Source organism: Bartonella machadoae, from assembly GCF_022559585.1.
Taxonomy (GTDB): Bacteria; Pseudomonadota; Alphaproteobacteria; order Rhizobiales; family Rhizobiaceae; genus Bartonella; species Bartonella machadoae.
The window spans coordinates 1,261,995-1,318,463 of record NZ_CP087114.1 but is presented as its reverse complement, the minus strand read 5'-3'; the positions used below and the strand labels follow the sequence as shown (position 1 = coordinate 1,318,463).

The window sequence follows — 56,469 nt, the reverse complement described above, 5'->3', positions numbered from 1 at the left end:
ACGCCCCAAACGGTCATGGCGCCCCCTGATGATGGTTTGCATCTCATTGAGTTCACCACTTTGGATAAAGGGACGTTGCCCATAAAAGACAACGCTTTGTTGGTCGTCTTTGCCGCAAGATCTGTCAATTGCAAAGGGTAAACCACTTTCATGCTTCATGTTAAAACCTCAATAAAATCTTGAATTGCTCGCGAACATCACCGCGCAAAGGAATAGTAACGGGCGTTTTGATGATCTCCACCCCGCCAATCAGTTCATTGCTCTCACACCAAAGCTTACCCAAAGGAACATGTTGTTTGGGAGTCCCATGCACCAAAACAGCAACAGAGGCGGCTTTTCTACCGTCAACATCTTGAAAATCCGTGCGTGCTGCAATAAGAACGGCTGTGCCCATAAAGGAGGGTTGATAACAATCGCCCAAATGGTGATACACACCCGCCAAATTCTGTTCTACCGGCTGGACAATGTTGCATCTGCGATATCCAATGACATCATCCTCACTGTTTTTTAACACGAGATAAAGGGTACGGTTGCAAAACCACTCTGCCATCAAAATATCGCGTTCATGTTTTTTAACAGAACACCAAGGGAAATTTGCCATATCCCATGGATAATCAATCTGCTCCCAACTTAATTCCCCATCCCCGTCATCCATCCAATTGCCAATTAGTGTGCCTTCTTCTTTTGTCAGCCTGTGCTTGATTTCTGTTGTGCGACCAAAGGAAAACAGTGTGTCCCTCGCTGTTAAGCGCACACCGCTCTCATAGTCCAGCAGACTGTCATCAAGCCGTGACATATTGCCTTCCATAGCTTGCACGTCATAACCATTGACACCGCGGCGAAAATCAGAGCGCAAACTTTTGGAAAGTTCTGTAATGGCTTCAATGGCTTCAAGAGCACTTTGTTCAGGCAATTGATCAAAGTAAAGTTGAAAGGAATTCCACCACGCACGCCCTGACCATGCTGGTGTAAATCGTGCTGTAATCTGAAGCCATGCAAGCCCTCTATCAATGGCCGCTAAAGAACCGCGAATATTTTGCCATTGCAGCCCTTGGTCAATCAAATCATAAGGATTAGAAAAATATGGGCTTAATTCTTGTAAACCATATTCGTCGATCAAGTAAGGCAACCATGAAGGGGGACGCGTGATAAATTTCGCGCGGGGGATTTCTTCAAGAGTGTTTTTAACCTGCGGATCAAAAGCCATTGCTTCGGCTAAACAGCGTTCAAACAAGCTCGAATTTTGCGGTAAAAGTGAGGAAATCATCAATAAGCATGCCCCCGTTTAGACAAGACAATCTCCCCTAAAGCCACCGCCTCATCAGGCGCGACCACAATATCTGTTAAGGGCTGTGTTAAAATCACATGGTGGACACCTTCAACCATCAAGCGGCTTATCACCCAACTTAAAGACAGATCACGCCCAAGCCTTTGCGCGCGTGCCCATTCCGTTTGCAAATTGTTCACGGCTTTTTCCAAAACAAGGGGACCTTCATTGGGCAACAACCAGAGATCAGCATGCACATCGATAATCCGCTGTACAGCACTTTTTACAAGGATATGATCATTGGTCATTTTAACCTGTTTTTCATCAAGAGCTGCTTGTACCTTGGCAATCAAAGCCTCATCGGCAATACCAGAAGGGCTATCGCTAAAAAGCGCAACATGAATAAGCGGGCTTTTCCCCACACGATAAACAAAAGCATCCTTGACACGGATATCACTTGAGAGGGCAAAATATTGATAACGTGGGATTGTGCCACCTGTAGAATGCCCTTGTCTATTCAAACGAATACGGCGACGATAGCGTTCATCATCCTCATCCAAAAGGCGGGAAACCCCATGAAAATCCCCCAAATGGTCTAAACTTGTCCCACGCGCAAAAGCAAGAAGATTGTCCCGCGCAACCTCATTTACCCGCTGGCGCAACAGCAATTCTTCATAAGCGGCTGCTTGCAATTGAATAACCACAGGATCATAAGCCGTCTTTTCCACATTATAAGGGATATTCTGTGCGGCAAAAAGCTTGGTTAAACGGGTGATTTTTTGCTGTAAAATGGCCTCAACGGAAAGTTCTTCAAGAATTTGTGGGAGGGGCAATTGCTCAAATTCTGTCATCACCCACCTCTAAATCGACACTTATCGGCTCCTTATGTGACCAATCGCCCAAATGCCCATCGGGATAAAACACACCTGTGAGAACAAAGTGGAATGTTCCCTCCCGCGTTGCTTTTATCAGATCTATCTTTTGCAACGAAAATCCAGGCTCTCCACATTCTGGGTCGTTTAAAGCTTGTACAATTGCTTGATAAAGCTGCAATATTGTCGCCGGATCAGCATTGGCATCTTGGAAAGCTCCAACATCACATCCATAATAACGTCGCAAAACCCGTGTGCCAATTTTTGTTGTCAAACATTTACGAAGGGACTGACAGCAGTGCGCCCAACCATATAACAGAGAGCCATCCTTTTCGTTTACTCCACAGCGCATGCTTTAAGCACCTTTCGCTGCCTTTGTTGAAGAAACGACAGATGTTTGTTTCTCAGCAATCTGACCAAGCAGCAATGGGTATTTGGCCGCCTCATCGCTTAAACAAATTTCTTCACCTTTTCCCGGTGAACGATTGCCTGCCACAAAATCCGCATTGGTTAAAATGACATAAGTTTTTTCACGCATGATAAACTCCTTTAAAGAGGGCTAGAGGTTGTAGAGGGACCAATTTTGACCCCACCATGTTTGTGGTTTGCTCCAACAGATGTTTGATTATGGTACAAATCTTCTGCTTGAATCTGTACGCTTTCCTTCAGCGCAACACGGGTTTTCTGATGACAAAGCAGCAAACCTTTTTCACTCAAATGGATTTGGTTTTCTCCATGGGAGAGGATCAGTCCCTCTTTTGTAATACGCAAAGCGCCACCGGCATAACACAGCGCTAACTCTTGGTGTTGATGTGCGGGATTTGGCGCATCTTCACTATAGCTATCACGAACCACCAAAGAAGCCGAACCTATTTCCCCATGGGGATTAAACAACCGCACCGGATCACCAACATTTAAAGGCATATTGCTCGAAACAGCCCCAGCTGCTTCTTGTGCTTGCAACCAAGGCGATAACACCGCCTGCCCCTTTTGCCCTCGTGAGGAAACTTGCACCCGCACCCTATGTCCATCAACTTCTGCAACCCGCCCAATCATGTGCTGGTTGGCAAGACAGAGTTCAAGCTTATCCAGCCGTTTCATAATTTGCCGAAAGGTCGCAGCAATGAGATGGGCATCATTCATCACACGCCCTCATCTTCCAAACAGATCAAACCCTTTTTAAGCTGCTTACTCTCATAACAAAAAATATCGTGACCCAAATGATACAAATCTTGGTGCCATTCAACCACGCTTATTGCCACACCGCGTTGCTTAATCGCCGCAGAGATAACCGGTTCAATCTGCACTTCACGGGGTGCCCCCAAATGCGTTAACCCCCACAATTGCCCGCTATGACAAAGCACCGCAATGGCTTCAGCCAAAAGCCAACTGTGAACATCACGTTCTTTTCCTGTGGTGATAATAAAAGCGCCCAAATGAAGATCAGCACTCTGCTGCCCATTGGCGACAGAAGTCAAACGGCTTTCTAACACCGCAACACGGATTGCTGGTGCAACCAACATTTGGGTTTCAAGTTCTTCTAGATTAAAACGCCCAAATTGGCTCTCGCAATCACGCACATCAGGCAAAGCGCTTTTAAGGCTCTTTATAACCGCTTCACGAAGTGCATTGATACGCCCCATCTGCTTCATCATTTGACTCATGAAAAGGTCCTTTCCAACCAATCCTCTGCTGCTTTGACAATTTCCACTTTATTGCCCTCTGAAAGCCCTAAATAAGGGCGTGCTGGCATCGTTACTTGGTGGACACAAACAAAGCGCTGTGCTTTGCTGCTGTTAAGAAAAAAGCGAAGGGTTCTGCCATTTTTAGGGCGGATAACCCCACCCAATTGGTGAATACGGGCATAAACCAAACCACTGCCAATGATGACCTTTTCTGGAGATGCCACCATATCAATAGAGCGTGACAGTGCTCCGCTAGCATAAAGAATGGAGGTGCGGGCGTAATTGTTTTGCCACTTCTCTCCTTGAGGAGAGGTTTTTTCACTTTGAATCCGCCGCCTTGTGCTCTCTTGCAACAGACGCCCCACCCCTTGCGCTAAAGTTCCCATCGAACTATCAGCGCCTTTTTGCAAGAAAGACAGAGCCGCTTCAAGCCCCATTTCTTTAATTTCAATAGGGGTGGAAATGCTCATTTTATCGCCCCATCAAACGTGGTTTTGCGTGAAAAAAAGCACCATCACGCACCGGCCCATCTTCACTCATAATTTTTGGTTCATCTAAGCCTAAACCCGCTTTGCCCTCCGCAATGCGTTTCAAGAGATCAATCGCCTGTTTGTGACGATCTTCAATAGTGGTGGTAAGAGCCGTATGACGGATGGCTAAATTATAAACAGCAAGATTGACACAAATCATGCCCAACGCTGTTGGCTGTCCGGCAATCGGGACGCAGTAGCGATGAGACAGATGGGCATCAATCTCACCACTTGCTTGTTCTAGCGCACGAAAAATTGCTTGATCAGAGAGTGCTTTGTCTGGATTTTCGCCAATCCCGCACAAATCATCCAAGAAATCGTCACCCCAGAGCTCTTCAATCAAGGTTTTATTTGCATAAGCCATCGAGACTCTTTTCCTCAGACAACCTCTTGCAGCAAAACACCAGCATCTTTGGCTGCCACCAATTCACACACCCGTTCACCCACACGCACCCGTTTACCACCCGATAAACCGATATCTGGATCAGAGATCACCCCAGACAAACGCTCTCCCAATTGGGCGCTAAAGCCCCAACTAATCACCGAACCATCCGCCTGTTGTTTGGTGGGATCAATATAAAGCAGTGCTATCTTATTGCCCCAAACCCGCGCCAATTGTGCTGCGCGCCCTTTGCGTGCCAAATTCACTTGCGATTCACCAATGAGTAAACGCTCAGGGTGTATTTCCATCAGATCGGCAAATTGCGCCTTGGTGACAAAACCATCCGCAGTGCCACCCCCTTTAACAGCTTTGATAATTTTGGGATGGCGTTTGAGTTTTGACCAAACGACTTTACCCATAACAATGGTGTTTGGCGTATAGACAAGGCTTTTATCCATTGCCTCATCTAAAGTAGCATAAGGATCTGATTTGTCGTAATCGCTAAACTTATTCTCGCCCTTAAGATCAATCACCCGCTCTGGAGCATAATTTTCACGCGCTTGTACAAAGGCTGCAACACGCACTTCACGCCCCAATTCCAGCAAATTGGCAAGACCCTCCACAGCTGTCTTTTCGGGGTTATAACGAGAGCGTTTTTCTGCCCGTGCCCTTGCCGCTGCTTCAATATCCGAATTGGGAATGAGATCATCAAGCCCATAATCTTTGACACTGGCTTCCCGTTCAAAGGCCGAAAATTCTATCACATTCGGGCGTCCTTTGCGGCCAACCTCAAGTTCAGGAACGGTAAAATTTTCCGCTAAGGGAAATTCACTATATTTAAACACCTCGCTTAAAACAGAAACACGGGGCAAAACTTTGTCGCCAATAAGAGAACCTGCTGGATTGCGATAACCAATAGCAATAGCGGTAAGTGTTGGATCAATGGGAAAAGGTCTGTTCATTTTAAGCCTCGACTAATTTATTTTAAAAGAAATAACATCACCAGCAGAACCATCACTCATGGCAAGTCCAATCGTGCGATCTGTTCCTTCAGCCTTTATGGCGCGCCCCTTAGCATCGGAGGTCAAAAAATCACCAAAGGAAACATTGCCTCCACAAACCACTTCGCCCCAACCACATTGGCCAATATCAACCATCTCACCAGCCTTTGCGCTCAAAGACCCTGCAGTCCCTAATAGTTTATCTGTCTTACCAGAAGCGGTGACCACACATCCCTCACCGCGTGCTGCAACAATGCAATAAGGCGAAATCTCATCACCGGCGCGAAAAGATTTAATCAAAATCATTGTACTCATAACTGGCGCTCCTTTTGTTCGCAAACAGTGTCAACCGCTTGGCTAATGGTGATAAAGTGCCCTTTTTGCGCTTGTTCTTGTTGATAATGGCGTGCCGCAACAGCAACATCTTCTGGTGCAAGATTTTGTTCTTGTCTCAGAAAAGAGCGCTCTAAAGGACTTGTTGAAGCAAGAGTGGGCAACTTCTCAAGCAAACTTCTAAAATGCTCCATGCCCCCTTCAAGGCTACACAGTGCCCGATATTCCTCACGCGCAGCTGGCAAAATTTTGCCCTCTTCAATAGCTTTATCTAAAAGCCTCTCAATCGCATCATTTTTTTGCTCTGCCTGTAAAAGAGACAATTGATCGCGTGCCTCTGTTAATTGGGCATTCAATTCCACACGTTCCTTTTCGCGTGCCGCAACAGCGGCTAAAATTTCATCAAGCCGCACATCTTTTGAAAGCGAGAGTGCGCTAGCAATGGCTGTCAAATCCATATCTTTCTCCACATCAGTTGTTAAAGGGGGGTCTAAAGGCTGTTGACTGCTTAAAGCCGTCATGACAAGGGCTGGACGATTGACCAAACCAGCACCAGCTAACTGCAAAATTTCACCTTTCTTAGAATGGCGAAATTCAGGCGAAAGATAGCGATATTCGCGGGCAATAATTTTTTTGGCTGCCACCTCAGTCCACTTAACCCGTCCCCAAATCGCACCATCCCGCTCTGCTAATTCTTCAATCCAACCACTAGCCGGTGCTTCTAAACCTTTTTGTGCACGGTGATGTTGCCCATGCTCATAATCAATCACAAGCGGTCCTTTATTTCCCTCAAAAGCTTTTAAAATCCTTTGCGGGTTATAATGCCATTCCCGCCCATCACGCGCTTTCACATTGGGTGCTTTGGGTAAAATCTCTACCCACTCAGGCGCTTGTTTGCCTGTCATGTTTTCACATAAATTGTCTTCACAGAGATTGTCTTGGCACAAAACCTCTGGGCAAAGATCAATCAATGCGGTATGAACTGCCCCATCATGAAATGTCCCAGCATGCCCATCCTCTTGATCTTCGTGAAATTCCTGTTCCATCATTGCCTATTGCTTTACAGTTGTCATTGGCAATAGAATGCACGAAACCCATCCACGCTATAAGTCTGACACTGTCAGTCAAAAGAGCGTATTTTTAAAAGCACTTTAAAAGCGCCCTTTTCCCCACTTCTCCCTGATGAGAGAAAAGTCTCTTCCAAACACTCTTATAAAATCGTTTTCAAAGGCACTTCAAAGGCGATAGAGCGCCGTTATAAGTTTTAAGGTACAAATTATCGTCTTATACCAAAAAGCCTTTCTCAAGCCGTTTTTTTTTAAAGATTGCTTTTCTGCTTAAAAAGACTATAGTTTTAAACTGAAGGTGTGAGCCAGTTTTGCCAGGACGGCTTTGCCGGATCTGCGAGGAGTTGACCGCCCTCCATGCCTTCTTCATTTTTCTTACCCCTTCTCCTTTAAGACCACAGGAATTTCTTTCCGTTGTTTTCCCTACAACAACCCTCTCTCAAACCGTTTTTTAAAAGATTGCTTTTCTGTTCAAAAAGACTATAGTTTATAAACTGAAGGTGTGAGCCAGTTATACCAGGACGGCTTTGCCGGATCTGCGAGGAGTTGACCGCCCTCCACGCCTTCTTCATTTTTCTCACCCCTTTTTTTCTAAACCAGCATGGAATTTCTTTCCGTTGTTTTCCCTACAACAACCTCTCTCAAACCGTTTTTTAAAAGATTGCTTTTCTGTTCAAAAAGACTATACTTTTAAAGCGAAGGTGTGAGCCAGTTATGCCAGGGCGGCTTTGCCGGATCTGCGAGGAGTTGACCGCCCTCCACGCCTTCTTCATTTTTCTCACCCCTTCTCCTTTAAGACCACAGGAATTTCTTCTTGTTATTTCTCTACAACAATCTCTCGCCCTTTTTTTCGGCAGCATTTAATAAACGTTGAATTTCTCTAAAGCTCTTTTTATGCATAGAGATAAGCCACCACTCTTGTTTGCTAGCTACCCATTTGACCGCAAACCGCCACCATGCTCCCTCATTTTCACCTAAAAACACAACGCTCTGTGCATCTTTTCGCCTGATGATACCATGGGGGCGGATGAGGGTTTGAATGGCACCACGAAAATCATCCAAAGTCAGATCACGGGCTTGATGCTCCAACAAAATATGCTTCACACTGTCTGAAGAGAGGCGGACAAGGGAACTGTCCGTTGCAAAAACTTCACACACCTTGCTTGTCATCGGGGCAATGGGAAGAAATCCACGCGGCAAACGCTCTTCAAACATTGCTTGCAAAAGTGGAGAACCAACAATATCTTCAATGGCAATGCGCTTGCGCTCTTCCGGCATCCCAGAAATTTTATCACTCAAGAAACGGCTTAAGTTTTGTGCCCGCTGTTTTCCAGGGTTAGAGTTCCAACCAGGATCAATTCCTTTTGGGATCTTTTCAACTTTCCCTGTCCGTTTATTGTGCCAAACCTTCTGTTCCACTTGGAATGGGGCTGCATCCTCTTCATAGCCTAAATTTTCTGCTTCATAACGGCTCACCTGTCGCACACTGCATTTACACCGCCAACCATTGGGCGGATAAAGCCAATCCCAAACTGGGTCATCAACCGGTGCTGTAAAACCTACCCAACTTTCATGTTCTAAACGTTTGTGCTCTGAACTGGACAAAGCATAGGTCAGATAAGGCAAAAACTCTTTATTATTTTGCGTACGCTCCCACTCACCTGCCGCATGCGCACTCATGGTATTGGCCCAATAGACCGTTTCTAAACGCCGTGGGCTGCCCAACTGTACAACGCTCTTCTCACCGCTTTGTGGATCAAGGACACTCTTCCTCCCCCACCAGCCTTTTTCCTGTAAAAGCGGCATCAGATTTTTTTGAAAATCCTGAAAGGGAAGTCGATTTTTTATCGCCTCTCCAACCGCTCGCTTAAAATCATCTAAAATATCATAGCCAACCGATTTTGCCACCGTAAAGGAAAAAGCATGTTCCTCTGGTGCTATATCACGCCAATCAAAGCTTGGAACAACAGCCTTGGCGGCAAAATAACGTGTGACCTCTTTGGGAGCTGTTTTGAAAAGTTCCTCATCCATGATGCCCAAGCCCTCGTGCAATCATTTGCACCTTTGCCAAGCGTGCGGCTAACGCATGATGATCCATTTGACCTAGCAATTCATCTAAACCTTTGAGGATATCCTCATAACTTTTTGCTTGTTCAACAAGCTTTTTAAAGGGCTTTAAAAGGGGTTCTAAATCCTCTTCCCAGTCGCTTAAAGCCTCTTCAGAAAGCTGGTCCAATTCATCGTGATGATCTCCACCCTGCTCTCCTCCACTCTTGTGCTCTCTTGTTAGAGAAACATCAAAAGACCCACCACAATCGGCACAAACACTTGTCCCTTTGCTTTCCTCACCGCCCTCTTGTCTTGCCTCATCACCGATAACATGATCAGGAGACTTTAAAATATCTTCCTCTTTTGTTGGTTGCGAAAAACCAATCTTATTGCGCACTTCTTGCGCACCAACATGCAACCCCAAAGGCACAAGTTTTGCCAATGCATCACTCAAAGCCTTAATATCTTCATTTTCAGAGATTGGCCAATAGACAAGCGGGTAGTGCTCTTGACGACCGAAATTAATATCAACAAACGGCACAATCAAATCACGATTAGCAGTAAGCGCCAATTGGCGTGCATCAGCTCTGGCAATATCATGGCGGACATTTTCATGAATACGCGCTTGCGAAAAAGACGAACCATCATCCGTTGTCATGGTTTGCCCTAAAACACCCTTAGAAATCTGCCGATCTAAATATTCCGCTTTCGCAGCAAAAACAGCATTGCCACTGCCCCCCGCTGCTTCAATAAATTCAATCTCCATTTCTTTAGGAATGATCGCTGCCGCATCACTGGATAAATCACGCACAGCCTGAATAAGCACCCGCCGCTCCTCATGGGAAGAGCTCGCTCCATATTTTCCCAAACGCAACGGCATGCCGTAAATTTCTAAAAAGGCCATCCAATCCTTTAAGGTATAAGACTTAAAAAGGAAAGCCCAAGCCGCAAGCCTCGCAAGCCCCGTCCGGATTGGCAAACCGCTTTTAAGCTTTGGTCGATGAATGGAAAATTTATAAGCAGGCAATTCGCTACCATCTTGAGAGCCATCTTCTTCTTTTAAACGCAAATGAAAACCATCCCGTCTATCCAATTGGAAAAACCGCTGATCACGCCATTTCCACGCAACAGGCCACCATGCTGTGGCACTTTTGTCCCACAAGGTTTCAACAACCGCATAACCCTTGCCCAAAGCATCTAATAAATCCGTCACATAATCATCAACAAAAGTTGGTGCCCTAATCACTTCGTAAACAGCATCGGCAATTTTTTTGTCCAAAGCACTCTCACTTGCGGCAATCACTCCAGGTTCCACCCCTGTCAGAGCATTTTTACGCATGCCAAGCACAGCACGATAATGCAAATCACGCTCTTCCATTTCATCAGCAAGCTGGAAAAATTGTTCTGGAGTGCCTTGCGCTGCCTGTTGCAAAATATCAGCAAGTTGCAAAGGTGTCAGACCACTGACAAGGGTTTGTGACCAAACATCACGAACCCCACCAATCGTTGGTGCCGCAACTTCACGCTCCAACCCTTTGACTTTAAGCGCCCTACCCCATTGGTCGACAAGTTTTACCATTTCACAATTCCCTCAATAAATCTTTGACCGCATTGTTGAAAAAAAGGGGGTTGAAAAAAGCGGATTTTCCTCAAAACCATCAACAGCACGAACAGGTGTATAGTCGTAAATCTCAGGGGTTTGACGGCTAGCAAAATAAGCCAAAGCACAAGCAATAGCGCTATCACCATGGCGCATAAAACCATCACTGCCTTTAAAACGATGATTATCAGGAATTTTCACAATGCCATTCACATAAGCAAGGGCTTGATGATCAGCAACAATGTCACAATCGCGCGGCAAAACAATAGAGCCATCCCCAAAAGCTTCTAAGTAAGCAGGCATTTCTTTGCCATACCAACTTTGCGATAATTGCACTTCCTTTACACAAGCCCCATAACGTTGTGCCGCTTTTTCCGCTAAATAAGCCCCATTGCCCCGTGCATCCAAAGCGCCCCCCAACAAACGCGGCAAACCACTCACCACATAAAATAAAATCTCTCTTTGTTGATCAAAGGGTGTATTGCGCAACTCCACCATAAACCGGACACGGCGCACCAGATCTTGCCCAATTTCTAAAACCACAATCGAGGTTGCATCCCCAGATCTGGCAAAATCAACTCCAAAAACATGTTGGCGCCGCCGATCAAGCCCCGCATGAAGAGGCTTTAAGTGCCCATCACACCAGTTAAGCGCCGCAACACTTCGTTGATAATCCGATTGATTTTTAAAAGCATCCACACAAGCAAAACGCAACACCGCAATATCAGGTGCACAACAATTTTCAATCTGTAAGCGCGTTAAAGCGGCCCCTTCTTGATCTGCTGGGATAGCATCCAATTCTTGCCGCATCGCAGAAAAACGCACCCCATAAGACGCACGAATCTGCTGCTCCCATTGTTGCTCCGCCCTTGCACTCCACACCTCCCCCTTCATGGCACAAACCCGTTTAAACAAACCATTTTTAACCGCCTCAACAAAGGGGTAACAATGCACAGAAAAAGGAACCTTCCCCGCCCTTGCCTCACGGATCAATTCATTGAAAGGGTTTAATACGCCATTATGCGTGGAAATCACACGGATCTTACCACCCCAAATCAACAAAGCATTGACCGCATCCAAAACAGCCCGCACATCTTGATGAAAAGCCGCCTCATCAACCACCACAATCCCCTGCAGCCCGCGAATATTTTCAGGGCGGCTCGAAAGCGCTTCAATACGAAAACCAGAAGCAAAACGCACACGGTAAGCAGAAATATATTTTGTCGAGCCATCCGCCTTTTGATCAGAAAATAAAAATTCCTCCACATCGCCACTATTGCTGGTAATAGCCCTTGCAAAATTGCTCACATAGCCAATAAATTCCCGTCCCTTTTCTTTGCTATCGCCAATGTAAAAAACATTATCACCACCCGCTTCTCGCTTAGCCGCAGCAATCAATGTATCATCTAAAGCTTCAGCAAAAGTAATGCCGGTGCGCCGCCCCTTTTCAACCAGTTTTAACGGTGATTTATCTTCAATCCATGCCCGTTGATGTGCCATCAAAACACCATCCGCTAAAGGATCTTGCTCTTTTGGAAAAACACTTGCCTTCCAAACATCACAACCGCTTTGATGATCAGCATGTTTTTCTATAAAAGAGCACCTTTCAGCCATGTTTTATCCCCAACACTTGCGCACGAATGGCCCGCGCTGTCTCCTTGGAAAGTCCCGCCGCTGCCGCTGCCGCATCAACCGCTTTGCTCGCTTGGGTCGCAAAATCTTTCTCAAGCTTTTGCCGTCTGGTGGTCGACAAATGTTCCGCAGCCAACACACCCTTTAGTGCATTTGCCAACTCTTGTGCCGCTTTTGGTGAAAGGTTTTTCCCACTGCTTAATGTAGAAAAAATAAGCTCTTTAATCGCCGCTGCCGTCAACAGCGTAATATTGTCACAAGCTTTAGCATCAAAGCGCTGTGAAAGGCTTGCCGCTATTTCCCTTGTCTGTTCTAGGCGCCGTGACATCACAGCCAAACGCAAAGAATAACGATTAAAACTGGAAAAAGAAGGGATCGAAAAACTTAATCCCGTTTCCTTTTGCAAAGCCTTTAAAGCCGCTTTAAAATCACTATAAATAGCCATTTGTGTTTTCTCACGCCCATTTAAAGCCTCAGCAGCCGCAGCAATAATCTGATCACAAGCTTGCGGCAATAAATCAATCGCCGTTAAGCGTCCACGCCCGACCTTGCGCATCCTTCACCTCATATTTTATTGATGTGCGTTTGGGTCGTTTAATCCCTTCAATAGGAAAACTCCGGTCTAAATGACGCGCCCCCCGTTCTGTTAACGCCGCAAGCAAAACCGAACCCACCTGTTTTAATGTGACAGCACCCTGATCTTCCATCCATGCCAATTCATTATGCACAAAATCCCGATCGCGTCTGATACCATAGCTGTATAAAAGCCTCTCAATCATCGCACTCGACAAAGTCTCACTGCGCTCACAAAAAAGCCCTTTTAAAATAATCAACCGCGCTTCTTCACGGATGATCTTATCCATATCTGCTTTCATTTTTGGCATTCTCCAGTAAAAACTCTTGCAAACGCTCTCCAATCGCCGCCACCGGTTGCAACTGCGCAGAAAGTGTATTGAGACGCCCATTCAACCGTTCCATATTCACTTCCAATCGTTGCAGTCCGTCACGATCAGGCAAAAAATCCATCTCCGTTTCTAACTTTTGCACACGCTCCTTAAGCAGTACGAGATCTTTCAACATTTCTCGCGCACCAGAAGAAAAATAGGCTTTCAAAACACCACAAATTGCAACAATCGACAGCAGTAAAGACAACCAGCCATTGGCAACACTAATATCCAAATTCACTTCAATTCCCCCTCCCTCTTGGCTAAAACCGCTCTCACAGCAGCAGCACGACGCTGTTCACAGATCAATAAAGCCGCACGGTCACGCCCCCAATAATGCACCACTTCTCGTGTGTTCAAAGCACGCTCTGGAAGAAAAAGCGGGCGAGAACACGCAACTTGGGCTAAAGGCGGCAATGTAACCGATAAAAACCGATAAGAAAGATTATCCACCGGCTTGCTTGTTGAGCAACCGCACACGTTCAAGCTCAATACCACAGCCAGTAACCGGCAAAGTCCCATTTGCTGCCTCCATTTTTGTAAGCTTTTGTTCCAAAGCTGCAATCATCCTTTGCGCACGACTTTCAGCAACATCTGCTGCTTGCCTTTGCCGCTCTTTCTCAAGCTGTGCGCGTGCCGAAATCTTGGCAATTTCCAATTGCCAATACAAATCACGCGCTTTTACCGCTTTGAAAACTTGCGCTTTCATAAAGCCAAATTCCACCAACAGCACACTTGCCAAAAAAACCATCCCAAAAGACAATTTTGAAAGAGGGCTAAACATTGCGTTTATCCCCCAATTGCATGGACATAATCCTCTTTTGTTTTTGGCTCTTGCCCCTGTTATCATGCTTCCTATTGGAAAAATCCAATGAACCAAAGCCGCGGTGCACACCCAAATTGCCAACGATAATCGCCACCATTGAGGGAATAGAAATGCCCGCCAAATCAACAATGCGCTCCACACCTAACAAACCACCAAAAACAAGCAAAAAAACAACCCCCCAAGCAAACCAAAAAGACCACCATAAATAGAGCCTCGAACCACGATAAGATGGCTTCATAGCTTCGCCTCGCAAAAAAGCCCCAAAAGCTTTTTAGCGCGATTCAGATAGGTCAAGCGTTGCACAAGCCCGTTCTTTCCTCCATTAATCGCCTTGGTGATCCTGAGACAATCATCTTGATCTGCTAACCTATTCAAACCTTTCATCTGCCAAAACCAAATGGCCGACCAAAGCGCTGCTGGAAACCTTTCCACCATTTCTGGAAAAGCTTCATAATCAACAGCCTGTTCATTGATCGAACACCAAAACTGCGTAAAACGTTGATAATTCTTGCGCCCTGTTAATTGGATCAAACCGCGCCCCTTAAAGCGCACTCCATCCCCTGGCTTAACATTGCCTAAATCTTTGCGCCCCTCATAAGCACGCCCAGAAGCATATTCACACACCGTAAAAAAACCATCACTTTCATGCGCACATTGGCTTAGAAAATGCGCAATACGCAAGGGTGTTGTCAGTGCAGCATAAGACAAAGCTTCAGGCAATGCCCGTGCCATTTCCACAATAATAAAATCTTGGCGCGCATGATGCGCCAATTTAGGAGCAAGCTTATGAAGAAAAGAACTGTCTATCGAAACCATAACAAAACACCGCATGCATAAAATTCATGCGCAGTTTATTGGATTTCTAATCGCAAAAATAAGTCTGACACTGTCAGTCAAACAATTTCAAGACTCAATTAAAGTTCTGGAAATAAGAGACCTTGGGGTTCTTGCAAAGAAATTTTCTTCTTCAAGCGATAAGCTGTACGCACATGCATACCAGAAACAGCAGCCGCAGCATCGGCAGACCAGCCTTTTTGCAAGGCTTCTATCATTTTTTGCCGCCGTTCAGCATCTTTGCCAAGGGGGATCAGAAGGCGCACACCAGAACCATTAAAACAAAAATGCTTGATCAGTTGCTCTGTTTCTTCAAGCCCTACAATTTCAACCAACCAATCAGCATTTTCAAGGCGCCCAGGAAGATAAACCTGTCGCCCTCCAAAAGCCCGCATCATATTCCATGCCGCCTCATTGCCAGCAACAGCGGCTATTTCACGCAATAATGCAGGAAAATCGCTATAAGCTTCCTCTTGCACGCTCGCTTATCCCCCATAATCTTTCCTCCCGCGAATTTTCCGCCCCCAAACATTCATCACTTGCCTCAAAGCAAAAACATCCATCTCGTCCAACCCCTTACCACTCACAGCCATAACACCTTGATGAAAAGCCTCAAGGTCAAAGGACCCACGGGGATGCAAACGCTTCCATTGGGCACGCAAAATCAAATATCCCAGTAGTTTTTGCCCCAGTCGTTTCTGTAAAGAATCTTGAATCTTTTTCCCTTTCCAGTCAACCCCGCCCTCACGCTGCAACCAATTTTTTAACGCCTCAATAGCTTTGGCCGCATCATCTCCATCCCGTAAAAAACGAATATGATCAATCCCCGTTTGCCGTTTGACAAAGGCAAGCAATGCCTTATCTGAACGATCACGGATAATGCCAAGATTCCATCCCGCAATCCATAAAGCCTGAAGCTTTTTAGCATATTTGCCCTCTAACCGTTTTCTATCTTCCTGAAAACCGAACGCTTTCATCTCATCAACAACAAGACGCTGTTCTAAAACAGTTAAATCTTTTGCCGATTGCTTGCCTGTTAAGCGAAAAAGCAGGGCGCGATAGGTCTCATCATCAAGACCTAACGCACGTTTGCCCATATGAAGAACAGCCAAAGACATGGGACCGCCTCCTCACGTCTTTGCCAAATCAATCGTGACAGGATGCCAAGGATGCTCCAAACTCTCCCGTTCATAAAAACGCACATATTCCTTACTGGTCGTCACACGGATCGCTTCACGAATTGCACGCATAGCTTCCTGCCAGCGAGGGTCATCAATATCCAAACGCAACAACATAAAGATTTCGCCACGATTAACTTTCCCTTCTTTATCGGTATTAAAAGCACGCGTAATAATAGCGCGGATTTCAGGACGCGCATCCGCAGACCACTCATTTAAACATTCATCAAGAAGGCTTTTGGCTATTTGCAATTGCGGACCAAAATCAAAGCTCTCTTGCACTTGCACCCGAATGCGTTGCAAACCATCAAAACTCTGGTAAGTACAATTGCCCTTTTTGCCGCGCCGCTCCACACCATATTCTTGCGCAAGCAAACTATCAAAGGCACTCAAATCCGCAATCGTATGATTGTTAAAACGCGCAACCCTTGCCGATAATTCTTTGGCAAAGCCCATAATTTTACGCACCGTTTCATCTTCTAATAAATCCGCAGGACGGATCAGATTGACCGGCACCAAAGCCCCTTTCGCATCCTTCATATAATGCGTGCCTTCAAGCTCAATTCGTTGATTCATCACAAAAATCCTCCTTGTTTTTTTGCAAACGGCGAAACGGTATAACTTCACCTGATTGCGGCTGATACCCCGCTTTTATTTGCCAACGATACCGACAAAGTTCATGACCCAAAATGTGGTTATAGCGCGCCAAACGACGCAAATAATCATTCAATTCTCGAACATCTTTCGCACTCAAAAAAATGCCTTCCAACTCATGCTTTAACAAAGCAGAACGCATGGCAACCAAACATTCGCCGACCATATAGGGATTGCGTTTCATGACTTGCCTCCTCCAAAATCTATAGGAATAACTGTACCTGTCTCACCAATTGTTTTTGTCTCATCTCCTGCCTCATCCCTCTTTGAAGAAGGATTTTGGCAACGGGCAAAAGAGTCCACCACTTGGTTTTCTAAAACCGCTTCTGCTTCGCTTAGACGGTGAATACTCAATTCCAATTCAAGCGATAACGCCAAATCAACACAAAGTTTAATCTGGTCGCCAATCTCAAAACCACGTTGATAATCGTCATAAAGACCAACAAGCGTATTGGATAATTCTTTATCGCATAAAGGGATCATGCCAATTCCTCCACATCACGGTTTTTCCAAGCCGCTTTGACATGTTTAAGCGTGACCTCACACCCATCACCAAGGGCTGCCATGCGTGCCAGCATCATGGTTTTGTCAATTTGCCGCAAAGCGCCAGCCTTTAAACCAATCCCTGTCAGAAACTTAATCGCCCCAGCATCTTCAATCCCCCAATCATGGATACGAGCGGCAATATCTTCACTATAGGGCTTACGGCGCTTCAAATGCATCGCCAAACGGCTTTTAATTTGCGCATAAGAAGGACCATTTTGACGGTGAACCAAACGTCCAGAAATCTCATCATTGCCAACCAAAGCCAAACCCGTGCCATTGACATCAACAAAATGGCGCAATTGATTAATCGCCTCATCCGTTAAATTTTGCGCCTCATCAACAATCAGTAACGTCCCACCACCTACCCGCTCTAACCTCTTGCCAATAGCGCGTGTTAAGCGGGTGGGATTATATTCCACCACTTCCAATTCTGCTGCCATATCATTCAAAATACCATGAACACTGCGCGTATGCGGACTTGCTGTCACTAAATAAACATGCGGGCGCGTCGCACGATAATGGCGGCATGTTTCTGTCTTGCCACTGCCCGCATCAAGCGTAATCATCACCATATCACCCGTGCTTTGTGCCAGTGTTAAAGTGTCAATGATTTCCTGCGCAATACGATTCCTCTGAAAAGCCGGCTTTTCAGGAATACGCTCCAAAAGTTCATCCACCTCCTTTAAAGCCTCCACCCACTGTTGAACTTTTGTATTCTGCTTACCCAATTGCCCCGCATAACTGCCCGCATACCATTGCGAAAATGTTCCATCCGGCATGCCAATGCGCCGCGCAACTTCCGCCTTCGTCCAATCATGCATTTTTGCGATAGCTCTCACCGAATCCACAAGTGCATTCCATAAGGCAATATCATCACTGTTGCGGTTTGCTGCTGTTTCGGGCTGGATTTTTGGTCGCGCCCAAGGATTTTTCTCAACTGTTGCATTGATCGCGTATTTCATCTATAATCCCCTCTTGTATTGATTTTAGACTATTGAATGGGTAGGGTTGCAAACCTACCCATTTTGTTTAACCTAAAGCCGTACGCGATACTCAACCGGCTCCCGACAATCTCCCCCCTGCACCTTTTCACTCAAAAGGGAAACTTAAATCACTCCATACTCCTCACCCAATCAGGCAAAGACGCATAAAAATTGGATTGTATTGATTTAGAAATTGAAATGGATAAGACTTCTCCCCCCTTTCTCTGTTCATTCTTCAACCCCGCACATGGACCTCAACCAGTCCCCTAAAATCCCCCTCTCCTTTTCCTATTGCTTAGGAAACTTTATCACTTCACGCCCCCCATCACAGACAGAAAGCCGTCTTAAAGCCTTGTGAAGATGTTGGCTAAATTCTTCTTCTTCCAAAGCCTCATCCTCCTTTGCTGTCAAAGCCAAATTCCCCCTATTAGCCAAATTCCCCACATTGTTTGCAACCAATCGTGTAACCTTTGCTTTGATCGCAGATTTGCGTTTTAACTCTTTGCCCTTTTTCTCAAGGCACCCATAAACATCAGCCAATTGATCAGGGGCAAGTTTGGCTGCCAACTGCTTTTCGGCTTTCACAGCCTTCACATATTCTTTACGCAAACGCCCATTCAAACGCGCCGCCTGCTGATCGTAAAAACCCACATCACATAGACAAGATGCCATGCAAATAAACCGATTGTTCAAATCATAAACCCGCAAATCCTGATGCAAATCATCCGGATCAAAGCGCACAATCACCTTCTGTCCCGCATATTCGTTCAACGCACGCGCCCAGTAACGATTGCCATAAAAATGGATCTCACCCGTGCCCTTTTGCGCCCGAAGCGCTTGTGAAGTCAAAAGCCATAAAGCCCGTTGCGCCGCTGTTGCTTGCCGAACAATCGTCCCATCGGCTTTTAAACTCTCAGCAAAGGTCACATCAAAACTGCGCCCCGCACAATTAACCGCCTTGCGCCCCGTTTGCTCATTATGCGCCATAATCTGCGCGCCAACATGGGCTTTAAATTCTTCAAATCCAATCGCACGCTTACCATAATCCTCAGGCTTGGCATCCGGCTTATTGCCCGTATAAGCCCCCGCACAAAAAGGATGTTTCGAAATCCCTTCCGCCAAATCACGCCATGCCCGTTCAATCGGTTTCGATTGCCCACTATAAGGCGTCGTCCATTGCAATTGCACACCCAAACTCGTCAAAAGTCCTTGCGGATCATCCGGCTTAATCTTAAAGCGAAAACGGTTTTGCACACCCCCAGAAATCCATTTGCTGGTAAAGGCGCGCCCATTATCCAAAGTCATGCGCTCCGGTATCCCATAGGCTTCAACCATATCACCAATCACCAAACGAACGATTTCCCAGCTTTCAACATCCGATAGGCGCCACGATAAAATCTTCCCCGAATAAAGATCTTGTATAGCTATCAAATAAAGCCGCACAGGCTTCTCCGCCCAAGGCACAGTCACAAAAACATCCAGCTTGTGCCCATCCATATTCACCGCTTGCAAAGCATGCAGGCTCGAGCGATCACGCCGTTGTGCTGGATAAAGCTTTTTTGCCTTTTCTTCTCCCTCACGCGCCAACACCACAGCCGCCTTGGAAACTTCTTTATGAAAACGCCGCCGCAAAGCCCGCTCCGAAGGAAGTGGTTCCCAACCCTTTTCTCGTGCAATCACAACCATCCGCCGATAACACGCCGAAAAAGCCGGTTTAGAGGGACGTAAATAATCCGAACAGAGAACCTCCCAAGCCTCCTCATGACAAGGCGCAAATTGTGAAAAATTCTCCTCACCATAACAAGGCGCTAAAGCCGCAAGCCAATCAGGGCGTTCATAACCTTCCACCCTTTGCCACCAATGAAACAGTGACCGACAACTGATACCAAAATGAACCCCCGTCCGTACCGCCGCATCATGCACGCCAAGACCTCCATGGAGTAAATCATCCATAAAACAAAGTGCCTTCAAACGCTCTTCACAGCGCCTTTTATGCTCCTTTGAAAGCCCCTCATAACGCGCCCAAAGGTCTTCTTTTTGCCCACGACTCTCCCCCGAAACACACCCCGCACCAGAGCGCACCAACAAAGCCGCCCGCGCCTCCTCCGGCAATAACGAGAGATGATACTCCCAAACCGGCTTGGTCTTACCTAATGTTTGGCGAAACAATTGTTTATTCAAACGCCATTTTTTAAGCGCAAAATTATTGAGACCAATTTTTGTCTTCGGCAACCCTGGCAAAGCCGCTTCAGCCAATTCAGCAATACTAAACCATTCCTTCATGGCTGCCCCCGTCTAATTCTCACAGGGGTCGCACGCATAACCTTTAACCGTGCCGCAATCTCTCGCTGTTCTTGCTGGAGCCTTGCAATCTCTGCCAAGCGCGCTTCATCCCCTTGCAACAACAACAAACCATCTTCACGCACCACCTCATCCCAGAGCCAAAAAGCTTCTGTCGCCCGCACAAAGGCCTTAAAACGCGGTAGAGAAATATCCACCTGCTTACTCTCAGCAACATAAGCATCCAAACTCGCCTTACTCAAACAACCAATGCCCAAATAATGCGCCATACGTTCCGCAACCACGCTGCGTTCAAACCGGCATTCGCGTAAAGCCCGTGCCATGGCGCGCTTCATGTGTGAGCGAAACCGCTCCAAATCAATCTGCGCAACCGGTTCGCGGCAAGGAAAAACCGGCTGTTGAAAAAAATCAAGCTGCCCGCAACCATGCATCTTCATCATTGCACCTCCACCGCTTGCTTTTCTAAATAGGCGCAAAAACGCGCCCGCGTTTGCTCATTCGCCCTTTGCCACACCCCCAATAATTGGGCAAAAATCCGTTCCTGTTCATTAATTTGCGGGGGCGTATTAATCCCATTGACCAAATCAAAAGCCCGTCGCAAATCCCCCTCAACCTGTTGAAACGCAACCGCCACTCTCCGCTGTGCCAACGGCTCCATCTTTGCCAATTTTAACAATTGTGCCTGATTATCCGCCAATGCTGTTCCACGCAAAACCGACCGCAATTCCGGCTGTAAATGTCGAGCAATACAATCAAGTCGCTTTACTGAAACTTCAGACAAACCAATGCGATCTGCCACATGTTTAGCAAAAGGGTAAACCTTACCCAATTGCTCCAAACACCCATCATCTCCGATCAAAGGTGCAAGTTGCACTTTTGATTTTCCATCCCCTTCATACCCAGTTTCATTATGTTCTGAAGAACCATCTTTTGGCAAAGGGTAAACTTTACCCTTTGCCACTTCATCCCCTTCACAAGCGATTTCACTGTCATTTGAAGAGGCATTGTCACTGATTTGAGCAATTGGATCAACTTGATCCAATTGCTCTTTTTTTCTTTTATACTGGTTACTACCGTCCCCACCACGCTTGATTTCTCCATACTTCTTCTCCCATAATTCGCGGTAGGTCTGGACAAACAAAGCACGATCAATAACAGACAATTCATTGCGAAACAGATTTTCCGCAACCTCTAATAGCGCAGCATTCTCTTTATCCGCTTGCACCACAACCGCATCAATTTCGCCAAAACCTAAAAGCGTAGCAGCCCGTAATCGGTGCGCACCGGCAATAAGCGTATAATTGCCCTCCTTGGCATTGGGCGTATGGCGCACGGTAATCGGGTTCATCAACCCTTCTCGCGCTATCGATTGCGCAAGAGCCTTAGCATGCTCATCATCCACAGGGCGAATACGCTCCGGCACAACAATCACATCAAGAGAAAGCCTTTGAAACTGTGCCATCACCCCGCCGCCTTTCTCATTTCTTTAAAAAACAAATCCATCGCACGCACAGACCATCTTCGATAAGCTCTAGCAAAAACAGGATCGTTCAAACGCCGACTAATCACTTGAAGAGACAAAGATATAGAAGTCCGCTGCCGTGCTTGGATGGCGACAATACGCCGCCGCGGCACTTCAAACTGATAATGCAAAATATGAATAACAATCTGTCGTGCTAATGCCGCGTCAAACAAACCATGCGGCGGGTCAATAATATACCGGATTGGAAGATGCCTAAAGCCTCCATTCACCGCCTTAAAACAACAAGCAAGCATCGTTTCTAACCGTTCAACTTCTGAATAAGGATTGACGATTTCTCTTTTTGCCTCTGGGGTCCATAAATTACAAGCTGCAACCATAAAAACCCCCTCTAAAGAGAACCTGCTTACCACCTAAGCGCCAAAACAAATCTATCCAAACAGCCGTTTGACCATGCAACTCTCTGCAATTTATCTTGCCTATTTCGTATTGATGTTTAGACATTGATAACTCTTTTTATCTTATGATATTTAAATTCATGGGAAATGCGTAAAACACACGCACAACCTTGCAACAAAGTTCAAGCGGCATTACCGCGCAATGTGGAATGTGCACTCAAATCCGTATTGGCATGTTTTGCTGCTTTAAAAATGCGACGGTTCGTTTTAGGGTAGCGGTCGCTAAAAACCTGCTCGACGGGCAAGCCGATAAAATCGGCAATGGCACGTTCAGCTTTTTCATTGGGCCGTGTCCAAATGTTTTTGACACTGGATGACGGGATTTGATAAACTTTCGTGAGTTCCGCCAAGGTCATATTACGGCGGCGTAGCTCAGCTAAAATACTATGGCGATCCCATGTTTGTGTGATAGTCATAACTTTCGCTCCTGCTTGAAACGGATGCCGCAAACATCCGTCTTTTGTGGGGTTCTTTGTGTAATAACTGCCCTTAATAACGGGCTGTAATATAAGTTAAAACCCATTTTTTAGGTTTTGTCAACCCATAAAATGGTTTTAAGAGGTATTTTTTTGGCACGTCCCGATTCAGAACCAAAAACGCTGTTGGCAAAACGCCTACGTGAAATAAGAAAAATACTCGGAAATGAAGAGCGTGGTGTTTTTGCAAAATCTCTTAATTTAGCAAAAAATACGCTTGCAAATTATGAGCTCGGCGTAAGTGAACCACCCTCCTCTATCATAATTGCCTATCACACAATTTATGGCATAGACTTTCATTGGCTTCTCACTGGTGAAGGTGAAATGTTCAGTGACATGGCAAAGGCAAAAGCAGCAGGTTTTAAAGCACCTACCATCCCTACTGGGCTGATGAAAAAGCTCGGTCGCATAGCTTATACGACCTATCGCGACGCAAAAATAAAACTCCCCCCTGAAGATATAGCGGAATTAGCGGCAGAGCTTTATAGAAAGTTGCAAGAGCTTGTTCAAAACATCAATGACCCAGAAGAAGTCGAAGCGACTTTTCCTCTTCTAAAGTTACATTTAAAGCGACAAATTGAAGCTGAAAAAGCACATCTAACAACCACACAAAATACGGCCTAATGTCCCTTTAAAAAGAAAAATCAATATGAAAATCTTTTTACATTAGAAAAACAATATAACTATTTGATTTATAAAATTATATTGCTTCTAAAAACAGATAATCACCAATAGGTGAAAATCTTTTTTGCTTTTTTGGTCATTTTGGGCTGATTTTGAAGGTAATTACATTTTTTGCTTCATTTTTTTCAAAGGGTCTTCAAAGCCGGTTTTCTGGGCTTTCACAGACTTTTTAAAATTCTTCAAAGGGTTTTCAAAGACCATTCAAAGCTTTTTCTTATTTTTAGTGCAAAATTCTAATTTTTGGCATTTTTCGCTCTTTTTGCCATTTTCAGGTGTCAAAATCTTATTTGACAAAATGCGCATTTTAAGGTAAAAAATATGCATAAAAACAACAAATTACCATGTATTCCTACCTAATCCCACCTCTTCCCACTTATTGAAAAACCTACTGTCAAACTACAACTGGGTTTTGCAGCAATTCATTTTTTTTCACAGAGCTTTTAAGCGGTTCTCAGAGAAGCTTTAAGAGGTATCTAGAGCCGCTTTCATGAGTCTTATTTTTATTGGCTCAGAATCGCAATTTGAGGCGATTCATCTTTTCCAACAATCCCCTTATTTGATATCTAAAATCTGTAAGATATGCATGTAGAGAGCAGTAAATTTTGTATCATTTGCATCATATTTTGTAAAAATAACTTCATTTTCAAAGGATTTTCATTTTTTTAAAGAGCTCTCAAAGGGTCTTCAAAGGCCTTTCAAAGGCCATTTATTGCCCCTTTTATGCATGTTTTTCTCTTATGATTTTCTTTATAGATCACTAAAACGTGTAAAATCAGCTTGGAAAGCAAGAGGAACAGTGCCTGTGGGACCATGGCGTTGTTTGGCGATAATCACCTCCGCCTGCCCCCTCACCTGATCCATCTTCTCTTGCCATTTAACAGATTCAACGCTGCCTTCCTTTGGCTGTTCATTTTTTAAGTAATATTCTTCACGATAGACAAACAAAACAATATCAGCATCTTGTTCAATCGAACCGGATTCACGTAAATCAGAAAGTTGTGGCCGTTTATCGGTGCGGTTTTCAACTTGCCGTGAAAGCTGTGAAAGAGCAATGATAGGAATATTTAGTTCTTTTGCTAGCGCTTTAAGAGCCATGGTAATAGCTGTCATTTCTTGCACACGGCTGTCTGAGGAACGCTTTGTATGACCCGTCACGAGCTGGATATAATCAATAATCAACACATCTAAACCATGTTGCCGTTTGAGGCGCCTTGCACGCGCTGCCAATTGAGCAACAGACAGACCACCCGTTTGGTCGATATAAAGCGGGGCTTTTTGCAGAGAACGTGTCATGTGGATGAGTTTAGTAAATTGCTGTTCTGAGAGATTGCCCCGCCTAATATCAGAAGAAGAGACCTCCGTTTGCTCAGAAATGATACGGGTTGCTAGCTGCTCTGAGGACATTTCTAGGGAGAAGAATCCAACAATGCCTCCCCCATTGTCTTGTTCTTGTGTTTGGTCATCACGCTTGTAAGCATTGGCAATATTAAAGGCAATGTTGGTTGCAAGAGAGGTTTTCCCCATACCGGGGCGACCAGCGATGATAATGAGATCAGATTTTTGTAACCCTCCCATTTTCTCATCAAGGTTTTTGATATGGGTTGCGATTCCTGAAAGCCTTGAGGAACGCGCTTTAGCAGCACTTGCCATGGTAAGCGCCTTTGTGAGAGCGCCTGCAAAATTTTCAAATCCACCGCCATATTTTCCTTTTTCTGCTAATTCAAACAACTGCTGCTCGATCATTTCAATCTGTTGTGAGGGACTCAATTCTACAGGAGCATCAAAGGCTTTATTAACAATTTCATTGCCAAGATTAATCAAACAGCGTCGAAGGAAAAGATCATAAATAATCCGCCCATAATCTTGCGCATTAATGATGGTGACGGCTTCTTTAGCGAGACGTACAACGTAATGAAAGACAGTGATTTCACCAATCTTTTCTTCTGCTGGAAGAAAGGGTTTCATGGTCACGGGATTGGCAAGTTTTCCCTTATGGATCATCTGTGAGGCAATCGCAAAGATCTTTTGATGCAAGGGTTCAAAAAAATGGGATGCTTTAAGAAAGTCCGAAACGCAATCAAGCGCATCATTGCTTATGAGAATTGCCCCGAGCAAAGCTTGTTCCGCTTCAAGATTGTGTGGGACCTCTCGAAATGAAGAGAGCATGTTATCCCTTTGATTTTCTTGTGCACGGCATTCTACGAGGTTGACTTTTCCCATGGCTGTTTTCCCTTCTCTGGTGCTTCTAAGGTGATTTCTGTAGTATAGCCACTTTGTTTCTCATAGCGGTGGGTCACGGTTGCAGCTTTCCATGGACCATTGATTTGCTCACGGAACCCTTGCAAAAGGAGAGGTTGATCGGCCATGATTTCTGGACGCCCTTCTAAAACCAAAGAACCACTGCCCATGCTACGGCACAGCCGGTCTGATTCTGATGCGGCAGCAGCTAAAGCTTCCTCTCTGCAAGGATAGCAACCACGCAAACGCCGTGTGGGACCTTTGAGGTTTGTGCGATATTTGACAGATAGCTGTTTACCTTGCGAGCGATCAAAGTACGTTGATTCAACGCTGCCATATTGGGTGCGTGGCTCGAGGGTAAATTCCCAACTGGAACAATCATGCTTGGCAAGAGTGAGGGGCGGTAAATTGTTGCCGCTTAAAAATAAAAATTTATTGTCTTTGATTAAAAAACGTGCCTGCATACGCTCTGCAAGGCGGGTTAAAAAATCAATTGTCGATTGATCAGTGCGCACCACATAAGGCAAGGTTTTGCTATAAAATTCTTGGTCGACTTTGGCTTGATAACCATGGCGCTTGGCTAAGCTTTCAACAATCTCACCAATGGTTTTATTGTCAAAATGCTCACTTGCTTGTTCTTTGAGTTCGCCACGCATTGAAGCGCTTTTGCCGCAAAGGTGTAAAACCTCTCCATCACTGCCCCCGATACTGACAACAGATTCAACAACAAAACGCCCCATAACCGCACTGATGCTGTCCTGATAACCAAACAGCACCTGCAGAGTACTGTTCTTTTGTGGAACCTCTAAATCATTGTCCCTATCATCAAACTCCGCTTCAAAACGATCGGCTTCATTGCCGGCATGATCGGTAATGGTGGCGCTAAGAAGACGCTGGTAAAAAACCTCATGGACGGGTTTGTCTCCAACCTTAACCTCGATAAAAGGATATGTCCGCCTTAATCCCATAACCGCTTCACTCTGCTTTGAGGAGGAACAAAGACAAATTCAGGCAAAGTGATCTCTAAACCCCGTGGCAAAACAGCACCATATTGGGCAATCCCTGGATTGGCTCTCAAGGTGGCTTCTAAATAGCCCTCTACGAATCCAGCCTGTTGACGGTCTCCCAACACCGCCATGGCATGTTGAAAGCAAATCAGATCGAGGCTCATATCTTCTAACTCTACAACAACGTGCTTTGCTGGTAGCTTCATAGCTGTTGTCCCTCTTGGAAATATCCTTGTGGTTTGCCCCCATCAAAAAAGGGCAACAGACTGATGGAATAACGGATACGCTGCGATTGACCAGAGCGACTGATATAATCGTGGTCTTTCGTGATGGAGGTAATCACCACGGGACCATGGAATATGGCACTATAACTCATATCATTGACCCAACGAAGCATCTGCACCGGTTTTGCTGCTCGTATGGTCATGGTGAGTGCATCAATGGCTATACGATCACCAAACTCTTCTGGAAACCACACGCCATGGATGGTTTTGGCATCATTGCCATAGCCGGTAAATTGCAAGCTGGGGGCTTTGCCAAAACGCTCCATAGACACCCATGAGGCGGAGAACTCTTCTTCAAAGGATTGGAAATTCAGCCAATCGACATAAAATTGATGCGGACCTAGCATCATCAAAGGATCTTTCATTTTCCTCCTCCCCTCATTGTTTTCCCTCCCCTTATTCTGTGCCGCCATGCAAGGCATTGGCTTTTGCCCGTTGGAGGGCATGACTTACCGCACGGCCGGTAGCAAGAGGATCACGCGCCCCATTGACATGCACGGTGACATTTTGATGGTGATAAACGGATGCGCTCTGCTTGCTTTTGTCCGTTGCCTGCGTTGTCACAGGGCTGGTTTGCGGGTGACCGGCAAATTGTACAATCGGCTGCAAAGCTGTTTTGCCACCAAGCCAACTGGGCAAATGAAACATGTTGGAGATATCAATCGAACCAATCCATCCTTTGATGCGACCGGATAAGGATTTAAAAAAATCAGCCAACTTTGTGATGGAGGACATAAAGCCATCGACAATCCCATTGGCAAGATCTTCTCCAGCCTGTTCCATACCCGCCTTGGCTTCTTCTGAGAGCTTTTCGCGAGCAAAAAAACTGCTCAACCAGCTCCAAAAGCTGGAGAGACTTTGCTTAAAACCCTCCCAGACATTACCAAACCATTGGGATATAGCGACAAGCCCCTGTTTGAACTTTTGCCAAGCTTGAGAAAAGTCAAAAGCAGCAGAAAGGGTATTTTTCCACTTGGTGATGGTTGCGGTATCAGCACCAAAAAAGCGCATGACAGCTTCAAAGATACGGCCAAAAGCGTGGACCAGCCCGCGAGCAAAACCTTTGACAAAAGAAGAAAACCGGTCCCAATATTTCCACAAGGCAAAACAAGCAGCCATGATCACTGCAACAACAGCGGCAATGAGCGCCCCTATCGGGGTAAAAACAGCACCAACAACAGAAGCAATGCCAGCAGCCACCACTTCTATCACTGTGCCAACCCAGCCAAATGTAGCTGCAAAGGCGGAACTCAAGACCATAAGCCCGCGAAAGCCTGCCACCAACAAAGTCATGGGTCGCAAGAGACGAAGCGTGCTCCCACCAAGAGTTGCCGCCATGATTCCCAAAGAGCGCCCTGAAGCGATTAAGCTGCGCCAATTGGTTTTAAGGACACGACTCACAGTACCAATTTTGATCAAAGAGCCCATCAATTGAAGCAAACCAAGCCGTGTGCCAGCCATGGTAAAGCGCAACACCCGCAGAGCAATATTAAAAGCCATCAAGGCGGCAATGGTTTTGACAATCGCACTGGTTAAGGCGGGATGGGCATTGGCCCATGCCATCAAGCCATTGATAAAATTGCCAACACTGGCCATCAAATTGTTGACATGGGGCAACAACACGTTGCCAATGGTAATGCCCAAAGCCACGATGCGGTTTTGCAAAAGTTCAAATTGCCGGATGGCACCAGTTGCTTGTTTATCCGCTTCTTGCTCTACGGAGCCTTTAAAAACTTTGGGGTCTTTAACAAATTCGAGCGCTTGGCTTAACAATTCTGGATTGCCAACCAATTTGGCAAAGTCACCGGTAAAATCGCGCCCAGCAATGGCAATCAGGGAACGCATACCCTGTTCGGATTTGGCTAAAACATCAAAAAAGCGCACTAACGTGCCGGTTGCATCTTTGTCGATGTCTTGGAGAAACTTTTGCCGTGACAGCCCAATATTGACAAAAGCATCTTCAATATGTTTGCCCCCTGCCTGAATACGCGAACTCATGGCATTAAAACCACGCGCCGCACTCTCAGGGACAATCCCCGCAGAAATCATCGCGGTACCAAAAGCAGCCGTTTCACGGGCAGTGAGCTTAAACATGGTGGCAGCACCGGTGGCACGATTGGTAAAATCAGACACTTCACTGGCTTTAGCCGCCATATGGTTGGAGAGATGGTTGATGGCATCGCCTAACTCTTCAATGCCTGTCTGATTGAGTTTGAAGACATTGCGCAATTTGGCAAAGCGTTCACCAATCTGGTCCCCCGTCATATCAAAAGCCACAGCCGCTTTGGCAGCGTAAAGACTAAAAGCTTCGAGATCTTGCTCGCCAATCCCCGCTTGGCTGGCACTGGTCATCAGTTCCAAAACCTCACGTGCAGCAAGCGGGATTTTGGTTGAGGTCTCAAGAGCAAAGCGGCGCAATTCCTTTAAGCGATGCAGAGGCGCATCAAGAACCTTTTCCAAGCCCTTCATCGATTGATCAAATTGCATGGCCTTATAGAGGGGGGCAATCAAGGTTGCGGTTTGGGCAATTGCCCCCACCATGCGCCCTCGCGCTTGGATAAAAGCCATTTCAGCATTCTTGGTTGCATCCTCAAGATGTTGAGGATCAAACCAATTTTTAAAGTGTTGTCGTGTCTTGTTTTGCAAATGGGCAACATCGGCACTAAAGGCTTGCAAATCGCGCTTGGCAGAGGCTATCCCTTCTTGCAGATGATTGACAAAACGCACAACAAGGGAAACATCCATAACAGCTCCTATTCCAACATCTGCTGTTCATATTCTTGGGATTTCAAGCGTGCTAATTCATTGCGATAAAAAATGACATCCAGCCAATCCATCTGGTTGATCTCTAAAGCCGACCAACGAAAATGAAGCGCTAATTCGGCTCCAAATTGTCCAGCATAAGGGATTGGCGTCCCATAAAAAAAGCAAAAAAAGCCTTCAAGATTGCCATCATATCAACAGTATCAATCCGATCAATCAGTTCAACCGTTTCATGGGACATATCCGCCAAAAGCGCTGTAATGCCTTCTGTCGCCTCATTGGTGAATAAAACTTGCGAAAGCTTGACAAGCAGAACATCATTGGAGAGCGTTTTCTGCTTGCCAATTTCTGGAGCCAGCAATTGTGTCAATTGCGGTCCAATCAGCACTGCCAATTGCTTGGCATGTTTGAAGGTGGGGCGATAAAAGGTTAATTTATTGCGTGTTGCTTGCTTACCATCACTGTCTGATATAAGCAGCGGCACTTGCAATTCCACAGCAATGCTTGTTTGTAAATTTGTCATCATAGTTTCCTATAAATTGAGGATAGAGCGCCTGCGCCCACCAATATCCTGCCCATTGCGCACAAGCCAACCACCCCGTTTAAATGAAAAGCGATGCAAAACAGCACCATCCCAATATTCGCTATAGTCCCAAATATTCTTAATCTCACAATCATAGCCCGTCGCTTTTCCAGCAGTAAGACCCTCGCTATCGACTTTGACCAAGCGCCCTGTGACATCAATGGAATGTTCATGCTCGCGCCCATCTTCTTCAGACACCACATGTTTTTTGCCAGTAAATTTATGACGAAGACCAGGGGGACCAGCAAAGATACCGATAACTTCGGGGGTATGACTGCGGATCTTCATTTGCAAGCTTAAAGCTTTCACACCAAGACCGCTCACATCAATTTGCATATCAGAACCGCCTGGTTGATAGGTTTCGGTGAGTTCTTCTAAGGTGGGCAGTTTGAGTGTTTCAAGATCAAGATGAAGATTGACATCATCATCAACAATCAGGGTAAAACCACGAACAATCCGTAAAGTCATGCTTCACTCCTTGCTGCTTTGCGATAGCTCTCTAGCGTATCGCCAAATTGATAGGTCATTTTCTTTTGGATGTCTTCAGCCAATCGGTCAAAATAAGCGCCATTGCGCCGGCTCCCAAAACTTAAATCTTCTAGAGGAGGCACTTCTTCGGCATCAAATTCAACCCGCAGCTTGCCCAATTGCAAAGTGCTATTGGAATTCAAATCACGATCAAACCAAACACGTCCACCAAGCAGGGCACCACGAGCAATCATATCATCAAGAAACTGCGTGAGACTTCTCGTAATGGCAATGACATGTTGACCGGTCAAATTCTCATCATTGGCAAAAGGGCGGAAACTATTGATGATGGTCTTTTCCAGTGCTGCACGGGTGCGCACCACATTGACAAAGCGCCAAAGCGGATCAGAAGATGTGGTATGATTGCCCCATAAAATCCGTCCATTGGCAGCCATTTGACCTTGCGCATTTTGGCTAAGCCGTGCCGGAATAAAGGTAGCAATATCGGCTTGGTTAAGACGATTTGCCTCATGATCGATTTCGCCATCAAAATAGCTAATGGGGCGCGCTGTGCCTAAAATGCCATGTACATCTTGGTTTGAAGGCGACCAAAAAACACCCCCCTTTTGCTTATCGCGTTTGATAAACATCGCTGCGGCAAAGGGACTTGCCGGTTTAATACAATAACCACCCTCACCGTTTGCCACCCGTACAAAGGGGTCAATCAAATAACAAAAGCGTGAGGAAAAATCAGCGCGATAAGCAAGGCTTTCTTCGGTGTTTTTGCCCCCTGTGTCAAAAACCGCAATTGCTTGCAGCTTTTCGGCAACCTGTTCTAGCGCATCAGCCACAGGGTTTTTACCATTGTCAAGGCGCCCTGCACTATAAGCTGGTGCCAACAAAATTCCAGGTTCAACCCCTAAATGCCCACGTGCATGGGTCAAAGCATGAACACCGGTTAAGGCAGCATTGGACCCTACCATTTCGGCTTGTGTTTCAGAAATTGTCGACTTTTCTTCTACCCGCACAAGGACAATTTTGGCCTCAACCCCTTGCGCGCATACAGCATGAATCACATCAAGAGCTGTGCCCCTTTGCCCCAGCTTTTGGATTTTCTCTGTCTCATGGGTAAAAACCAAAACAGGCTCGTTTACCGGATAAATTTGTCCATCAGCATCAGGGGCTGTAACAACCGCGCCAATCGCCGTCTGATCAAATGTTGCTTAAGAACGTGATTTTTTACCTTGCTTAACCATATTGATCTTCAATTATTGTCAAATACACAGAGTTATTCTTTATTTTGATCTTTCCTTAATTCTGTAATGGAAACACCATTAATTCCCCAATTGTCTGTCTCCACTTCATCAATCACTACAACAATCGTTTTCGGATTTTTATTCAGAATATTCACTAATAATTGCGTTGCTCCTTCTATTAGTTGCCGTTTCTGTTCAGAGGTAACCCCTTCATTCGTAATTTTAATGTTTATGTAAGGCATAAGATCTCCATAATTTACAAATGTTGAACAAAAAAACTCAAATAAATGAACGCAAAAAGATTAAACATTATACATAATAACTATGCATTTTAAAGCTCGTATCCACCGGTGAAATATGCAGGCTACTGGAAGTAAAAATAGCATTTATTGATACAGGAGAAAGGAGTTGTGCTGCAATAAATAAGCAATCCAAACTAAATAATCGGTAACCCCATAATCTATCGATGATCCTATTAAGGGAAATGCCAAACTAAAGAGCACCATAGGGTGAATGCCTACGACACTGAAAATTGGCAATACAAAGAGAATACAGGCATAGCGCTGCCAAACAAAAATCGATGACAATGAGTGACTAAACGTCACCGGCAATAAAGGAATAAGCAAATCGCAAGTAGATATTAGCAGAATACATCCTAGCAAAAATATAATTTCACTTGATATACTGCATATCGCTGTCACCAAAGGAGTCAAAAAATCAATACTGCGTGAACTTCCACGCTCATGACATAGAGAATGATCGCCGTCAATGCAATGCTTTCCAATGCATTCAACCTGATAACTGTCAACGCAACGATAAATGTTAACCAGAAAAATATCCAAAAAATCCAAATTCTTACTCTCACTCCCTCTTTATTTGCTCTCCTCTCATCACAAACAATTTGGTTCGTTAGCGGTACAACAGGAAAAATGCACAACAATAACAGACTAAATAGAAAAAGTGGCATCCCCAAAGCAGCGGATATGAATATTGTGGTGTTCTAGGCATAGCAGCGAAAACTGCTGCTGCGCCAATGGTGGTAGGCATCAGTACCAGCGTGATTCTCATCATTCGCATCACAATAGCGGCCAAATGGCGAGAGGGAAAAACACTTTGTTTCAAGGCATCAATCATTAGAAAGATAACCCCTAAACTCATCGGCCAAATTAGAAACGCAGTCAATATCGCGATGGACAGGGTAAGCGAATCCTTTCTACAGTGTACTAACTGTTCAGAGAGAAATTCTGAAATACGCCATATATTCATCACATAGCGCAACAATCCCATGGCGAGTAATAGCCAAAAGACATCAGCAAAACGCACAAGCACAGTACGAATATCCGGCAAGTGCCAACGCCATATCAGCACTAAAGTACAAACCAATAAGATGACCACACCGCGGCGTGCATTTCCCTTCAACCACCAGTATGGTATCGTCAAAAGCAAATAACCGATAACGCTTACTCCACCCAATGGCATAAAAAACCAAGTTCTTATTGAGATAAATAGAAGAAAAATGAATAGCATCAGCATCGCCATTATAGAGGATACCAAGGACATGTGTATCAGGAAGCTTTGTACATCATCAATGTACATTAATTGTTGACACTTTTGTTGAATGGCAATTAGAAAGCAGCTCTGTCAATGACACAGCGCCCAGCATCCCGCAGTGCACGCGAATTAACTAAAGGCCTAGGCAAAATATATGTATAATAAAAATTGGGCCCCTCTACTGGATTACCTACCACCCATAATGTATTTTTGTACTTGTCCTTTATCGTCTATAGAATGCTGCCAACAGTCAATATCAATACCGCAAGGATGATATCCTTGGTTGCTAAAAGGCTGGATGATGTCCTGAGCAGCTAAATTTTGCATAAAAAGAGACTCATCACGCAACGGAGAAAAATTATCAATCTTCGCCTTGATCAGCACATCTCCATCAACTGAACTGTTTTCATCTTAGAAAACAGACTGAATTTCGAAACGGCTCGTACGAGCATTGAGAACAAGTTTAGGTGAAGGGCCACCAGCCAAAGTCACGATACCAGCCTCCTTCAGTGCCTTCAACTCTCGGTTTCGCTGCATCGGCGGACCAACAGAAATACGATTGAAATTTGATTGAAATATTCAATAAAGCACTTGTGAGATGAAGGCGTTAACCCGCAAAAATCAATTGCTGCACGTAAGATATCACGGACATCTCGTAACACATCTGTAGCAGCTTTCACTGAGCCATCAACATTACCCCCAGTGGTAGAATAAAGATCTTCACTCAAATGCTCAATGAAGAATCTTGTATAATCATTCAGAGAAGCGAATATTTTATTTCGATGAGGATACAGCAACGCTTGAATACACTACTCATCTTTGCAAGTAACAACATAGGATTCAGGGTCTAGCCAGTGCCCCAGCTGAGCACTTCGATAGACATAGCACATTTCTTTAAGAAACAGAGGTAAAAGCTGTGTTTCAAAAACCAGCTTCGGAGAACCGTTAGCAATGATAGACTGCTTACGCAGATGATGTATTGCATCAAGAGTAAGAAACGATGGTATATATTGTCCACTACCACCCTTTTGATTAATTCCGTGACTACTAAAAGGCAATGTTTGACGGGAGAAGTGAGCTATCATAGGTTCTTTGCCGCTTGATATGTAGTGCAATTGTCCAGCATTTTCAGTAAAAGTCCTACCGCGATCGTAAATCAATTGCGACAAAACATCATAGCTACTTAATCCAATCCCCTGCACCAGCACACGAGACTGAGCTTGTATAGAATCCAACTGTTCAATTGGATAAGGATTCGAATAATAGTTCAAAAATGCGTTTTTCCTTCGATGAACAAGCCACCAACTGTTGCAGATTTTCATCATGTGATGAATATGTATTCTTACCGTGACCCGTGGTAATATAAACAAAATCTACACTGTAACGATAACCATATTCCAAAAAAACATCTGTTTTATTGTCTTGGTGGATATGGAGATTGATAGCTTTTTGTTGGATCTCCTTAATACGAATACCGGAAGGTAAATCTTGCGTGAGCTCTTGATAAGCCCAAGACAGGTACTCACCTAACAAACGACGTGATAAATAATCATTTTCTCTGATTGTTCTCCCAACACCATGCTCTTGGTACGAGAAAAAACACCATTATTATTACGATAACCCTGTTGAATAGCCCATTGATAGAAATTTGGTCCCTTACGAATAGGCCCCACACCCTTAACTGTATCATCACCAAATAAAGTAATCTGGCAAGCTGCAGTGTTAACCAATAAATGATCGGGCTGATGCACACTATGAGTACCGGTTCCCATCTCACTCGGATCAATTAATAAAATATCAATGTTCCCAGAACATGGATAATGGTGATCAAGCGTTCGAGAATACTGATCTCGCGAGGACCAATGCCCAAAATAGCAACTGTAGTGTGAAGCATTCTGTAACCTCCCCTATTAGGATAATTTGACTTTTACAAAATGTTTCAAAAGAACTTAACAATTCTCTCGACTCTTTAGTTAAAATTGCGGATTTATGAAACGCCAACGACCTTTTTACAAAGACAATATTGACAGATTCCAGCAGCAGCAAAAAGCGCTACAGCCCCACAGATAACGGAAAGCGCAATAGTATGTGAACCAAATTGTAAAAAGCTCGTCAAGAGAGGTCCTAATATTTGGCCAAAGCCATAAGTTAAGGTAGCCAACCCCAGCAGATTTATGCCATACGGCGCATGCAAACGCTTAGCTAACGGCATAACTAAAGAAGTCGTCCCCATAAAAGTAAATCCAAACCCTATGCAACTGAGAACGATCAGGAAAAGAGAGTGACTGAATAATGTCAGTAATACGCATCCTCCTTGGATAAGCAAATTGAGCATTAGACAACGTAATACCCCCCACCGATGTGCTCCCCATAACCAAATGAAACAACTAGGAACAATGGCTATTCCAACAAACGACCATAAGTGGTTAGCGAGCAGTTGGAAATTAAATGTTTTCGCCATCATAGGAAGATATGTCGCAACAATAATATAACCGAACCCAGCGAGTCCATAAATCAAAGCGAGTTCCCACCAAACGATATTTCTGGGTGCCAATGACTCATTACTAGCAAATTGAGATGCCTCAACACGACGTGGAAATAAAACAAACAACAAGAGCAACAATACAACAGATATTAAACCAGCTCCAAACCAAATATTTTTCGCGTTCAGCGATTGACTCAAACCAATAATAACAGACTCATTACCCAGTAGAATACCAACGCCCACACCTGCATAAAGCGAAGCAATAACCCACACTTTGTGACTACGCTGCATAACCGTAATAGAACTAAAAATCATCATTGCCGCACTTGCGATACCGGCAGCAAAGCGGATAAAGAGGACCAAGTAAAAGTTTATTGTAAACGCCATGGAAAAAATAAGTGCACTGGTCCCTATAGCTGCACCAGATAGCATGTAGGAAGGACTGGATATATTCCCAACTCTGCAAAACGAAAAAAATATACTCCCAACTAAATAACCGCCATAATTAGCGCTAGCTATATAAGAAAGTTGACTAAAGGTAAACAATCCTTCATCCAACATAACTGGTAATACCGGTGTATAGAAAAATCGCCCAATCCCCATCCCCAAAATCATAATAATCATACCAAACATAGCGACTCTGAAATCATTCAAATCTTGACAATTATTTTTCCCCTCCATTCCTCTTAACCCCTTAACTGATAATTCTTTCGTCCGCATTTTATCCTACCAACAGTAGAACTTATCTCAGAGAATAAAAGCCAATCTCGCCCTTTGTTTAAGAAACTAGGGCAACATAGTTAGCGATTATTGTCAACATTACTGGATCAGTTATATGCATTTCTTCGTTTTACACTTTACTTCAATATATGTTCTCCTCCCCACAAAGCTTCTTTTTCAGAACAATAATAGCTGAAATTAAGCAGCAATAACAACGGAGATCCTCAATAAGCATGCCCCCGTTTAGACAAGACAATCTCCCCTAAAGCCACCGCCTCATCAGGCGCGACCACAATATCTGTTAAGGGCTGTGTTAAAATCACATGGTGGACACCTTCAACCATCAAGCGGCTTATAATCCAACTTAAAGACAGATCACGCCCAAGCCTTTGCACGCATGCCCATTCCGTTTGCAAATTGTTCACGGCTTTTTCCAAAACAAAGGGACCTTCATTGGGCAACAACCAGAGATCAGCATGCACATCAATAATCCGCTGTACAGCACTTTTCACAAGGATATGATCATTGGTCATTTTAACCTGTTTTTCATCAAGAGCTGCTTGTACCTTAGCAATCAAAGCCTCATCGGCAATACCAGAAGGGCTATCGCTAAAAAGCGCAACATGAATAAGCGGGCTTTTCCCCACACGAAAACAAAAGCATCTTTGACACGGATATCGCTTGAGAGGGCAAAATATTGATAACGTGGGACTGTGCCACCCGTGGAGTGCCCTTGTCTATTCAAACGAATACGGCGACGATAGCGTTCATCATCCTCATCCAAAAGGCGGGAAACCCCATGAAAATCCCCCAAATGGTCTAAACTTGTCCCACGCGCAAAGGCAAGGAGATTGTCCCGCGTCACCTCATTTGCCCGCTGGCGCAACAGCAACTCTTCATAAGCGGCTGCTTGCAATTGAATAACCACGGGATCATAAGCCGTCTTTTTCACATTATAAGGGATATTCTGTGCGGCAAAAAGCTTGGTTAAACGGGTGATTTTTTGCTCTAAAATGGCCTCAACGGAAAGTTTTTCAAGAATTGGTGAGAGAGGCAACTGCTCAAATTCTGTCATCACCCACCTCTAAATCAACACTTATCGGCTCCTTATGTGACCAATCGCACCAAATGCCCATCGGGATAAAACACATCTGTGAGAACAAAATGGAATGTTCCCTCCCGCGTTGCTTTTATCAAATCAATCTTTTGCAACGAAAATCCAGGCTCTCCACATTCTGGATCATTTAAAGCTTGTACAATTGCTTGATAAAGCTGCAATATTGTCGCCGGATCAGCATTAGCATCTTGGAAAGCTCCAACATCACATCCATAATGACGCCGCAAAACCCGTGTGCCAATCTTTGTTGTCAAACATTTACGAAGGGACTGACAGCAGTGTGCCCAATCATATAACAGAGAGCCATCCTGTTCGTTTACTCCACAGCGCATGCTTTAAGCACCTTTTGCTGCCTTTGTTGAAGAAACGACAGGTGTTTGTTTCTCAGCAATCTGACTAAGCTGCAATGGGTATTTTGCCGCCTCATCGCTTAAACAAATTTCTTCACCTTTTCCCGGCGAACGATTGCCTGCCACAAAATCCACATTGGTTAAAATGACATAAGTTTTTTCACGCATGATAAACTCCTTTAAAGAGGGCTAGAGGTTGTAGAGGGATCAATTTTGACCCCACCATGTTTGTGGTTTGCTCCAACAGATGTTTGATTATGGTACAAATCTTCTGCTTAAATCTGTACGCTTTCACTGATCGCAAAACGGGTTTTCTGATGACAAAGCAGCAAACCTTTTTCACTCAAATGGATTTGATTTTCCCCATGGGAAAGGATCAGTCCCTCTTTTGTAATACGCAAAGCGCCACCGGCATAACACAGCGCTAACTCTTGGTGTTGATGTGCGAGATTTGGCGCTTCCTCACTATAGCTATCACGAACCACCAAAGAGGCCGGACCTATTTCCCCATGGGGATTAAACAACCGCACCGGATCACCAACATTTAAAGGCATATTGCTCGAAACAGCCCCAGCTGCTTCTTGTGCTTGCAACCAAGGCGATAACACCGCCTGCCCCTTTTGCCCTCGTGAGGAAACTTGCACCCGCACCCTATGTCCATCAACTTCTGCAACCCACCCAATCATGTGCTGGTTGGCAAGACAGAGTTCAAGCTTATCCAGCCATTTCATAATTTGCCGAAAAGTCGTGGTGAATTGGCTTGTTATCTGGTGAAGGTGAAATGTTTAGTGGCATGGCAAAGGCAAAAACAGCAGGTTTTAAGGTATTTGATCTTCCTACTAGACTGATAAAAAAGCTCGGTCACATAGTTTATACAACCTATCGCAACGCAAAAATAAAACTCTCCCCTTGAAGATATAGCGGAATTAACGGAAGAGTTTTATCGAAAGTTGCAAGAGCTTGTTCAATACATCAATGCCCCAGAAGAAGTCGAGCTTAGTTTGCCTTTTCTAAAGTTGCATTTAAAGCATCAAATTGAAGCTGAAAAAGCACACCTAACAACCACATAAATATGGCTTAATATCCCTTTAAAAAGAAAAATGTAGGCGCGTTTCTCCTTACATTAATAAAGTAAATTAACTTATTATTTTTTTTAAGATTATATGAGATAAAAATAGAAACGCTCGATAACGAGCGTTTCTATTTTTCTTTTTTAGCCATTTTGGACTGATCTTGAAGTTTGTTTCACTTTTTTCTTCATTTTTTCAAAGGGTCTTCAAAGCTGGTTTTCTAGACTTTCATAGACTTTTTAAAATTCTTCAAAGGATTTTTAAAAACCATTCAAAGCTTTTTCTTATTTTTAGTACAAAATTCCAATTTTTTACATTTTTTGCTCTTTTGCCATTTTTAGGTGTCAAAATCTCTTTTGACAAAACACGCATTTCAGGATGAAAATAACAAATTGCTATGTATTCCTACCTAATCCCACCTTTTTCCACTTACTGCAAAATCTACAGTCAAGCTGCAATGCATTAATCAGAAGTTGTACTTTTTCTATAAATTAAGAATATTTTTATCAATGTGTTTTATCTATTTTTTTGAAGCTTGAATATTCCTTTTCAAAAAGGTGTGGGCTTTCAACAATGAGTTTTTTTCGTGCTCTTTGTAATTGTTTAATAACTTCATCAATTTTTGATGGAGAATAAGAAGATTCTTGGCTATCCAATATATTCTGTTTCTCTCTTCTCTCATAAAAACATTGCATCTGAGATTGAAGCATTCTAATCTCCTGAAAGAAGAGACGCCCAGATTCCTTAAAACCATTATTAAGCGAAAAAAGCTGATCGGAAATCGATAGCAAAATTTGTTTTATAAAACGTTCATTTTCTTGGCGTTTGCGATATTCTAAAATAAGAGCATGACTTATCTCATCTAGCTGTTTTTTTGTAGAATCAATTTGATGTAATAAATTCGGTTTATCCCCCATATGACCTTCTCTCGCCTTCAAAAGCATATTATGAATATCTAATAACTTAACTGCGGAATGAGATAAACAATCAACTAATGCAGGCGTATCAATATAGCGTTTTCGTGCAACCATCATGAACTCATTAATGACTGTTTACATTCATTCCGCTATTTATTTGTATTTTACAAAGCCATTCTAAAGAAAGTGCTAAAAAACATCCATTTGCTATTCATTTATATTTGAAAAAAATGTTCATTTTTCTCACACTCAATGTCGCACTGTAGAAGTTAAAAAACGTACAGGTGTATAAAGAATAAGATGGGTTGTTTTTTCCAACACAGTACTACTATCAGCAAGAAGCGCCTGACTAGGTGATAATTCTGTACCTTGCATAATTGTTGAAGCCAACGAACCTTCTCGAGAAAGAGCCATCAACGTTGGTGAAGATGCAAAAACATTATGCGCCCCACCATCAACATTAGAGAAATCAAGGACAGCTATTCCATTTTTACGCAACATTTCAATGTCTGAACCATCTCCCACACGATGGTGTCCTCCCGTAAGACGTCCGGAAACAGCGAGCGCTTTATCGGCACGAGAGACCAAAATAGCTGTAGGTTGAGGCAATTTTTTAATATCATTGAGTTGACGTTCAAATACATCAACATCAATATCCGGTGCTGCCATTAAAAAACTTGTAATACGGCGAATTGGTTTATAGTTTCCCTGTAATGCTAAAGTTCTAAATGACTCCATTATAACAAAATTACCCATAGAATGCGCAATAACTGAAATCTGATCAGCATTGGTTTCACTGATGACTTTCAAAAGCTCTATCAGTCCATCACGCGCAAAATTAGCGCTATCTCGGTCATAAATATAAAGAGGAACTGATCCAGCAGATGGCCAAGAATAGTGTACGGAAACAACATCCAAAGAGTAATCGGATGTAAACTGTGCTGTACGGAACACGCCATCAGCAAAGTTGTTGTTATAGCCATGAATAAAAAGAAAAATTTCTCTTTTTCCTTTTGGCTTTTTTGCTAAAGCAGTATTTAACTGCTGCTTAAACTGTTCTTTGTTATCGTATTTTTGTAATGCTACTGCTGCAAAATACTTATCATGAGTAGGTTTATAAGCGTTTATTTCAACAAGACCCTTTACATGTTGTTGAGGTATCCCTACGTCAACGCGATTATAGTGCACTTTATTTGATCGCTCTGCTCCATAAGGCTGAGAATAATTATTTTGCATCATACGACTTGTTGCAACATACACTGGAACAACAGTTTTTGGAAGAACTGGTCTATTTTCAACTTCTCTTTGTACTGCAATCATAGACGGTGTCGCATGAACCCCATGCCAAAGCACAGCACGTGATGCACTACATGCCGTTAAGAAAGAAAGACAAATGAAGAATATCAAACACTTTAAAAACACTGTAATTCTCACGACAATACCAACCAGTCCTGACAAAAAGACCACCATTTCAAATTTACAGGTAAAACAAAAATTTTTCTATCTTTAAAAGAAAAACATTGCTAGGAATGCACCAATAGACAATACACCTCCCCGCCACTATATACGAAACAGCCTCTTTCTTAAAGGCTTATACAACTTTATTTACTACAGATTTATTTACTACAGAAAATTTAAATGGTGCGGTCGAGAGGTACCATTTTATAACATTTTTATAATATTTTTCAATAACTTAATAAAAATATTAAATAACAAAACCACCTTTTAAACCACCTGATATATAGAATCTATAACGTTATCAGATAACATTATCATCTATATATTGCAATTACGAATCAACAGTTCTTTTCGGAGTGTCTAACTTTTGCTTATCCATCTTTTAAGATGTGAGAAGATATTATCGAGCGCATCCATAAGGCGGGCAAAGTCAAGAATAAACATAAAGACAAAAAACATCATCCACTTCATAAAACGAGACATCATCTTCACACCCTGATACGCGTTGATCATCTCATGAAGGAGCTCTCGTTCTCTCTCTGTAAGCTCTTGCTCGTCGCTCTTGGGATTTCTGTTCATCTTTCCAACCACATAAATGCGCCCCATGCTTGTTATGCTTTAAAATATCTCTTGCTAAATTGGCACTGATCACACCAACATCCTGCTGGTCCAAATAAATCGGCAACCAACCACCACAACTCTCAATCCTCTTTGCTGCGCACCCAACGAGAAAGATCACGGCGCACATCACCATCACTCTTCTGATTAACTTCATTTTCAACCTCAAGACGTGTTTTTACTTGCTTTAAAGCGTCCTCTGTTTGCTTGTGCTGTTCGCTTTTCTTGCCTAAATAAAACGCCTTCGCTAAAGCCATAAAAAAAACGGCTAAAGCCGCTGTAAACATCAAGTAATATTTCTTGAGATAAAACATCATAGCCGTTGCTCCCGAAACCGCTTGGCAACAAACACAAGACCAACACAAGCCGCTAAAACCATCAGACCGGCTAAAGCCCATTGAATAGGACCATTGCCTGCTAATAAGCCTCCAAGACCAGAGCAAGAACCTATAATTGGTGCTAAGGCTTCTATTTTAAGTGCACCCGTTGCCTCTTTCACTTGAACTCTTTGATAGTTAGAAGAAACATAAGACCCTCGAGCCCATAACCCCGCTTCGGCAGCGCGCCGATTGGCTAAACCTTTTAGAACTTTGCCTCCTGCCTTATTCCATTTTTGCAATTCAAAAGGAACAGACGCATAATCACCCTGATTAAGCCTTTTTAACAAAGTCGAGTTGTAAAAAGCGCGCGTTCCTACATTATAGCAAAATGACACGAGCGCTGCGAACTGTTCATCCGTTAACGAAACCTTCACCGCTTTTGCAACAGCCTTCTCAAATTGCTTTAAATCCTCACAAAGGATTTCTTCTGCTTGCTCTTGCGTAATCGACATGCCCTTCTTAACAAACGGTTCGCCTGCCTTACTGGTGTGCCCATAACCAATCGTCCAAACGCATGCCTTATCTAGATATGCATCCAAACGGAGACCTTCCCATTGCTTGATTAGCGCTAAACCCTCTTGCGATATTTTTCTCATTGCCTACTCCATAAAAAAAGCCCCACAAAAGTGAGGCGGGATAATCTCGTGATGGCTGTGAGTGATTTATTGGCTGTTGTCTCTTATTAATTGCTCGACCTCCTCAACACTAAAGCCAACAGAACTGAGAAAAGAATATTCATCCTCTTGCAATTCATACAGATAGCGCTTCTCAACAACAGCTCCCTCTAAATCAACCGGCATCTCTGTTACCGTCTCAATCTTATGCCTCTCATCCTCAAGTCCCTCTTCTCCTTCTCCAAGTTCTTTGACACGAACCCAATAAAAACGCGTTTGTAAAAGTACCTTTAGCCTTCTCACCGTTTCATCACGGTCATAATCAAGCATGTTCAAATAATCTTCTTTGCTATTTAAATGCTCTGGATACTCTCTCATCTCTCTTGCCTCCTTTAGACAAAATGCCGTGGGCGACTACAGCCACGAGCTCCTATGATTTCATCCTTAAAACTCCGTGAATAATTACTAGAGCGAATAAACACTCCATTACCAACACCACCACCCCAACTGCCTCCCCCTACCAAAACATTCATAACCGTTCTAAACGTGACCCTTCCAGCTATCGTAGAAGGAACCTGCATAGGGAAAGTTGCTAATAAAAATTGCCAAACATAACCACAACCATCCTCACAACCAATATACGAAATCATACGCCTATCGGCTGTATCAACATGACCTCCTGAATGTTTTGGGCTAGGAGCTTTTCTCCCTTGAATGCTTGTTTTATTATTGCTCCCATACATAGATGAAGCAAACTGTTCATCACTCAACAAAGACTTCTTAACACGCATCAGATCTTCTAAAAAATCTGTATATCTACGACTTGTCATGATCGTGATACCATACGCAGAGCGTGTCGTTTCCCCCGTGCCTGACTGAAGGTAAATATCAACCCAAAGATTTTGTGAGGGGTCATAAACCATTCCTTCTGGAGAACTATGCGGACGGTGATTAAGACACCAAACGGAGTTGGGTAAAATATCCCCTGCCCGATAACCAGACAACGGATGCCCATCAATAATACCAACATCCGCACAAAGCGTATGAAACCCGCCTATTTTCCTCGAATTATTAACCGTGTAACCCCTTGGATAGGTAGAGTTTTCTGACAAAACAAATTTGTGAGACTGTCCTCCATCCGAAACAAAATAAACATAATAATCCTTGCCCGCCGAAAGAGAAGGAACGGAGATTCTTGTATCTGTCGTATAACTGGCAACCAAAACATCATTGGCGAGTGCCAAAGAAATATGCGTTCCTTTTTTTAACGTTAATTGTCTTTTTCCCGTCGCAACAAGAAACGGTGTGGAAATGGAAAGAACCGTTAAATTGGACTGTTTCAATAAATCCTTTGCCTCTTGCGCTAACGCTTTTGCCTGTGAGGCTACTGTATTGGCAGAAGAAACCGTTGCTAGGGAATTCTTAATACCATCAAATTCTTGCTGCGTCGTATTTGCTGTTTTTTTTGCTTGCTCTGCAACAGTTTTTGCTTCCTCTGCTGTCCTTTTCGCTCTGTCGGCTGTTTCCTTGGCTTTACCAGCTTCGCTCTTGGCTTGATAGGCTTGGGAATCTGCTGCCTCGGCTTTTTTCTTGCCTTCTTCTGAGTACGTCCGTGCTAAACTTACCGACGCTTTCAAATTATCAACAACTTGATTAATATCTATTACTCTACTCGTTGCTCCAGATGCTTCATTTTTGGCTGCTTCTGCTATAGACCGCGCTTGCTCGGCATCATGTTTTGCATAACCCGCTGTCTGCTTGGCTTCCTTCGCTATCTTTTGGGCTTCCTCCGCTTCATTTTGTAAAGATGCTGCCTTTTTACCAGCTGCTTCTGCTGCCTTCTGTGCCTCTTCTGCTTGATATTTTGCACTATTGGCTATATCTTTCGCTTTACTTGCTTCATCCTTCGCCTCATACGCTCGGTCATCGGCTTTATCTGCTATTTTCTTGGCTTCTTCTCCGGCACTTCTAGCCAAGCTTGCTGTAACCTTAGCGCCATCAGCGACTTCCCGCGCATCATGCGCTTTATTCCAAGCTTCCAAAGAGTTGCTTGCCGCCTTTTCCGCCTGACTCCTAGCTTGCTCGGCATCATGTCTTGCAAAACCTGCTGTCTCCTTAGCTTCTTTCGCTATTTTTTGAGCTTCTTCCGCTTCTTCTTCTAAAGACGCTGCCTTTTTACCGGCTGCTTCTGCCGCCTCCTTTGCCTCTTCTGCTATATATTTTGCATTACCAGCTATTTCCTTGGCTTTTTCTACTTCTTGCTTGGCTTCATACGCTCGGTTATCGGCTTTATTCGCTATCTTCTTCGCTTCTTCACCTGCCATTTCTGCTAAACTTGCTTTAACCTTGGCACCATCGGCGACTTGCTGCACATCATAGACTTTACTCAAAGCTTCAGAAGCGGTGCTTTTTGCTTTTTCCGCATCACTCCGCGCTTGCTCCGCGTCATGTTTCGCATAACCCGCTGTCTGTTTCGCTTCTGTCGCTGCTTTTTGGCTTTCATCCACTACCGTTGCTAACGATTCTGCCTTCTTCTGTACCCCTTCGGCAACCTTCTTCGCTTCTTGGGCTGTGCTCTTGGCTTCTTGCGCTAAAGTCTTTAAGGCATCTTCATTGGAGGAGACGACTTGCCTTTCAGCGCTTGCCGCCTGCTCTGCTACCGCTTTCGCTTCATTGGCTAAACGCGTTGCTTCTGAGGCTTCCTGTTGTGCCTGTTCTGCTTTCACTGTTGCTGTTTCTGCCGCGCTTTTGGCTTCTTCTGCTACACCCTTCGCTGCATTGGCGGTAGAGGTTGCTGTTTCTGCTACAGATTTTATACTCTCAACGGCTTGCTTAGCTTCATCCGCTGTTTGCTTTACATTATCAATCAAGCTTGAAGCTGCCGTTGACGTATTCTTGGCATCCGTCGCTGCACTAAGCGCTGTATCACAAGATTGCTTGGCTTCTCTTGCCGTCTGCTCTGCTCGATTGGCGGTTTCCCTCGCTCCATCGGCTATATTCTTTGCCAAATCCACCGTGCTCTTCACATCTTCGACTGATTGTTTGACTTCAACAGATTTCATCTTCGCTTCAGAGGCTAGCGTTTCGACTGTTAATGCCTTATGTTCTGCTCCTTCTGCCGTCCTCTTGGCTGCTTCCGCTGTCGTCTTAACCTGTTCACTCAATTGCTTAAGACCATTGGCTAAAGACAGCGCGCTCGACGCTGTTTCTTTTGCTTCACCTGCTACACTAGAGGCTGTCTCTGCTGTGCGTTTGGCTGCATTCGCTGTTGTGAGAGCTTCTGTACTGCTCGCTGTCGCTGTTTCGCATGCACTCTTAACAGTTTCAACAATTTCCTTGAGATGATCTGACGTTTTCTTGCTTGCTTCCGCAATCCCTTTGGTCTCATCGGCTAATGACTTCGTATCACTGGATACCTGTTGTGCTTCGTCTGCTTTACTCTTGGCTTCTTGTGCTAACGTCTGTGCTGTTTCTGCTATCACCTTCGCATCATCGGCTGTCTGTTTGGAGACATCGGCTATCGTCTTAGATGAATCCGCTGCTTGTTTCGCTTCAGTTGCTAAGGTTTGTGCCGTTGATGCCGTTGCCTGCGCTTCTTGTGCCGTAGTGACCGCTGTTTCTGAAGAACCCTTTGCCTGCTCTGCTATACCCTTCGCCTCAACCGCTGTTGCTTTCGCTTCTGTCGCTGCGCTTACCGCTGTTGCAACCGATTGCCTTACTTCTGTAGAAACCTCCTCAACGCGCGTAGAACTATCCTTAACGCCTGAGGATAATCGCTTGGCTTCTTCTGCTAAATTCTTCGCTAAATCCGCTGTGCTCTTCACCTCTTCAACTGATTGTTTGGCTTCTAAAGCTTTCATCGTTGCTTCTGTAACGAGTGTCTCTACTGTTAAAACCTTCTGTTGTGCTCCTTCTGCTGTCCTGTTTGCTGCCTCCGCTGTAGCCTTCACATGTTCAACCGATTGCTTAAGACCATTAGCTACAGACACTGCCATCAATGCACTTTCTTGTGCTTCACCGGCAACATTGGATGCCGTTGTTGCTGTCTCATTGGCACCTTGTGCCGTCGTGAGAGATGCTGTCGCTGTATCCTTCGCCCCATTGGCTAAATCTCTAGCCTCATGCGAAACACTCTTCGCATCATTCGCCGTATTAAGAGCTGTTGATGCTGTTTGACTTGCATCCATAGCCGTCGAAGTTACTGAAGAAACTTTTTGCTCTAATGCTTCCGAAAAAGACGTTGTTGTTGCTTTGACCTGTTCTGCTAATCCTTTTGCCTCTTCTGCCGTCTGATTAGCTGCTGTCGCTGTCTGTGCTGCTTGTCCGGCTACTTGTGAAACAGCAGAAACTTCTTGTTTTGCCGCTCTTGCCAATTGCTCCGCCCGTTCTGCACTCTCCTTAGCTTGTCTCGATTCTGATAGCGAGGTCGAAGCCGTTGCTTTGCACTCTCTTGCATCTGTAAGGGCTTCCTCTACTGTCCTTGCTATTTGCGTAACCTGTTGAGAACTTTCCGTAGATGCTGTCGTTGCTTTGTCTGCTAATCCTTTTGCCTCTTCCGCAAGACTCTTCGCATCATTTGCCACCTGCTTTGCTTCTTCCGCCGCTGTCGTTGCTGCCGTACCAACAGCCTTAGCATCTGTAGCCGTCGTGACAACACGAGAAACCTCTTCTCTAACTTCTGTTACCGTCTGCTTCGTCTCATGAGCAAGCGTTTCTGCCGTTTCTGCCTTACTCTTAGATGCTTCTGATAACTGTTTTGCTTCATCTGCTATCGATTTTGCTTCATTGGCTACCGTTTTTGCCTCATTGGATACTGTTACTGCTGTTTCTGCTATACCTTTCGCTTCATTCGCTACCCTCACGGCACCTTCACTTGCTTGTTTGGCTTCCACGGCATTCGTAACCGCTCCTGAGGCGACTGTCTTGGCTCCTTCTGCCGTTGTTTTTGCATCATCCGCAAGACGCTTCGCATCTGTTGCTATCTGCTTGGCTTCATTCGCAATAGTCGTTGCTGTCGTGCTCGCATTCTTCGCATCTGTTGCCGTCTGCTTGCTTTCATTCGCAAGGCTCTCTGCTAATTCTGATTTACTCTGAGACCTTTCCGATAAAAGCTTTGCATCATCTGCTACGCCCTTGGCTTCATTCGCTGCTCTCTCTGCTCCTTCAGACGCTTGTTTGGCTTCTTTTGCAATAGAAACAGCTCCTGAAACTTCTGTCTTAACTGTTTCTACTTCTTGCTTGGCTTCATCACTAGCACTCTTGGCTTGTTGGGATAAGTTCTGTGCATTCTCCGATTGGCTCTTTGCTTCACCTGATAACTGTTTGGCTTCTGCGGATAGACTCTTCGCTTCTGCTGCCTCTGTTTGTGCTTTTGATGCCGCTTCATGCGCACTGCGTGCATTATTAACCGCTGTCTCTGAATGGCTTTTCGCATCACGACTTGCTACCAAGGCTTGATCTGCCGTTGCTTTCGCTTCCGTTGCCGCAGTTGTCGCTGCCGTCACTCCTTCTTTCGCAACATTCGCTGCTGTGAGTGCTGTCGTCACTGTTTCACCGGTTTTCGTACTCTCTGTAAGCGCTCTGTCCGCTAATCCCTTCGCTTCTTCCGCCTTTTGATAAGCACCATTGGCGTGCGCCGTGGCTTGCTCCGATTCTTGCCGAACTTGGACGATCTGCTCCGCGGTCGCAAAAGCTTCATAGGCATAAAGGGACGCTGTTCCTAATAATTTCGGTACAACAATCGTGTTGATAGATTTCCCCTCTCTAATCTCTTCTTTCGTTGCTACCGGTATTTGATACTCATGCGTGTGGTAAGGTATCCCCATGGTCTTGCTCCATCAATTAAAATGAACACTCTTTCAGCTCTTCTAGCTCGCTGCTTAAAACTTTTATCCGCTCTTCTAGAGATTGGATTGAACCCTCAAATTCTGAACGCAAAGACGCCCTCAACAAATCCAAAAGCCCATTAAGCGGCGCGTGGACAAAATGCTGTCCTGAATACAAAACGACCCGTACTTGAGACGGGTCGCTTATGCCTGAAATCGCAAATGGTTTTGATAACATTGTAACCTCATGTCTTAATGCCAAACACAACCGATACATTAATCGGGCGTGTTTCTTCCCCGCCAACCCTTTCCGCTAAAAGATGGTGTTCATGATGCCCACTACTCTCTAAACCCTGCGTGATAGGCGTGGAGTAATAAAGAAAGTTTGCAAAAGGGCTCCTGATAAACCAAGGCAAACGTGCAGGTTTATCCGCTTCGGTAAACCAAAAAGGCTTAGTGTGTTCAGTCAATTCCTCAAAGGCTTCTTGGCATTTCTCATAGCCATCATCGCTTAAACCAACACACTCCTCATCAACCGCCCTCTTCCTCCTTGGCAAAGAAGCCTCAACAGACAGATCTCGTTTCTTGCGCGAGGAAAAACGCTCTGAAACTGAGGGACCAATAAAATGATCATGCGATTTCAAAGAACAGCCTTGGAAACTGGCAAAACTACGCCATGGGTCGACATTGCGCCCCCCATCCAAACCACGCAAAAACACCCCACGTAAATCGGGAACATTAAAGGTGCGTACACCATCCCCTGCTCCCCAGCTCGTACCTATCGTCAAAAACAGATCTCTATAATCCTCACGCGAATAAGCACGCCCATCGCAAAGAAGCCAACCAGAAGGCAAGTTTTCCATGGCAAACGGACCGATAAGACCACAAGGCAAACGCTTTAAAGAAGTCGATTTTTGTATCGTTGGATTGAGAAGTTGCCAACCCGTTATTTCTTCATCATACACCAAACTATAAAGACAACCCTGTTGAAGTTCGCCTCCGGTAAGCTGGACAAGACCCGTTGCTGTCGCTTTGTAAACAGGTTGGCTTGCTAACCCATTCAAGGAAACCGTTGTCACTCCAATAGTCGTGCATGGAGATTGAAAACGCAAAAATATCCCTGTCTGATACTTGGAAAAAACTGTGTGACTGTTCAGATAAATCTCTACCTTTTTCTGTTTATCATCAATCTTAAACGTGCTTATAAAAGCGCCCCCCGTATCCGATAAATACTCCTTTACCCTCTGCATCATCATACGCGCACTATTGTTGACCGTATTGGGGGATTGCCCCTCTGACCAATTGATGAGACTATCAGCACCACCATTTTCTGATGCTGTTAAGGACCAGTCATAAATCGTTGACATCTCAACCTCACGTTTTTATCGCAAAAACAACCGATACATTCTTTGGGCGGGTCTCATGCTCTCCTGAACGCTCCAAAACAACATCTTGCATATGAAGATGGGAATGCGGGAAAGCAAACTTATGGTGAACACGGATATCTTCTACTTTTACCCCCAAACGTTCTGCAAGTTTCAATCTTTGTTGATCATTCAGTTCATAACCCCATAAAATAGTGATATCCCCATGCCAACTTTCTTTCTCCCCTTCACTATTCAAAATGGAAAAGCTCTCACCACCATGGTCATGCACCTTTATGCTATCATTTTGTAAGGTTGCAAAACTACGCCATGGGTCAATCTGACGGTCATCATCTACACCTCGTAAAAACACCCCGCGCAGATCGGGAACATTAAACTTCGTATGACTCTCCCACCCTCCCCATCTGATCCCTATCGCTTCATACAGAGCACTATAATCACTGCGCGAATACGCCTTTCCATCACACAATAACCAATCTGAAGGCAAAAACTGCATGGCAAAAGCCCCTATCGTGCCTGAAGGATAAGGTGAAATAACTGGAACAGGAGAAGGAATGGGGGTAGGATTCAAAACTTGCCAAAGCCCATGATTATAAACAACGCTATAAATACACCCCTGTTGGAACTCGCCCCCTGATAAAAACTCTGCTCCTCTTTCTGTTGTTTTATAAACAGCTTGTCCCTCTAATCCATTAAGCGCAAGGGTCGTCTCGCCAATATTCTTGCCCCGCGCTTTAAAGCGCAAAACCAGATCATTATTATATTCTTTAAGCTGTGACTTGCTCTCAAGCCTAATGGCTGTTCTTTGCTGCGCTGCATCATTCGTAAAAACACTTTCAAGGACACCACATGTATCTGTAAGATACTCCTTTACCCGCTGCATCATCACACGCGCACTGTTATTCACCGTGCTTGGTAATTGTCCTTCAAACCAATTGATTGCATCATCACTGTAGGCATTTTCTGATGCCGTTAAAGACCAATCATAAATCGTTGACATCTCAACCTCATGTTTTTATCGCAAAGACAATCGACACATTGATCGGACGGGTTTCACCCGCTCCTGAACGTTCCAAAACAATATCACTCCTATCATCAAGTGTATAAGGCTCGACAATGTATCCGTGAATATTCTCACTCTCTATGCCGGTAAAAAGCGATATGACACCGCCCTCAAACAAACGTAACCTATGACCCAATATATCTGTGGTATTGCCATCCCAATAGTTTTCGTTGCTTACAAAATGAGAAAGAGAAAGTGTTTGACCCTCATGTTGATGTGACTGCATGAGATCTGTCTGAATACTTGCAAAGCGACGATTAGGGTCAACATTGCGCCCCCCATCCAAACCACGCAAAAACATCCCCCGAAAATCCGGTACATTAAATGTTGTCACCTCATCCCCTGCTCCCCAAACCGTTCCTATCGCCTCAAACAATGGTCGATAAACAGTTCGTGAATAGGCTTTCCCATCGCATAACAACCAACCCTCAGGAACATTGCGCATCGCAAAACTGCCTATAAAACCTGAAGGATAAAGACTGCTGTCAAAATCTTGAGATAAAGGCACCGGTGTAGGATTTAAGAGATGCCAACCATCCTTGCTATAAAGCAAACTATACACACAACTGTTCTGAATCTCCCCTCCTGATAAAAGCTGTGCTCCTCTTTCTGTTGCCTTATAAACAGGCTTCCCTTCTAACCCATTCAAGGAAACCGTCGTGACCCCTACATTCTTGCCCGTCGCTTGAAACTGGATAAAAAGACCCGCCTTATACTCTGTAAACTGCGACGTGCTTTCAATCTTAATCTCTGTGCGTTGTTGCTCTTCATGAACCGTAACAACCCCGACAACAGCACTTCCTGTGTCTGTAAGATACTCCCTTACCCGCTGCATCATTACACGCGCACTGTTATTGACCGTATGGGGGGATTGCCCCTCTGACCAATCAATCAGATCATCAGCGCGTGTGTTATCAGACGCTCTAAGCGACCAATCATAAATCGTCGACATGTTGGTAAATCCTATACCCTATAAAAGGGTCCGTAAAACGCTCTCATAAAGTCTGACATCAGAGGGGCTTCCTCTTCATCATTCTCATCTTCTGAAGCCTCTTCCTGTGAGGCTAACAGAGCCTTTAAAACCTGAAGCAAATTCTCGCGATTGCCAAATCCCCCCTGTGCAACAGAGCCTCTATAAACAGCAGGGTGACGAGAAGGCTGCTGTCCACCATACATCTGCAAAACGTGATTGACAAAATCACCAGCACGCATATCCCTGTTTCCGCCATTCAAACCAACGGCATTGCTGCCAACAATTTGTGCCGCTTGGGCATGGGGATTTTGCAAAAGACGCGCGGCTCCCCCTGCACCTTGTTGATGTGCTAAATATAATTCTGCCTCACTAGGCGCTCTCCCCAAAACACGGCTTAAATGATTGCGATTATCCCGTGTGAGTATACCCATCGCATCTGCTGCTTGTATAGGGTCAAATCTATCTTGCAAGCCATATTGCTTGGCTGTGCTGTCTATAAACTGATACAGACCACCAGCAGAGGACCGCGGATTCCTTGCATTGGGATTCCCACCACTTTCAATCTGGGCTACACGATACAAATAACTCTCAGGCAAACCATAACGCGCTGCCGCCTGACGTATTGCTTCATCAATAGGAGAATTAGAACGGGTCATAGAAGCTTACTCCTTGCAAAGACACCTGCTTGTCGCGTCAACGCCGAAGACAACACATGCGAAATATATTCACTCTTAATTCCCTTTTTATGCAAATTGATAAACCGTTGGAGTATTTCAACAACTTCCTGTTGACTCATTCCTTTAACACCAAAAGTCGCTAACTTCGCTATATCACGTTCAAGCAGTTGCCTTTCTTTTTGAGGCAATTTCCTAATCGTATCCGATAAAAGATTTTGAGTCATTTTAGCTCCTGCACGAGCAGTACTCCCTTTACTATAGGGTAAATTAACACCTGTAAAAGGAGAGGGTTCAGGCGTCCCTAAAAACGGCTTCACACCTCTTTTAGCAGCATCTTGATAAAATCTTTCCTCATCTACAGCCCGTCTAAAAGCATCAAGTTCTTTACTGCTTAAAGAACGGCTAAGATTATCAGTCATACGACCCGTTTGTAAAATATTAGAAAGGTTTCGAACCGCATTGGGACCTTTTAATATATCATCGACATAATCTCTCATCCCGACGCGATAACTATTAACACCATTAGGCATCGCTCCTTTCTGGAGTCCTTCTGCTATCCCCACTCCTGAAACATCTCTCTTAGTAATATTTTTACCTTTACTTATGGCTTCCTCAAAACCTGCATATTTTGCTACGCTATCACGGGCGGCTTTATAAGTAGGGGAAATTCTGTCCGTTATGTCTACCAAATCTTTCTTAAGAGATTGGTATATAGAGACCATTTGGTTATCACCAAGATTCTCATGCTTCCTTACAAAGTAATCAAGAGACTGCTTGGTTTGATCTAATAACTCCATCGTAGGCTTATAGTTGATATGTTTAAAATCTCTTGAATAAAATGCCTCAGGTTTTGCCTTACGACGGTCTTTTTTTAAAATTTTAACTGCTCGCTCGACAGCTTCTTGAAACCCTTCATTTTCAAAAAGCTTATCAAGAGCTGGATAATACTTTTCGCCTACAGGAACCGCCAGCGCTTTATCATAAAGATGTTTATAGGTTTTTTCTCCTTGCTCTTTAAGCATACTTTTGAAAATATCTACATCTTGTAAAGGTGTAATGTTTTCATCTGCCGATTGACGAAGACGGTCAACAGCCCCCTGCATCCGTCTCCCATGGGCGCGGTTCACAATATCAGAAACGTGTCTGTTTATTTGCCCCGTATTGGCAAGAGATACTTCTAGATTTGGACTGATATCTGTCAAAAATGCACCGCGCGGCGCAGAAGCAAGACGCTCTGCAACATTCTCAACACCATCATCGTACAACGTCCTTGCAACTTCTCTGACCGCTTTGTTTGGAACATCCTTATAAGCAGGGTTCAAACCACCTCTTATAAAAGGAGCCGATTGCCATGCATGTCTTATTTTATCAACGCCCGAAGAAACAAATGTACCAGCAACAGAACCAACAGGACCAGCAACAGAACCAATAGCACCTCCAACCCCTGCCGATAGAAGCTTATCCTCTAAACCTTCCCCTGCTCCAGCACCATGTAAAGCCCCTGAACCTGCTCCTACAAGAGCCGCCCTACCCCAATTGCCTAAGGTTGAACCTCCTCTTAACAGCCCACCTGCACCCAACCACTGGAATCCAGGAACAAAGGATAATGCTACTGGAGCAAGTGATCCAAGAAAATAAGCACCTGAGGACCACCATGGATGTTTCTCTTCCAATGCCTTCTGGTAAGCGCGCTCCTTTGCGACTCTTCTGTTATAGACTTCTTCTGCTTTTTTATCACCGCTCCAATAGTCCGTAACACCCGCTTCAAGCGCCGCCTGTATCTCATCACTATGACCTGCCCAGAAACCATTTATCCCATGTGTTCTCAATGCATCCCAAACACTAAGATCTTTCTCATCAAAGGAAATATCATCTGTTGTAAGTTGTGAATTCACTGAAGATATACCATCATCATCTGACATATCATCAACAATGGGAGAATAAGGAATATAACCGGTTGTTTTTTTATCTTGATTACCACGTCGCTTTTTCAATGAAGATATACTCCTATCGTCTGATGCATCATCAACAATAGGAGAGTAAGGAATATATGCCATTTCAACTCCCCTTAATTCTTTCTTCTTTGCTTACCATCTTCACCAATAAAACGTGTACCACGAGGCAAGGCGTCTTCTTGCTCTTTGCTGGTCACAACAGGCAAATTACTTCCAAAAGCAGCAGCCACGTCTTCAGGCGTGATATCATCACGCAGCAAAAGAGATAATTGCGCATCTGTTAGTTTGTTGTAAACCTCTTCCAAGTATTGCAAATTCCTTATCAACTCTTTAGCAGGTAAACCCTGTTGCAAAGCAGCATAAGCATTTTCTAATTTCACGCCTTCCTTATCACTTAAAGGACCAAGTCCTGAAGAACCATTAGGTGAAAGAGATTTAATCCTCTCTAACCTCTTAAGCAGTGTTCCAGCTTTGATAGATTCAAGATGCCCTTTCAAACTTGCTGCGGGTGTATTCCATAAATCTTGAAATAATTGACCAATTGGACCTGTTGCGTATTGAGGCTTTTTCTTAAGTATATTGAGTGCTTCCTTTATCGTTCGTGACGTACTCTTTCTCGTAATTTGGGCATCTACTATTTGTAATTTCTTCATCTGTTCACGATTTTTCATTTCGTCATAGGCTTTACTACCCTCAGTTATGAGATATCTATATCCACCTAGAGCATTTGGGTCTTTCACAAGCATCCTACCGTCACTGGTGAATTGAGGATTATCGCTCCCACCACTAAGCTTTTGTGCAAAAACCGCATTAAGAGCAGCCTTATTTCCAGCTATAAACCTTGCTTCTTCTTCACTCATACCCTGTGATTTCAGGTACTCAACGGTTTGGTTAACCTTCTTTCTTTCCTTATCGCCTTGATTAAGACGC

66 protein-coding genes and 2 pseudogenes (2 of these 68 running past the window's edge) are annotated in these 56,469 nt (G+C 44.4%); 2 read left to right on the top strand and 66 right to left on the bottom strand.

Annotation, left to right across the window (positions count from 1 at the left end; translation table 11 throughout):
- The 33 genes from LNM86_RS06400 to LNM86_RS06240 form a co-directional block, all read right to left on the bottom strand.
- A protein-coding gene (locus LNM86_RS06400; RefSeq protein ID WP_241438616.1) for a DUF4815 domain-containing protein crosses the window boundary here: on the bottom strand, positions 1-159 show its 5' portion. The gene continues 2,985 nt to the left of window position 1, outside the view; the window shows 159 of its 3,144 coding nt (coding positions 1-159); it begins with the start codon at positions 157-159; its stop codon lies beyond the left edge, outside the window.
- Between the two features lies 1 nt (position 160).
- On the bottom strand, positions 161-1,267 hold the full coding sequence (locus LNM86_RS06395; RefSeq protein WP_241438615.1) for a phage tail protein: 1,107 nt from the start codon (positions 1,265-1,267) through the stop codon (positions 161-163).
- Positions 1,267-2,118: a baseplate assembly protein gene (locus tag LNM86_RS06390; protein WP_241438614.1), complete on the bottom strand. Its 852-nt coding sequence runs from the start codon at positions 2,116-2,118 to the stop codon at positions 1,267-1,269. Before LNM86_RS06390 ends, LNM86_RS06395 begins: the two co-directional genes overlap by 1 nt.
- Positions 2,105-2,491 (bottom strand): GPW/gp25 family protein, encoded by a 387-nt coding sequence (locus tag LNM86_RS06385; protein WP_241438613.1) that lies wholly within the window; start codon positions 2,489-2,491, stop codon positions 2,105-2,107. Before LNM86_RS06385 ends, LNM86_RS06390 begins: the two co-directional genes overlap by 14 nt.
- Positions 2,492-2,494: 3 nt before the next feature.
- The gene (locus tag LNM86_RS06380; RefSeq protein WP_241437170.1) at positions 2,495-2,677 is read right to left on the bottom strand and encodes a hypothetical protein; all 183 of its coding nucleotides are present in this window, start codon (positions 2,675-2,677) and stop codon (positions 2,495-2,497) included.
- 11 nt (positions 2,678-2,688) lie between these two features.
- Positions 2,689-3,282 (bottom strand): baseplate assembly protein, encoded by a 594-nt coding sequence (locus LNM86_RS06375; protein ID WP_241438612.1) that lies wholly within the window; start codon positions 3,280-3,282, stop codon positions 2,689-2,691.
- Positions 3,282-3,803 (bottom strand): hypothetical protein, encoded by a 522-nt coding sequence (locus tag LNM86_RS06370; protein WP_241438611.1) that lies wholly within the window; start codon positions 3,801-3,803, stop codon positions 3,282-3,284. The genes LNM86_RS06375 and LNM86_RS06370 overlap by 1 nt, the downstream gene beginning before the upstream one ends.
- Complete coding sequence (locus tag LNM86_RS06365; RefSeq protein ID WP_241438610.1) at positions 3,800-4,294, bottom strand: phage virion morphogenesis protein; 495 nt, start codon at positions 4,292-4,294, stop codon at positions 3,800-3,802. The genes LNM86_RS06370 and LNM86_RS06365 overlap by 4 nt, the downstream gene beginning before the upstream one ends.
- A gap of 1 nt (position 4,295) precedes the next feature.
- Positions 4,296-4,718 (bottom strand): gp436 family protein, encoded by a 423-nt coding sequence (locus LNM86_RS06360; RefSeq protein WP_241438609.1) that lies wholly within the window; start codon positions 4,716-4,718, stop codon positions 4,296-4,298.
- 14 nt (positions 4,719-4,732) lie between these two features.
- Positions 4,733-5,698: a major capsid protein gene (locus LNM86_RS06355; RefSeq protein ID WP_241437175.1), complete on the bottom strand. Its 966-nt coding sequence runs from the start codon at positions 5,696-5,698 to the stop codon at positions 4,733-4,735.
- Between the two features lie 12 nt (positions 5,699-5,710).
- Positions 5,711-6,052: a capsid cement protein gene (locus tag LNM86_RS06350; protein WP_241437176.1), complete on the bottom strand. Its 342-nt coding sequence runs from the start codon at positions 6,050-6,052 to the stop codon at positions 5,711-5,713.
- Complete coding sequence (locus tag LNM86_RS06345; RefSeq protein ID WP_241438918.1) at positions 6,049-7,116, bottom strand: phage protease; 1,068 nt, start codon at positions 7,114-7,116, stop codon at positions 6,049-6,051. The genes LNM86_RS06350 and LNM86_RS06345 overlap by 4 nt, the downstream gene beginning before the upstream one ends.
- An 846-nt stretch (positions 7,117-7,962) precedes the next feature.
- The gene (locus LNM86_RS06340; RefSeq protein WP_241437805.1) at positions 7,963-9,168 is read right to left on the bottom strand and encodes a phage head morphogenesis protein; all 1,206 of its coding nucleotides are present in this window, start codon (positions 9,166-9,168) and stop codon (positions 7,963-7,965) included.
- Positions 9,161-10,765: a DUF935 domain-containing protein gene (locus LNM86_RS06335; RefSeq protein ID WP_241437806.1), complete on the bottom strand. Its 1,605-nt coding sequence runs from the start codon at positions 10,763-10,765 to the stop codon at positions 9,161-9,163. Before LNM86_RS06335 ends, LNM86_RS06340 begins: the two co-directional genes overlap by 8 nt.
- Positions 10,766-10,777: 12 nt before the next feature.
- The gene (locus LNM86_RS06330; protein WP_241437807.1) at positions 10,778-12,400 is read right to left on the bottom strand and encodes a hypothetical protein; all 1,623 of its coding nucleotides are present in this window, start codon (positions 12,398-12,400) and stop codon (positions 10,778-10,780) included.
- A complete protein-coding gene (locus LNM86_RS06325; protein WP_241437180.1) occupies positions 12,393-12,974 on the bottom strand; it encodes a phage protein Gp27 family protein in 582 nt (193 codons plus the stop codon). The genes LNM86_RS06330 and LNM86_RS06325 overlap by 8 nt, the downstream gene beginning before the upstream one ends.
- On the bottom strand, positions 12,937-13,293 hold the full coding sequence (locus LNM86_RS06320) for a VpaChn25_0724 family phage protein (RefSeq protein WP_241437181.1): 357 nt from the start codon (positions 13,291-13,293) through the stop codon (positions 12,937-12,939). The genes LNM86_RS06325 and LNM86_RS06320 overlap by 38 nt, the downstream gene beginning before the upstream one ends.
- The gene (locus LNM86_RS06315; protein ID WP_241438839.1) at positions 13,274-13,603 is read right to left on the bottom strand and encodes a DUF2730 family protein; all 330 of its coding nucleotides are present in this window, start codon (positions 13,601-13,603) and stop codon (positions 13,274-13,276) included. The genes LNM86_RS06320 and LNM86_RS06315 overlap by 20 nt, the downstream gene beginning before the upstream one ends.
- Positions 13,600-13,815 carry a hypothetical protein gene (locus LNM86_RS06310; protein ID WP_241437182.1) on the bottom strand — a complete coding sequence of 72 codons (216 nt, stop codon included), beginning with the start codon at positions 13,813-13,815 and terminating at the stop codon, positions 13,600-13,602. Before LNM86_RS06310 ends, LNM86_RS06315 begins: the two co-directional genes overlap by 4 nt.
- Positions 13,808-14,146, bottom strand: coding sequence for a hypothetical protein (locus tag LNM86_RS06305; protein ID WP_241437808.1), 339 nt, complete (start codon positions 14,144-14,146; stop codon positions 13,808-13,810). The genes LNM86_RS06310 and LNM86_RS06305 overlap by 8 nt, the downstream gene beginning before the upstream one ends.
- Entirely contained in the window at positions 14,139-14,426 is a 288-nt protein-coding gene (locus LNM86_RS06300) for a hypothetical protein (protein WP_241437184.1), read from the bottom strand. The genes LNM86_RS06305 and LNM86_RS06300 overlap by 8 nt, the downstream gene beginning before the upstream one ends.
- Positions 14,423-15,019, bottom strand: a complete 597-nt coding sequence (locus LNM86_RS06295; RefSeq protein ID WP_241437809.1) for a glycoside hydrolase family 19 protein — start codon at positions 15,017-15,019, stop codon at positions 14,423-14,425. Before LNM86_RS06295 ends, LNM86_RS06300 begins: the two co-directional genes overlap by 4 nt.
- 83 nt (positions 15,020-15,102) lie before the next feature.
- Positions 15,103-15,501: a helix-turn-helix domain-containing protein gene (locus LNM86_RS06290; protein WP_241437810.1), complete on the bottom strand. Its 399-nt coding sequence runs from the start codon at positions 15,499-15,501 to the stop codon at positions 15,103-15,105.
- Between the two features lie 6 nt (positions 15,502-15,507).
- Entirely contained in the window at positions 15,508-16,140 is a 633-nt protein-coding gene (locus tag LNM86_RS06285) for a regulatory protein GemA (protein ID WP_241437811.1), read from the bottom strand.
- A gap of 12 nt (positions 16,141-16,152) precedes the next feature.
- Positions 16,153-16,776 carry a DUF3164 family protein gene (locus LNM86_RS06280; protein ID WP_241437188.1) on the bottom strand — a complete coding sequence of 208 codons (624 nt, stop codon included), beginning with the start codon at positions 16,774-16,776 and terminating at the stop codon, positions 16,153-16,155.
- The gene (locus LNM86_RS06275) at positions 16,760-17,038 is read right to left on the bottom strand and encodes a hypothetical protein (protein ID WP_241437812.1); all 279 of its coding nucleotides are present in this window, start codon (positions 17,036-17,038) and stop codon (positions 16,760-16,762) included. Before LNM86_RS06275 ends, LNM86_RS06280 begins: the two co-directional genes overlap by 17 nt.
- A complete protein-coding gene (locus LNM86_RS06270; RefSeq protein WP_241437813.1) occupies positions 17,035-17,337 on the bottom strand; it encodes a hypothetical protein in 303 nt (100 codons plus the stop codon). The genes LNM86_RS06275 and LNM86_RS06270 overlap by 4 nt, the downstream gene beginning before the upstream one ends.
- Positions 17,334-18,362 carry an AAA family ATPase gene (locus LNM86_RS06265; protein WP_241437814.1) on the bottom strand — a complete coding sequence of 343 codons (1,029 nt, stop codon included), beginning with the start codon at positions 18,360-18,362 and terminating at the stop codon, positions 17,334-17,336. The genes LNM86_RS06270 and LNM86_RS06265 overlap by 4 nt, the downstream gene beginning before the upstream one ends.
- Positions 18,363-18,671: 309 nt before the next feature.
- On the bottom strand, positions 18,672-20,666 hold the full coding sequence (locus LNM86_RS06260; RefSeq protein WP_241437192.1) for a transposase domain-containing protein: 1,995 nt from the start codon (positions 20,664-20,666) through the stop codon (positions 18,672-18,674).
- Entirely contained in the window at positions 20,663-21,121 is a 459-nt protein-coding gene (locus LNM86_RS06255) for a hypothetical protein (RefSeq protein WP_241438917.1), read from the bottom strand. Before LNM86_RS06255 ends, LNM86_RS06260 begins: the two co-directional genes overlap by 4 nt.
- Entirely contained in the window at positions 21,121-22,146 is a 1,026-nt protein-coding gene (locus LNM86_RS06250) for a ParB/RepB/Spo0J family partition protein (RefSeq protein WP_241438838.1), read from the bottom strand. Before LNM86_RS06250 ends, LNM86_RS06255 begins: the two co-directional genes overlap by 1 nt.
- Positions 22,146-22,544 (bottom strand): hypothetical protein, encoded by a 399-nt coding sequence (locus tag LNM86_RS06245; RefSeq protein ID WP_241438837.1) that lies wholly within the window; start codon positions 22,542-22,544, stop codon positions 22,146-22,148. Before LNM86_RS06245 ends, LNM86_RS06250 begins: the two co-directional genes overlap by 1 nt.
- 200 nt (positions 22,545-22,744) lie before the next feature.
- Positions 22,745-23,038, bottom strand: coding sequence for a helix-turn-helix domain-containing protein (locus tag LNM86_RS06240; protein WP_241437195.1), 294 nt, complete (start codon positions 23,036-23,038; stop codon positions 22,745-22,747).
- A gap of 153 nt (positions 23,039-23,191) precedes the next feature.
- Here LNM86_RS06240 and LNM86_RS06235 point away from each other — a divergent pair, with 153 nt between their 5' ends.
- Positions 23,192-23,722, top strand: coding sequence for a helix-turn-helix domain-containing protein (locus LNM86_RS06235; RefSeq protein WP_241438835.1), 531 nt, complete (start codon positions 23,192-23,194; stop codon positions 23,720-23,722).
- 807 nt (positions 23,723-24,529) lie between these two features.
- Here the strand turns inward: LNM86_RS06235 and LNM86_RS06230 are convergent.
- From LNM86_RS06230 to LNM86_RS06140, 19 genes and pseudogenes are all read right to left on the bottom strand, one after another.
- Positions 24,530-26,002: a replicative DNA helicase gene (locus LNM86_RS06230; protein WP_241438834.1), complete on the bottom strand. Its 1,473-nt coding sequence runs from the start codon at positions 26,000-26,002 to the stop codon at positions 24,530-24,532.
- A complete protein-coding gene (locus tag LNM86_RS06225; RefSeq protein WP_241438621.1) occupies positions 25,981-26,988 on the bottom strand; it encodes a phage late control D family protein in 1,008 nt (335 codons plus the stop codon). The genes LNM86_RS06230 and LNM86_RS06225 overlap by 22 nt, the downstream gene beginning before the upstream one ends.
- Entirely contained in the window at positions 26,979-27,233 is a 255-nt protein-coding gene (locus LNM86_RS06220; protein WP_241438620.1) for a tail protein X, read from the bottom strand. Before LNM86_RS06220 ends, LNM86_RS06225 begins: the two co-directional genes overlap by 10 nt.
- On the bottom strand, positions 27,230-27,676 hold the full coding sequence (locus LNM86_RS06215) for a phage tail protein (RefSeq protein WP_241437160.1): 447 nt from the start codon (positions 27,674-27,676) through the stop codon (positions 27,230-27,232). Before LNM86_RS06215 ends, LNM86_RS06220 begins: the two co-directional genes overlap by 4 nt.
- A 31-nt stretch (positions 27,677-27,707) precedes the next feature.
- Positions 27,708-30,056 carry a phage tail tape measure protein gene (locus tag LNM86_RS06210; RefSeq protein WP_241438619.1) on the bottom strand — a complete coding sequence of 783 codons (2,349 nt, stop codon included), beginning with the start codon at positions 30,054-30,056 and terminating at the stop codon, positions 27,708-27,710.
- Between the two features lie 130 nt (positions 30,057-30,186).
- Positions 30,187-30,597: a hypothetical protein gene (locus LNM86_RS06205; protein WP_241437162.1), complete on the bottom strand. Its 411-nt coding sequence runs from the start codon at positions 30,595-30,597 to the stop codon at positions 30,187-30,189.
- Positions 30,598-30,606: 9 nt separating this feature from the next.
- A complete protein-coding gene (locus LNM86_RS06200) occupies positions 30,607-31,125 on the bottom strand; it encodes a phage major tail tube protein (RefSeq protein WP_241437163.1) in 519 nt (172 codons plus the stop codon).
- Positions 31,122-32,327, bottom strand: coding sequence for a phage tail sheath family protein (locus tag LNM86_RS06195; RefSeq protein WP_241438940.1), 1,206 nt, complete (start codon positions 32,325-32,327; stop codon positions 31,122-31,124). The genes LNM86_RS06200 and LNM86_RS06195 overlap by 4 nt, the downstream gene beginning before the upstream one ends.
- Before the next feature lie 86 nt (positions 32,328-32,413).
- Positions 32,414-32,623 carry a 2-hydroxymuconate tautomerase family protein gene (locus tag LNM86_RS06190; RefSeq protein WP_241438832.1) on the bottom strand — a complete coding sequence of 70 codons (210 nt, stop codon included), beginning with the start codon at positions 32,621-32,623 and terminating at the stop codon, positions 32,414-32,416.
- Positions 32,624-33,290: 667 nt separating this feature from the next.
- Complete coding sequence (locus LNM86_RS06185; protein ID WP_241438831.1) at positions 33,291-33,941, bottom strand: hypothetical protein; 651 nt, start codon at positions 33,939-33,941, stop codon at positions 33,291-33,293.
- Positions 33,942-34,118: 177 nt separating this feature from the next.
- Entirely contained in the window at positions 34,119-34,316 is a 198-nt protein-coding gene (locus LNM86_RS06180; protein ID WP_241438830.1) for a hypothetical protein, read from the bottom strand.
- 425 nt (positions 34,317-34,741) lie between these two features.
- Positions 34,742-35,203, bottom strand: coding sequence for a hypothetical protein (locus tag LNM86_RS06175; protein WP_241438829.1), 462 nt, complete (start codon positions 35,201-35,203; stop codon positions 34,742-34,744).
- Positions 35,172-35,465 (bottom strand): FAD/NAD(P)-binding protein, encoded by a 294-nt coding sequence (locus LNM86_RS12755; protein WP_256460922.1) that lies wholly within the window; start codon positions 35,463-35,465, stop codon positions 35,172-35,174. The genes LNM86_RS06175 and LNM86_RS12755 overlap by 32 nt, the downstream gene beginning before the upstream one ends.
- Positions 35,459-35,704, bottom strand: a complete 246-nt coding sequence (locus tag LNM86_RS12750) for an FAD/NAD(P)-binding protein (protein ID WP_256460921.1) — start codon at positions 35,702-35,704, stop codon at positions 35,459-35,461. The genes LNM86_RS12755 and LNM86_RS12750 overlap by 7 nt, the downstream gene beginning before the upstream one ends.
- Positions 35,705-35,919: 215 nt before the next feature.
- Complete coding sequence (locus tag LNM86_RS06165) at positions 35,920-37,137, bottom strand: YbfB/YjiJ family MFS transporter (protein ID WP_241438828.1); 1,218 nt, start codon at positions 37,135-37,137, stop codon at positions 35,920-35,922.
- 224 nt (positions 37,138-37,361) lie between these two features.
- Positions 37,362-38,212, bottom strand: a pseudogene (locus LNM86_RS12970) (baseplate assembly protein).
- Positions 38,213-38,244: 32 nt separating this feature from the next.
- A complete protein-coding gene (locus LNM86_RS06150) occupies positions 38,245-38,586 on the bottom strand; it encodes a GPW/gp25 family protein (RefSeq protein ID WP_241438824.1) in 342 nt (113 codons plus the stop codon).
- 3 nt (positions 38,587-38,589) lie between these two features.
- On the bottom strand, positions 38,590-38,772 hold the full coding sequence (locus LNM86_RS06145) for a hypothetical protein (RefSeq protein WP_241438823.1): 183 nt from the start codon (positions 38,770-38,772) through the stop codon (positions 38,590-38,592).
- A 107-nt stretch (positions 38,773-38,879) separates the two neighbouring features.
- Positions 38,880-39,335, bottom strand: coding sequence for a baseplate assembly protein (locus tag LNM86_RS06140; protein WP_241438822.1), 456 nt, complete (start codon positions 39,333-39,335; stop codon positions 38,880-38,882).
- 29 nt (positions 39,336-39,364) lie between these two features.
- Between LNM86_RS06140 and LNM86_RS06135 the strand changes: the two are divergent.
- Positions 39,365-39,674: pseudogene (locus LNM86_RS06135) on the top strand (helix-turn-helix domain-containing protein); the annotation flags it as partial.
- Between the two features lie 506 nt (positions 39,675-40,180).
- Here the strand turns inward: LNM86_RS06135 and LNM86_RS06130 are convergent.
- From LNM86_RS06130 to LNM86_RS06060, 14 genes are all read right to left on the bottom strand, one after another.
- The gene (locus LNM86_RS06130; RefSeq protein ID WP_241438939.1) at positions 40,181-40,705 is read right to left on the bottom strand and encodes a hypothetical protein; all 525 of its coding nucleotides are present in this window, start codon (positions 40,703-40,705) and stop codon (positions 40,181-40,183) included.
- 135 nt (positions 40,706-40,840) lie between these two features.
- Entirely contained in the window at positions 40,841-42,025 is a 1,185-nt protein-coding gene (locus LNM86_RS06125; RefSeq protein WP_241438937.1) for an alpha/beta hydrolase, read from the bottom strand.
- 384 nt (positions 42,026-42,409) lie between these two features.
- Entirely contained in the window at positions 42,410-42,640 is a 231-nt protein-coding gene (locus LNM86_RS06120) for a hypothetical protein (protein WP_241438518.1), read from the bottom strand.
- Positions 42,641-42,750: 110 nt separating this feature from the next.
- Positions 42,751-42,984: a hypothetical protein gene (locus LNM86_RS06110; RefSeq protein WP_241438605.1), complete on the bottom strand. Its 234-nt coding sequence runs from the start codon at positions 42,982-42,984 to the stop codon at positions 42,751-42,753.
- Positions 42,981-43,643 (bottom strand): gene transfer agent endolysin BgtA, encoded by a 663-nt coding sequence (bgtA, locus tag LNM86_RS06105; protein ID WP_241438821.1) that lies wholly within the window; start codon positions 43,641-43,643, stop codon positions 42,981-42,983. Before bgtA ends, LNM86_RS06110 begins: the two co-directional genes overlap by 4 nt.
- Positions 43,644-43,709: 66 nt before the next feature.
- A complete protein-coding gene (locus tag LNM86_RS06100) occupies positions 43,710-44,039 on the bottom strand; it encodes a hypothetical protein (RefSeq protein WP_241438820.1) in 330 nt (109 codons plus the stop codon).
- 14 nt (positions 44,040-44,053) lie between these two features.
- Positions 44,054-49,486 carry an alanine-zipper protein gene (locus LNM86_RS06095; RefSeq protein ID WP_241438818.1) on the bottom strand — a complete coding sequence of 1,811 codons (5,433 nt, stop codon included), beginning with the start codon at positions 49,484-49,486 and terminating at the stop codon, positions 44,054-44,056.
- A 16-nt stretch (positions 49,487-49,502) separates the two neighbouring features.
- Positions 49,503-49,724 carry a hypothetical protein gene (locus tag LNM86_RS06090; protein WP_241438816.1) on the bottom strand — a complete coding sequence of 74 codons (222 nt, stop codon included), beginning with the start codon at positions 49,722-49,724 and terminating at the stop codon, positions 49,503-49,505.
- Positions 49,725-49,731: 7 nt separating this feature from the next.
- Complete coding sequence (gene bgtC / locus LNM86_RS06085; RefSeq protein WP_241438500.1) at positions 49,732-50,853, bottom strand: gene transfer agent tail collar protein BgtC; 1,122 nt, start codon at positions 50,851-50,853, stop codon at positions 49,732-49,734.
- Positions 50,854-50,860: 7 nt separating this feature from the next.
- Positions 50,861-51,871 carry a gene transfer agent tail collar protein BgtC gene (gene bgtC, locus LNM86_RS06080; protein WP_241438499.1) on the bottom strand — a complete coding sequence of 337 codons (1,011 nt, stop codon included), beginning with the start codon at positions 51,869-51,871 and terminating at the stop codon, positions 50,861-50,863.
- 7 nt (positions 51,872-51,878) lie between these two features.
- Positions 51,879-52,886: a gene transfer agent tail collar protein BgtC gene (gene bgtC / locus LNM86_RS06075; RefSeq protein WP_241438498.1), complete on the bottom strand. Its 1,008-nt coding sequence runs from the start codon at positions 52,884-52,886 to the stop codon at positions 51,879-51,881.
- A gap of 11 nt (positions 52,887-52,897) precedes the next feature.
- Positions 52,898-53,563 (bottom strand): transglycosylase SLT domain-containing protein, encoded by a 666-nt coding sequence (locus tag LNM86_RS06070; protein ID WP_241438815.1) that lies wholly within the window; start codon positions 53,561-53,563, stop codon positions 52,898-52,900.
- The gene (locus LNM86_RS06065) at positions 53,560-55,641 is read right to left on the bottom strand and encodes a glycine zipper family protein (protein ID WP_241438496.1); all 2,082 of its coding nucleotides are present in this window, start codon (positions 55,639-55,641) and stop codon (positions 53,560-53,562) included. Before LNM86_RS06065 ends, LNM86_RS06070 begins: the two co-directional genes overlap by 4 nt.
- Positions 55,642-55,652: 11 nt before the next feature.
- On the bottom strand, positions 55,653-56,469 hold the 3' portion of the coding sequence (locus LNM86_RS06060) for a hypothetical protein (protein ID WP_241438495.1). Its footprint extends 452 nt past the window's final position; 817 of the gene's 1,269 nt are visible here — the last part of the coding sequence; its start codon lies off the right edge, out of view; the stop codon is at positions 55,653-55,655.

Excerpts from the sequence above, each read along its gene's own strand:
- LNM86_RS06395 (WP_241438615.1), bottom strand. The coding sequence starts at position 1,267 with ATGATTTCCTCACTTTTACCGCAAAATTCGAGCTTGTTTGAACGCTGT.
- LNM86_RS06390 (WP_241438614.1), bottom strand. The coding sequence starts at position 2,118 with ATGACAGAATTTGAGCAATTGCCCCTCCCACAAATTCTTGAAGAACTT.
- LNM86_RS06385 (WP_241438613.1), bottom strand. The coding sequence starts at position 2,491 with ATGCGCTGTGGAGTAAACGAAAAGGATGGCTCTCTGTTATATGGTTGG.
- LNM86_RS06380 (WP_241437170.1), bottom strand. The coding sequence starts at position 2,677 with ATGCGTGAAAAAACTTATGTCATTTTAACCAATGCGGATTTTGTGGCA.
- LNM86_RS06375 (WP_241438612.1), bottom strand. The coding sequence starts at position 3,282 with ATGAATGATGCCCATCTCATTGCTGCGACCTTTCGGCAAATTATGAAA.
- LNM86_RS06370 (WP_241438611.1), bottom strand. The coding sequence starts at position 3,803 with ATGAGTCAAATGATGAAGCAGATGGGGCGTATCAATGCACTTCGTGAA.
- LNM86_RS06365 (WP_241438610.1), bottom strand. The coding sequence starts at position 4,294 with ATGAGCATTTCCACCCCTATTGAAATTAAAGAAATGGGGCTTGAAGCG.
- LNM86_RS06360 (WP_241438609.1), bottom strand. The coding sequence starts at position 4,718 with ATGGCTTATGCAAATAAAACCTTGATTGAAGAGCTCTGGGGTGACGAT.
- LNM86_RS06355 (WP_241437175.1), bottom strand. The coding sequence starts at position 5,698 with ATGAACAGACCTTTTCCCATTGATCCAACACTTACCGCTATTGCTATT.
- LNM86_RS06350 (WP_241437176.1), bottom strand. The coding sequence starts at position 6,052 with ATGAGTACAATGATTTTGATTAAATCTTTTCGCGCCGGTGATGAGATT.
- LNM86_RS06345 (WP_241438918.1), bottom strand. The coding sequence starts at position 7,116 with ATGGAACAGGAATTTCACGAAGATCAAGAGGATGGGCATGCTGGGACA.
- LNM86_RS06340 (WP_241437805.1), bottom strand. The coding sequence starts at position 9,168 with ATGGATGAGGAACTTTTCAAAACAGCTCCCAAAGAGGTCACACGTTAT.
- LNM86_RS06335 (WP_241437806.1), bottom strand. The coding sequence starts at position 10,765 with ATGGTAAAACTTGTCGACCAATGGGGTAGGGCGCTTAAAGTCAAAGGG.
- LNM86_RS06330 (WP_241437807.1), bottom strand. The coding sequence starts at position 12,400 with ATGGCTGAAAGGTGCTCTTTTATAGAAAAACATGCTGATCATCAAAGC.
- LNM86_RS06325 (WP_241437180.1), bottom strand. The coding sequence starts at position 12,974 with ATGCGCAAGGTCGGGCGTGGACGCTTAACGGCGATTGATTTATTGCCG.
- LNM86_RS06320 (WP_241437181.1), bottom strand. The coding sequence starts at position 13,293 with ATGAAAGCAGATATGGATAAGATCATCCGTGAAGAAGCGCGGTTGATT.
- LNM86_RS06305 (WP_241437808.1), bottom strand. The coding sequence starts at position 14,146 with ATGTTTAGCCCTCTTTCAAAATTGTCTTTTGGGATGGTTTTTTTGGCA.
- LNM86_RS06300 (WP_241437184.1), bottom strand. The coding sequence starts at position 14,426 with ATGAAGCCATCTTATCGTGGTTCGAGGCTCTATTTATGGTGGTCTTTT.
- LNM86_RS06295 (WP_241437809.1), bottom strand. The coding sequence starts at position 15,019 with ATGCGGTGTTTTGTTATGGTTTCGATAGACAGTTCTTTTCTTCATAAG.
- LNM86_RS06285 (WP_241437811.1), bottom strand. The coding sequence starts at position 16,140 with ATGTCTTTGGCTGTTCTTCATATGGGCAAACGTGCGTTAGGTCTTGAT.
- LNM86_RS06280 (WP_241437188.1), bottom strand. The coding sequence starts at position 16,776 with ATGAATCAACGAATTGAGCTTGAAGGCACGCATTATATGAAGGATGCG.
- LNM86_RS06275 (WP_241437812.1), bottom strand. The coding sequence starts at position 17,038 with ATGAAACGCAATCCCTATATGGTCGGCGAATGTTTGGTTGCCATGCGT.
- LNM86_RS06270 (WP_241437813.1), bottom strand. The coding sequence starts at position 17,337 with ATGATCCCTTTATGCGATAAAGAATTATCCAATACGCTTGTTGGTCTT.
- LNM86_RS06265 (WP_241437814.1), bottom strand. The coding sequence starts at position 18,362 with ATGAAATACGCGATCAATGCAACAGTTGAGAAAAATCCTTGGGCGCGA.
- LNM86_RS06260 (WP_241437192.1), bottom strand. The coding sequence starts at position 20,666 with ATGAAGGAATGGTTTAGTATTGCTGAATTGGCTGAAGCGGCTTTGCCA.
- LNM86_RS06255 (WP_241438917.1), bottom strand. The coding sequence starts at position 21,121 with ATGAAGATGCATGGTTGCGGGCAGCTTGATTTTTTTCAACAGCCGGTT.
- LNM86_RS06250 (WP_241438838.1), bottom strand. The coding sequence starts at position 22,146 with ATGGCACAGTTTCAAAGGCTTTCTCTTGATGTGATTGTTGTGCCGGAG.
- LNM86_RS06245 (WP_241438837.1), bottom strand. The coding sequence starts at position 22,544 with ATGGTTGCAGCTTGTAATTTATGGACCCCAGAGGCAAAAAGAGAAATC.
- LNM86_RS06240 (WP_241437195.1), bottom strand. The coding sequence starts at position 23,038 with ATGACTATCACACAAACATGGGATCGCCATAGTATTTTAGCTGAGCTA.
- LNM86_RS06230 (WP_241438834.1), bottom strand. The coding sequence starts at position 26,002 with ATGGGAAAAGTCAACCTCGTAGAATGCCGTGCACAAGAAAATCAAAGG.
- LNM86_RS06225 (WP_241438621.1), bottom strand. The coding sequence starts at position 26,988 with ATGGGATTAAGGCGGACATATCCTTTTATCGAGGTTAAGGTTGGAGAC.
- LNM86_RS06220 (WP_241438620.1), bottom strand. The coding sequence starts at position 27,233 with ATGAAGCTACCAGCAAAGCACGTTGTTGTAGAGTTAGAAGATATGAGC.
- LNM86_RS06215 (WP_241437160.1), bottom strand. The coding sequence starts at position 27,676 with ATGAAAGATCCTTTGATGATGCTAGGTCCGCATCAATTTTATGTCGAT.
- LNM86_RS06210 (WP_241438619.1), bottom strand. The coding sequence starts at position 30,056 with ATGGATGTTTCCCTTGTTGTGCGTTTTGTCAATCATCTGCAAGAAGGG.
- LNM86_RS06205 (WP_241437162.1), bottom strand. The coding sequence starts at position 30,597 with ATGACAAATTTACAAACAAGCATTGCTGTGGAATTGCAAGTGCCGCTG.
- LNM86_RS06200 (WP_241437163.1), bottom strand. The coding sequence starts at position 31,125 with ATGACTTTACGGATTGTTCGTGGTTTTACCCTGATTGTTGATGATGAT.
- LNM86_RS06190 (WP_241438832.1), bottom strand. The coding sequence starts at position 32,623 with ATGCCTTACATAAACATTAAAATTACGAATGAAGGGGTTACCTCTGAA.
- LNM86_RS06185 (WP_241438831.1), bottom strand. The coding sequence starts at position 33,941 with ATGTCCTTGGTATCCTCTATAATGGCGATGCTGATGCTATTCATTTTT.
- LNM86_RS12750 (WP_256460921.1), bottom strand. The coding sequence starts at position 35,704 with ATGGGAACCGGTACTCATAGTGTGCATCAGCCCGATCATTTATTGGTT.
- LNM86_RS06165 (WP_241438828.1), bottom strand. The coding sequence starts at position 37,137 with ATGCGGACGAAAGAATTATCAGTTAAGGGGTTAAGAGGAATGGAGGGG.
- LNM86_RS06150 (WP_241438824.1), bottom strand. The coding sequence starts at position 38,586 with ATGCGCTGTGGAGTAAACGAACAGGATGGCTCTCTGTTATATGATTGG.
- LNM86_RS06145 (WP_241438823.1), bottom strand. The coding sequence starts at position 38,772 with ATGCGTGAAAAAACTTATGTCATTTTAACCAATGTGGATTTTGTGGCA.
- LNM86_RS06140 (WP_241438822.1), bottom strand. The coding sequence starts at position 39,335 with ATGAAATGGCTGGATAAGCTTGAACTCTGTCTTGCCAACCAGCACATG.
- LNM86_RS06130 (WP_241438939.1), bottom strand. The coding sequence starts at position 40,705 with ATGGTTGCACGAAAACGCTATATTGATACGCCTGCATTAGTTGATTGT.
- LNM86_RS06110 (WP_241438605.1), bottom strand. The coding sequence starts at position 42,984 with ATGATGTTTTATCTCAAGAAATATTACTTGATGTTTACAGCGGCTTTA.
- bgtA (WP_241438821.1), bottom strand. The coding sequence starts at position 43,643 with ATGAGAAAAATATCGCAAGAGGGTTTAGCGCTAATCAAGCAATGGGAA.
- LNM86_RS06100 (WP_241438820.1), bottom strand. The coding sequence starts at position 44,039 with ATGAGAGAGTATCCAGAGCATTTAAATAGCAAAGAAGATTATTTGAAC.
- LNM86_RS06095 (WP_241438818.1), bottom strand. The coding sequence starts at position 49,486 with ATGGGGATACCTTACCACACGCATGAGTATCAAATACCGGTAGCAACG.
- LNM86_RS06090 (WP_241438816.1), bottom strand. The coding sequence starts at position 49,724 with ATGTTATCAAAACCATTTGCGATTTCAGGCATAAGCGACCCGTCTCAA.
- bgtC (WP_241438500.1), bottom strand. The coding sequence starts at position 50,853 with ATGTCAACGATTTATGACTGGTCCTTAACAGCATCAGAAAATGGTGGT.
- bgtC (WP_241438499.1), bottom strand. The coding sequence starts at position 51,871 with ATGTCAACGATTTATGATTGGTCTTTAACGGCATCAGAAAATGCCTAC.
- bgtC (WP_241438498.1), bottom strand. The coding sequence starts at position 52,886 with ATGTCGACGATTTATGATTGGTCGCTTAGAGCGTCTGATAACACACGC.
- LNM86_RS06070 (WP_241438815.1), bottom strand. The coding sequence starts at position 53,563 with ATGACCCGTTCTAATTCTCCTATTGATGAAGCAATACGTCAGGCGGCA.
- LNM86_RS06065 (WP_241438496.1), bottom strand. The coding sequence starts at position 55,641 with ATGGCATATATTCCTTACTCTCCTATTGTTGATGATGCATCAGACGAT.